Annotated in this window: 42 protein-coding genes and 1 pseudogene (1 of these 43 running past the window's edge); 19 read left to right on the forward strand and 24 right to left on the reverse strand. The window is 39.2% G+C overall.

Annotated elements, in window-relative coordinates; translation table 11 throughout:
• The 3 genes from H4J59_RS18260 to H4J59_RS18270 form a co-directional block, all read left to right on the forward strand.
• A partial coding sequence (locus H4J59_RS18260; protein WP_182241414.1) for an Ig-like domain-containing protein occupies positions 1-2,205 on the forward strand: 2,205 nt, incomplete at its 5' end.
• A 21-nt stretch (positions 2,206-2,226) separates the two neighbouring features.
• Positions 2,227-3,180: a hypothetical protein gene (locus H4J59_RS18265; protein ID WP_182241415.1), complete on the forward strand. Its 954-nt coding sequence runs from the start codon at positions 2,227-2,229 to the stop codon at positions 3,178-3,180.
• A 245-nt stretch (positions 3,181-3,425) separates the two neighbouring features.
• Positions 3,426-4,724: a tetratricopeptide repeat protein gene (locus H4J59_RS18270; RefSeq protein WP_182241416.1), complete on the forward strand. Its 1,299-nt coding sequence runs from the start codon at positions 3,426-3,428 to the stop codon at positions 4,722-4,724.
• A 312-nt stretch (positions 4,725-5,036) separates the two neighbouring features.
• On the opposite strand, the gene H4J59_RS18275 is transcribed toward H4J59_RS18270, so the two are convergent.
• From H4J59_RS18275 to prlC, 3 genes are read right to left on the reverse strand one after another with little or no spacing between them, the layout of a single operon-like run.
• Positions 5,037-5,828, reverse strand: a complete 792-nt coding sequence (locus H4J59_RS18275) for a class I SAM-dependent methyltransferase (RefSeq protein ID WP_182241417.1) — start codon at positions 5,826-5,828, stop codon at positions 5,037-5,039.
• The gene (locus tag H4J59_RS18280) at positions 5,818-6,531 is read right to left on the reverse strand and encodes a DNA-3-methyladenine glycosylase I (protein WP_182241418.1); all 714 of its coding nucleotides are present in this window, start codon (positions 6,529-6,531) and stop codon (positions 5,818-5,820) included. The genes H4J59_RS18275 and H4J59_RS18280 overlap by 11 nt, the downstream gene beginning before the upstream one ends.
• A gap of 5 nt (positions 6,532-6,536) precedes the next feature.
• On the reverse strand, positions 6,537-8,579 hold the full coding sequence (gene prlC, locus H4J59_RS18285; RefSeq protein ID WP_182241547.1) for an oligopeptidase A: 2,043 nt from the start codon (positions 8,577-8,579) through the stop codon (positions 6,537-6,539).
• 270 nt (positions 8,580-8,849) lie between these two features.
• Between prlC and gorA the strand changes: the two genes are divergently transcribed.
• The 4 genes from gorA (at position 8,850) to H4J59_RS18305 (ending at position 17,926) form a co-directional block, all read left to right on the forward strand.
• Complete coding sequence (gene gorA / locus H4J59_RS18290; RefSeq protein WP_182241419.1) at positions 8,850-10,202, forward strand: glutathione-disulfide reductase; 1,353 nt, start codon at positions 8,850-8,852, stop codon at positions 10,200-10,202.
• Between the two features lie 225 nt (positions 10,203-10,427).
• Entirely contained in the window at positions 10,428-11,351 is a 924-nt protein-coding gene (gene menA / locus H4J59_RS18295; RefSeq protein WP_182241420.1) for a 1,4-dihydroxy-2-naphthoate octaprenyltransferase, read from the forward strand.
• 531 nt (positions 11,352-11,882) lie between these two features.
• Entirely contained in the window at positions 11,883-14,627 is a 2,745-nt protein-coding gene (gene polA, locus H4J59_RS18300) for a DNA polymerase I (RefSeq protein ID WP_182241421.1), read from the forward strand.
• 449 nt (positions 14,628-15,076) lie between these two features.
• On the forward strand, positions 15,077-17,926 hold the full coding sequence (locus tag H4J59_RS18305; RefSeq protein WP_220469886.1) for a pitrilysin family protein: 2,850 nt from the start codon (positions 15,077-15,079) through the stop codon (positions 17,924-17,926).
• Positions 17,927-18,784: 858 nt separating this feature from the next.
• Here the strand turns inward: H4J59_RS18305 and H4J59_RS18310 are convergent.
• Together H4J59_RS18310 and H4J59_RS18315 are read right to left on the reverse strand one after the other, a co-directional pair.
• Positions 18,785-20,308 (reverse strand): S10 family peptidase, encoded by a 1,524-nt coding sequence (locus H4J59_RS18310; protein WP_182241422.1) that lies wholly within the window; start codon positions 20,306-20,308, stop codon positions 18,785-18,787.
• A 458-nt stretch (positions 20,309-20,766) separates the two neighbouring features.
• The gene (locus tag H4J59_RS18315; protein ID WP_182241423.1) at positions 20,767-21,345 is read right to left on the reverse strand and encodes a HutD family protein; all 579 of its coding nucleotides are present in this window, start codon (positions 21,343-21,345) and stop codon (positions 20,767-20,769) included.
• Positions 21,346-21,584: 239 nt separating this feature from the next.
• Here H4J59_RS18315 and H4J59_RS18320 point away from each other — a divergent pair, with 239 nt between their 5' ends.
• The gene (locus H4J59_RS18320; RefSeq protein WP_182241424.1) at positions 21,585-22,088 is read left to right on the forward strand and encodes an outer membrane beta-barrel protein; all 504 of its coding nucleotides are present in this window, start codon (positions 21,585-21,587) and stop codon (positions 22,086-22,088) included.
• A gap of 174 nt (positions 22,089-22,262) precedes the next feature.
• Here the strand turns inward: H4J59_RS18320 and H4J59_RS18325 are convergent, their stop codons facing one another.
• Both H4J59_RS18325 and H4J59_RS18330 read right to left on the reverse strand, forming a co-directional pair.
• On the reverse strand, positions 22,263-22,883 hold the full coding sequence (locus tag H4J59_RS18325; protein WP_182241425.1) for a cytochrome c: 621 nt from the start codon (positions 22,881-22,883) through the stop codon (positions 22,263-22,265).
• A gap of 243 nt (positions 22,884-23,126) precedes the next feature.
• A complete protein-coding gene (locus H4J59_RS18330) occupies positions 23,127-24,359 on the reverse strand; it encodes a cytochrome c (protein ID WP_182241426.1) in 1,233 nt (410 codons plus the stop codon).
• A gap of 196 nt (positions 24,360-24,555) precedes the next feature.
• Between H4J59_RS18330 and yihA the strand changes: the two genes are divergently transcribed.
• Positions 24,556-25,212, forward strand: a complete 657-nt coding sequence (yihA, locus tag H4J59_RS18335) for a ribosome biogenesis GTP-binding protein YihA/YsxC (protein WP_220460980.1) — start codon at positions 24,556-24,558, stop codon at positions 25,210-25,212.
• A 290-nt stretch (positions 25,213-25,502) separates the two neighbouring features.
• Here yihA and msrA read toward each other — a convergent pair whose 3' ends face one another.
• Together msrA and msrB are read right to left on the reverse strand one after the other, a co-directional pair.
• Positions 25,503-26,000 carry a peptide-methionine (S)-S-oxide reductase MsrA gene (gene msrA / locus H4J59_RS18340; protein ID WP_182241427.1) on the reverse strand — a complete coding sequence of 166 codons (498 nt, stop codon included), beginning with the start codon at positions 25,998-26,000 and terminating at the stop codon, positions 25,503-25,505.
• Between the two features lie 3 nt (positions 26,001-26,003).
• Positions 26,004-26,447: a peptide-methionine (R)-S-oxide reductase MsrB gene (msrB, locus tag H4J59_RS18345; RefSeq protein WP_182135851.1), complete on the reverse strand. Its 444-nt coding sequence runs from the start codon at positions 26,445-26,447 to the stop codon at positions 26,004-26,006.
• 288 nt (positions 26,448-26,735) lie between these two features.
• Between msrB and H4J59_RS18350 the strand changes: the two genes are divergently transcribed.
• The gene (locus tag H4J59_RS18350; RefSeq protein WP_182241428.1) at positions 26,736-27,197 is read left to right on the forward strand and encodes a nuclear transport factor 2 family protein; all 462 of its coding nucleotides are present in this window, start codon (positions 26,736-26,738) and stop codon (positions 27,195-27,197) included.
• A gap of 684 nt (positions 27,198-27,881) precedes the next feature.
• Here H4J59_RS18350 and H4J59_RS18355 read toward each other — a convergent pair.
• The 5 genes and pseudogenes from H4J59_RS18355 to H4J59_RS18375 all read right to left on the reverse strand — a co-directional run bounded on the left by H4J59_RS18355 (position 27,882) and on the right by H4J59_RS18375 (position 34,430).
• Positions 27,882-29,594 carry an ABC transporter substrate binding protein gene (locus H4J59_RS18355; protein WP_182241429.1) on the reverse strand — a complete coding sequence of 571 codons (1,713 nt, stop codon included), beginning with the start codon at positions 29,592-29,594 and terminating at the stop codon, positions 27,882-27,884.
• 323 nt (positions 29,595-29,917) lie between these two features.
• A complete protein-coding gene (locus H4J59_RS18360; protein WP_182241430.1) occupies positions 29,918-30,964 on the reverse strand; it encodes a metal-dependent hydrolase in 1,047 nt (348 codons plus the stop codon).
• Positions 30,965-31,173: 209 nt separating this feature from the next.
• Positions 31,174-32,637 (reverse strand): annotated as a pseudogene (locus H4J59_RS18365) (sugar porter family MFS transporter); the annotation flags it as partial.
• A 145-nt stretch (positions 32,638-32,782) separates the two neighbouring features.
• Complete coding sequence (locus tag H4J59_RS18370; RefSeq protein ID WP_182241432.1) at positions 32,783-33,868, reverse strand: FecR family protein; 1,086 nt, start codon at positions 33,866-33,868, stop codon at positions 32,783-32,785.
• Positions 33,861-34,430 (reverse strand): RNA polymerase sigma factor, encoded by a 570-nt coding sequence (locus H4J59_RS18375; protein ID WP_182241433.1) that lies wholly within the window; start codon positions 34,428-34,430, stop codon positions 33,861-33,863. Before H4J59_RS18375 ends, H4J59_RS18370 begins: the two co-directional genes overlap by 8 nt.
• Positions 34,431-35,410: 980 nt before the next feature.
• Between H4J59_RS18375 and H4J59_RS18380 the strand changes: the two genes are divergently transcribed.
• From H4J59_RS18380 to H4J59_RS18400, 5 genes are all read left to right on the forward strand, one after another.
• Positions 35,411-38,248 (forward strand): TonB-dependent receptor, encoded by a 2,838-nt coding sequence (locus H4J59_RS18380; protein WP_259369607.1) that lies wholly within the window; start codon positions 35,411-35,413, stop codon positions 38,246-38,248.
• Positions 38,249-38,364: 116 nt separating this feature from the next.
• Positions 38,365-39,918, forward strand: coding sequence for a tryptophan halogenase family protein (locus H4J59_RS18385; protein ID WP_182241434.1), 1,554 nt, complete (start codon positions 38,365-38,367; stop codon positions 39,916-39,918).
• Positions 39,919-39,965: 47 nt separating this feature from the next.
• Positions 39,966-40,679 (forward strand): SapC family protein, encoded by a 714-nt coding sequence (locus H4J59_RS18390; RefSeq protein WP_182241435.1) that lies wholly within the window; start codon positions 39,966-39,968, stop codon positions 40,677-40,679.
• Positions 40,680-40,713: 34 nt separating this feature from the next.
• Complete coding sequence (locus tag H4J59_RS18395; protein WP_182241436.1) at positions 40,714-41,424, forward strand: DUF6445 family protein; 711 nt, start codon at positions 40,714-40,716, stop codon at positions 41,422-41,424.
• A 105-nt stretch (positions 41,425-41,529) separates the two neighbouring features.
• Positions 41,530-42,510, forward strand: a complete 981-nt coding sequence (locus tag H4J59_RS18400) for a Gfo/Idh/MocA family protein (protein ID WP_182241437.1) — start codon at positions 41,530-41,532, stop codon at positions 42,508-42,510.
• 171 nt (positions 42,511-42,681) lie between these two features.
• Here the strand turns inward: H4J59_RS18400 and H4J59_RS18405 are convergent, their stop codons facing one another.
• From H4J59_RS18405 to H4J59_RS18425, 5 genes are all read right to left on the reverse strand, one after another.
• Positions 42,682-42,912: a TIGR02922 family protein gene (locus tag H4J59_RS18405; protein ID WP_182135832.1), complete on the reverse strand. Its 231-nt coding sequence runs from the start codon at positions 42,910-42,912 to the stop codon at positions 42,682-42,684.
• Positions 42,913-43,425: 513 nt separating this feature from the next.
• Positions 43,426-44,145, reverse strand: a complete 720-nt coding sequence (locus H4J59_RS18410; RefSeq protein ID WP_182241438.1) for a cytochrome b/b6 domain-containing protein — start codon at positions 44,143-44,145, stop codon at positions 43,426-43,428.
• 26 nt (positions 44,146-44,171) lie between these two features.
• Positions 44,172-44,474: a DUF3240 family protein gene (locus H4J59_RS18415; RefSeq protein WP_182241439.1), complete on the reverse strand. Its 303-nt coding sequence runs from the start codon at positions 44,472-44,474 to the stop codon at positions 44,172-44,174.
• Entirely contained in the window at positions 44,467-47,547 is a 3,081-nt protein-coding gene (locus tag H4J59_RS18420) for an efflux RND transporter permease subunit (protein ID WP_182241440.1), read from the reverse strand. Before H4J59_RS18420 ends, H4J59_RS18415 begins: the two co-directional genes overlap by 8 nt.
• Entirely contained in the window at positions 47,548-48,624 is a 1,077-nt protein-coding gene (locus H4J59_RS18425) for a hypothetical protein (protein ID WP_182241441.1), read from the reverse strand. It abuts the gene before it with no gap.
• A gap of 159 nt (positions 48,625-48,783) precedes the next feature.
• On the opposite strand from H4J59_RS18425, the gene H4J59_RS18430 reads away from it, so the two are divergent.
• The 3 genes from H4J59_RS18430 to H4J59_RS18440 all read left to right on the forward strand — a co-directional run bounded on the left by H4J59_RS18430 (position 48,784) and on the right by H4J59_RS18440 (position 51,573).
• Complete coding sequence (locus H4J59_RS18430) at positions 48,784-49,275, forward strand: LuxR C-terminal-related transcriptional regulator (protein ID WP_182241442.1); 492 nt, start codon at positions 48,784-48,786, stop codon at positions 49,273-49,275.
• Between the two features lie 530 nt (positions 49,276-49,805).
• A complete protein-coding gene (locus H4J59_RS18435; RefSeq protein ID WP_182241443.1) occupies positions 49,806-50,837 on the forward strand; it encodes a CNNM domain-containing protein in 1,032 nt (343 codons plus the stop codon).
• Positions 50,838-51,036: 199 nt separating this feature from the next.
• Positions 51,037-51,573: a hypothetical protein gene (locus H4J59_RS18440; RefSeq protein WP_182241444.1), complete on the forward strand. Its 537-nt coding sequence runs from the start codon at positions 51,037-51,039 to the stop codon at positions 51,571-51,573.
• Between the two features lie 88 nt (positions 51,574-51,661).
• Here the strand turns inward: H4J59_RS18440 and H4J59_RS18445 are convergent, their stop codons facing one another.
• A complete protein-coding gene (locus tag H4J59_RS18445) occupies positions 51,662-52,810 on the reverse strand; it encodes an iron-containing alcohol dehydrogenase (protein ID WP_182241445.1) in 1,149 nt (382 codons plus the stop codon).
• Positions 52,811-52,969: 159 nt separating this feature from the next.
• Between H4J59_RS18445 and H4J59_RS18450 the strand changes: the two genes are divergently transcribed.
• Positions 52,970-53,866, forward strand: a complete 897-nt coding sequence (locus H4J59_RS18450; RefSeq protein WP_182241446.1) for an AraC family transcriptional regulator — start codon at positions 52,970-52,972, stop codon at positions 53,864-53,866.
• 305 nt (positions 53,867-54,171) lie between these two features.
• On the opposite strand, the gene H4J59_RS18455 is transcribed toward H4J59_RS18450, so the two are convergent.
• From H4J59_RS18455 to H4J59_RS18470, 4 genes are all read right to left on the reverse strand, one after another.
• Positions 54,172-54,513: a hypothetical protein gene (locus tag H4J59_RS18455; protein ID WP_182241447.1), complete on the reverse strand. Its 342-nt coding sequence runs from the start codon at positions 54,511-54,513 to the stop codon at positions 54,172-54,174.
• Between the two features lie 322 nt (positions 54,514-54,835).
• Positions 54,836-56,470: a methyl-accepting chemotaxis protein gene (locus tag H4J59_RS18460; RefSeq protein WP_182241448.1), complete on the reverse strand. Its 1,635-nt coding sequence runs from the start codon at positions 56,468-56,470 to the stop codon at positions 54,836-54,838.
• A 178-nt stretch (positions 56,471-56,648) separates the two neighbouring features.
• Positions 56,649-57,329: an alpha/beta fold hydrolase gene (locus H4J59_RS18465; protein WP_310733223.1), complete on the reverse strand. Its 681-nt coding sequence runs from the start codon at positions 57,327-57,329 to the stop codon at positions 56,649-56,651.
• Positions 57,330-57,498: 169 nt separating this feature from the next.
• Positions 57,499-57,671, reverse strand: the final stretch of a protein-coding gene (locus tag H4J59_RS18470) for an endonuclease/exonuclease/phosphatase family protein (protein ID WP_182241449.1). Its footprint extends 727 nt past the window's final position; only the last 173 of its 900 coding nucleotides appear in the window; its start codon lies off the right edge, out of view; the stop codon is at positions 57,499-57,501.

Below are 57,671 nucleotides of genomic sequence, written 5' to 3' on the forward strand. Positions count from 1 at the left end.
TGGGTTAGCTCAAATACAGCGGTTGCGACGGTTGCGGCAGACGGCACAGTAACGGTATTAGCTAATGCGCCATTAGCTACAGACACGACGATAACCGCTACTTTAACGGTGGGTTACGGAGACCCCGTTACCGCGAGTTTTGTGGTGACGGCATTGCCCGCTCAATTACAGCTTGCACTTACCCCTGATGAACCTACCCTGGCTTTAGGTACAGTGGCAACACTTACTCCAGACTTTACCATGACTGATGGTTCACCTGCGCCTTCATTAGATGCAAGTGACTTAACTTGGTTAAGTTCGGACCCAGTACTCGCTAGTGTTGATGCTGCTGGTGTAGTCTCCACCTTAAAAGAAGGACAGGTGACAATCTCAGCTGTATTAACGGATACCGCAGACGACTATGACTATGATGTATCAGATGCTGATGCGGTGACCGTGAGTGCAAAAGCCATTGTTGATTTTAAGCTTTACGCTGAAAGTTCAACCACTTTAGCTGAACAACAGACCTTACTGATACACCCAATTGCTATTTATTCCGACAAAACTACCGCGCCATACACCGGTCTGCTAGATTGGACATCAAGCGATAACAGCAATATTAGAATAGCAGGCAGTGCTCCACCTCAAGTAAATCAAGCAACCCCAGTGACAATTACTAGTTTGATTTTAAGTGCAGACGTTACAGCAGACATTACGGTAACCGATGTTAATGCCGTTTTAACCAGTAAAACACTAGCCGTGACATTTATTAAGGGAGCGCTAGATAGTGCTCTTACTAGTGTAGAAACATCAGTAGATGCCGTTACGCTACCCATAGATGTTAACTATCAATTAAGCGCTGTGGCCATACTAAGCGATAATACGGTGAAAGCGCTGAACACTAGCAGTGGCGTCGCTTGGACTGATGATGATACTGGTACTTCCACGGATGTAACTGTGGATGGGACCGGAGGGCTAGTGACGATAACTTCAGCGGCTACCAACAATAGCGAAATTACTGCGACATTTGATGGCCAAGAGGCAACAGCAGCGCTAGCGATTAAACAGAGCGGTACACTTTATTCCATTGAAATAGTACCTGATGATATAACGCTGGCGATAGGCGTGAATCATAGCTTAAAGGCCTTAGGTACATATCAATATGACGTAGACCCGGCCACTAAATATTTAGTCGTCGATATTAGTGACAAAGTCACCTGGGCAGTAACAAACACTACGCTTGCCACCGAAACCTCGGATCAATTAACGGGTCTAACTGTTGGCTCTACGACAATAACGGCAAGCTTAAGTGCTAAAACAGCAACGGCTAATGTCACGGTTGTTAGTGAAATAGCTACAATTAGTATTAGTCCAACCACGTTAACCTTAAGTGACGATAGTAGCTTGCAAGCTCAAGCCTACCCGGTAAAAGCGTATGCCAATTATACAGAGGGTTATAAACATGAAATAACCGATCAAGTTTATTGGAGTTCAACAGCAGAGTTAACGGTAAGTAATATTACAGGCAAAAAAGGTGAAATAACGCCGCTAAGCTTCAGTGGTACACCGGAAGTCACGGCCGAATTGTTTACTGAAAAAGGCACAACAGTTAATAACGCCTTAGTCGTGGGCTTTGAAACTCGCGCTACTACCTCGTTGGATATTACCCCTGCAACGATCACTTTAGATAATGATGAGAAGCAAGAGTTCACCGCAACACTCACCTATGATGATGCAACAACCAGTGATGTTACTGAATTAGTCACGTGGAGTATTAACAATAATACGGACGCATTTGTCAGTAATGTAGCTGGGCTTAGGGGGCAAGTATCAGCAGTAGGTAACTCAACAGCAACAATAGCAGTAACCGCAATACTACCCGGCTCTGTTTGTGATACTTCAGCCTGTACGGCTACTGCCACTATTACTCGCCGAGATGAAAGTGCCACAGCCTTAACCGTTTCGTCTGATACATCAATTGTCGCCATAGACGGCACCTTGCAATTTAGTGTTACTGGTACATTCGCCGATCCAGTTCGTGAAGTAGACCTAACACAAGAGGTTGTGTGGTCAACGGACTTAACGGACTCAATGGAAAGAATAGCGACTATTAGTAATGCATTAGGCACTAAAGGCTTATTGACTCGCATTGCTAGTGGGACTATTAAAGTAACCGCAACCTATAAAGATATTACTGGTGTCTCGGGTGACATAGCGTCACCTTAGCCTCTGCCTTAAGGATTATTTATGATGAATACTAAAAAAATAAGTGTAGTGCTAGCTCTGCTAACATGTATTAGCTATGTGCACGCACAAGATAAAAAAGAAGAGAGTATCTTCTCATCGGGTGCTGAGCAAGTGAATACCTTTCAAAAACTGCTCGCCATATCGCCAGAGTTAGTTGATGAGTATGTATTACTTAAAACGGATGCGAAAATGTTAAGTGCAGCAATAAAAATTGCTGATAAGGTACACCGCACTAAGGTTACCCAATTAAGTGCTTATCAAAGTAAAGCAGATAACGAATATAGCGACAATGAACAATTTCGCTTATTTAGGCAAATAGACAACCAAAATCACCGCAAGCAAGTGCTTGACACTGAATCTGAATTGAAATGGGGCAGAATAAAATTATACCGAACTTTAATTAGGCTAGTGGAAATTGAAAATAGTGTAGAAACTAATTATGCAGCAAAAAATTCAGTTGATGATAAAGAAATAGAAAAAAAATTACTTCTAGGTGAAAGCTTAGTGTTGACTGAGTTACAGCAAAAAAAGGTTTTAGATTTACTTATAGCGAGTCAAAATGAGCCCAATAAATTTGTTCAACTCATCAGTCACCCTAATGTGGTCAATATTTTACCCAACTATTTAAAAGAGCAACTGATCATTTTTAATGAATCAGGTATTACCATAGAGGATGCTTTAACGAATAAAGGCGTAATGGCTGCGGTTATTAATAAAATTAAAGCTATGGATGTTTTGCCTCAGGTTGATGATGAAGCACTAGGACTAAGCCTTTATAGTCAAGAACAAGCACCTAAGATACTCGATGTAGTCATTGCACCTGTCTATTTAATAACAGCGCTTGATGCTGACGCTATTGACCCTTTAACCGTCGTGGGGCTTTATGAAGTGCCACTTCCGTCTCAAGATCTAGTTATTAAATTAGCTGAACTGAGAAAAGCGAGTTTGAAATAATAATTAAGCTACTAGGGTAATATGTACACTGCGCAAAATTAGTTATTGGTATATAGCGAGCCGTTAATTAGCCATAACTTGATGAATGTATTGAGCAATTAATAACGTTTGGCATAGTAAATTATAGTTAACTTAGAATTCACATAAAAATAAGAAGTAAAATTTATATGGTTAATCGTAACGTTTTAAAAATAATGATAATTAATTTCACCTATATAATGGCATTATTTACAGTAACATCGAGCTTGGCTAGTAGTAGTACAGTAAATCTAATAGAAGTTAACAATAAAATAAATTTAGCTTTAAAAGGTATTAAAAACAAGCAATATGCCCAAGCATGTGCACAGCTTCTTAATTTACCAGTAGTAAGTGATTTGTCGGCAGGTAAAAAAGATAAGGCCAGGCAGTTACAACTTAATATTTATTATTCAATGGGGCAATGCCATGCAGGACTAGGCTTATATACTCAAGCTAAAAATTACTTTGAAAAAGTTGTTAATGCCGATAAAAGCCAACCCCGACCGTTTTTAGATCTTGCATTAACATATCAATATTTAGGTGAGTTTGAACAAGCAAATAAACAGTATGATGACCTATTGGCCATGCCAACGCTTAATCAAACCGTACGTAATAAAGTTGAAACTATTGTCGATAATTCACCCTATGCATTGAAATACTTTGTCGACTTTAGCACCGGAGTGCTAGTTGACAGTAATGTCAATAATGCTCCCACTGTGGATTCGTTTATCATATATGATGAAGAATTTATTTTAAATGAAGACAACCAACCTATTTCCGCTATGGGCATAAATGCCGGAGTAAAGTTACGGTTTAGTAAGTTATGGGATCGCTATAGTAGCTGGAGCGGAATGGCTAACGTTACCACAACCGCTTTTATGGGTAACGAAGATCATAGTGTTACTGTATTCGATTTAAGTGGGTCGTATCATCGTAAAATGTGGGGCGGAGAATACTCAATATCATCTCGTTATGCCAATGTGTCTATTGGCGGTAGTCCACTGCTAAGTCTGATAGGTTTTGATGTCACATTGGCGATGATAACCCATAAAAATTTACGAATATTAGGTAAAATGGGTTATCAAATGTATGGCTATAGTGGTGAATCAACAAGAGATCTAACAGAAATTAAACCAGAGCTTATTGTGAACTATCAAATATATGATGGTTTGTTACTGTTTTCAAAATTAGGCTACAGTTTAGCCAGTGCTGAAAACAGTGCCTATAGCTTTACGGGTGCAACAATCGATTTAGGTGTTAACTATGCTTTTCAACCAGAATTACTATTATCAGCATCTTATAAACTAAACCCAAACACATATGACAGCGAACTTGCTGGGTTTGGCAAGGTACGTACTGACACCCGCACACACTATAATTTAGAAGCAAGTTATAATTTTAAAAACTTTTCATGGCAACGTGTCACCATAGATGTAGGCATTGATATGTTTGCGGCGACATCGAATATTGAAGCTTTCAGTAATGAACGTAGTCAGATGTACTTGTTATTTCGTTTTACCTTATAAAACAGCAATAGGTTGCGCTTATATAATGATTAAACACTTCAGTTAACGCTTATATGAGATATAGACTAATTTACGAAAACCGTAGCTGTTGATTATGGGTAATCAGGTAAGTTTAAGTAATGCTTGCTGGATATTATTCACACCGTAAACACCAGAATATCTATGTAGTGATTTCACATTATTTAAACTCACTCTAATGTGCTCTCACACATAATGACACCAATGATTTTTGCGCTAGCAAACTTGAATACATTCTTGTTGGGAACGGCTTTCGTCAACTTCGAATATACAGACAGTAAACCAAGTGTTTTTTTAATTATGTTTCGGAATCGCTTGATTCACATAAACATCAAAGCGATTTTTTTTCATATTAATACTGGTTGACGGTGCTTTACCGGCTAGTGGTGGTGCATAGCTTGGGCGTTTAACCACCACACGATATTTGGCTAAGGCAATGGCGGGTGCTAGTAAGTTGTCAGCATCAAGGTCTTCACCTACTAGCGATTGAAATACGCGCATTTCTTTTTTAACGGCGGCTGATTTCTCTCGGTGCGGATACATAGGATCAAGGTAAATGACATCCGGTTGTTGGGCTAACGGAATATCTGCAATCAATGACGAGCTAATTAAACTCATGCGCTCGGTAATATCATTAATTTCAGTGCTGAGTTTAGCGCGTTTTAAACCGTCTTCGAGTAAGGCGGCGACAATCGGCATACGTTCCATCATGGTTACGTAACAACCTAAGGTCGCTAAGACAAAGGCATCACGACCTAAGCCGGCGGTGGCATCAAGTACCTTGGGAGTAAAACCATGTTTTAAGCCCACCGCTTTAGCAATATCTTGACCTCGGCCACCACCAAACTTTCGCCGATGGGCGGTTGCGCCATCAACAAAATCAACGCAAATAGCGCCAATTTTTGGCTCATCAAGTTTACTCAGTTCTAAGCGCTGCATATTAACTTGTAAGGCAAACAGTAAGTGAGGATGATTTTTTATTGCGGCGATATCACCGATATAATCAAGTTGCCATTTTTTGGCGATTTTTTTTGCCTTGTCGACGTCGACAGAATCTACATAGGCAACAGCAATATTATTCAGCATCGATAACCTCTTCTAAATGAACATGATTATCACCCGTCGCGTAAGCAATTAAACGACTGAGTTGGCCGAGTGACAAGTCACACTGTTTTTGCCAGTCATTAAAGCTTGCTTGAATGGCGTTCAAGCTAGATTTTGTTTGAATACCACCAGTAATAATGTCGTGAGCGCGAAAATAAGCCTCAACATCTCGGCTCAGAATAAAGGTGTCTTTACCTAACGCCCGCAGCGCATAAGGCCCAGTGTTGCCACCCAAGCGTTGACCCTGTTTTTTCAAATAAGCCCATAAGCCAATAATGTCAGCACTGGGCCACTGGGCAATAAACGTTGCAAAACTATGGCCTTGTTGCTGCTGGTCAAAGATCATCAGGGCATTAGCTTTAATGGTTTTAACTTTATTAAAGTTACGGATTATTTTAGGATCGCTGGCTTTTCGCTCCATCATTTCTTCTGGCATCATTAAGACTTTTTCAATAGTAAAATTGAAAAAGCTTTCTTCGAAATTGGGCCATTTATTTTCCACTACGCGCCAAACAAAACCCGATTGAAAAACCTTTTTACTGAACTCAGATAAAAATCTGTCGTCAGTTATTGTGGGTAATAAATGATCTCGGTTACCTGGGCCTAATAATATATTAAGTTTAGCCGCACCGCCTTTGCGAGCAGCGGCGCGTTGATAAATATCGTCAAATTTTTCTAATGCCATGGTGATTAACCCGTAATGCCACTGTGACGCAGTAAGGCATCTATTTTAGGCTGTCGACCACGGAAGGCTTTAAAGAGTTCGCTTGGCTCTTTTGAACCGCCCATTTCAAGAATATTGGTTAAAAAGTCATGACCCACGTTTTGGTTGAAAATACCTTCATCTTCAAAGCGAGAAAAAGCATCGCTTGATAAAACTTCAGCCCATTTATAGCTGTAATAACCGGCAGCATAACCGCCAGCAAAAATATGGCCAAAGCTGTGTTGAAAACGGTTGAACTCAGGCGCTTTAATAACGGCGTAGTCTTGACGTACTTTATCTAGCACTTGTTGAATTTGATCACCTTTTTCTGGGCAATATTCTGCATGCATTTTAAAATCAAACAAACTGAATTCAAGTTGGCGGATCATTTGCATTGCCGATTGAAAGTTCTTGGCCGCTAACATTTTGTCGAGCATGTCTTGCGGTAAAGCTTCATCAGTTTGGTAGTGACCTGAAATAAAGGCCAGTGCTTCTGGCTGCCAGCACCAGTTTTCTAAAAACTGGCTGGGTAGTTCAACCGCGTCCCATGGTACACCGTCGATACCCGACACACCTGCCGCGTTAATTTGCGTTAGCATGTGATGAATACCATGGCCAAATTCATGGAATAAGGTCACGACTTCGTCATGGGTAAATAATGCCGGCTTATCGCCGACTGGGCCATTAAAATTACAGGTCAGGTAAGCAACCGGGTATTGCATATCGCCATTAGCTAATTCACGACGGCCGACACAATCGTCCATCCAGGCGCCGCCACGTTTTTTCGAACGGGCGTATAAGTCTAAATAGAAGCTGCCTCGACGTTGCTGTTTACTGTCAAAGACATCAAAAAATTTGACATCTTTATGCCAAGTATCTACCCCTTTACGCTCGCTGATATTTAAACCAAACAAGCGATGCACCACTTCAAATAAGCCGGCAACCACTTTGCTTTCTGGGAAATAAGGTCGTAGCTCTTCGTCAGAAATAGCGTAACGTTCTTGTTTTAGTTTTTCACTGTAATAGGGTAAATCCCACGCTTGCAAATCACTTTGGGCAAAATTTTGTTTCGCAAAGGCGGTCACTTCGACTAGGTCTTGTTCGCCTTGCGCTTTTGACTTAACCGCTAGGTCTTCTAAAAAGCCTAATACTTCATGGCTGTTATTGGCCATTTTTGTTGCCAATGATTTATCGGCAAAGCTGTTAAATCCTAATAAGTTGGAAATTTCATGACGCAAAGAAAGTAATTCAGCCATAATAGGGCTGTTGTCATATTCGCCGCCGTTCGGCCCTATTTCAGAGGCGCGGGTAACATAGGCGCGATACATTTTTTCGCGTAGCGCTTGATTGTCGCAATAGATCATCAGGGGTAAGTAGCTTGGAATGTCTAAGGTAAATAACCAACCGGTTTTTTCTTGTGCTTGTGCTAAAGCTTGTGCCGCTTCTTTGGCGCTTTCAGGTAAACCGACTAAGTCTGCTTCATCGGTAATATTAACGCTAAAGGCTTGCGTGGCGTCGAGAATATTATTACCAAAGGTTGAGCTAAGTTCTGATAAGCGCGTGGATATTTCACCGTAGCGCTTTTTGTCTTGCTCGTTCAGTGCAATGCCTGAGAGTTTGAAGTCTTTTAAGGTGTTACTGATGACTTTTTGTTGCGCTGTGTTAAGTGCTTTAAACGCTGCACTGTCATTTAATTGCTGGTAGGCCGCGAATAATCCAGCGTGCTGACCAACAAAAGTACCGTATGCAGATAAAAGTGGTAAGCATGACTCATAAGCATCGCGCAGCTTATCGCTATTGACCACTGAATTCATATGCGAAATGGGTGACCATAATTTACCTAATACATCATTTACTTCATCAATAGGGGCAACTAAATTGTCCCAAGTGAATTGGGTATTATTTGCTAATACATCCGCAATCACTGTTTTACACTCTTTGATGGCTTGCTCAACCGCAGGTTTAACATGTTCTGGCTTGATTTTAGAAAATTGCGGCAGTGAGGTCTTTTGTAATAATGGATTGGTCATAGGACTGGTCATAAAATTCGCATGTTTGCTAGATGATGCTGTAGATGTAATGGCAGATCAGTCGATAATCAAGGTGTAGCTTTGACTATTTAACACTAGAGAGGCAATTGAGAGAAAAATTTGAAATTTAATCGTTAAATATTATGTCATTTGCAGTCATAAAGAGGCAATAATGACCGGCATTGGCTGCGATGCTTGAATTTTGATGCTTTAAGTGCAATATAATCACTTGATGCTTTAAGCGCAATATAATCACATAGGAATAATAATATGACACAACATTTTGACTACATTTCGATTGGCGCCGGCAGTGGCGGTATCGCTTCTGCAAACCGAGCTGCACGTTTAGGCAAAAAAGCCGCTGTTATTGAAGCTAAGCATATTGGTGGTACCTGTGTGAATGTCGGTTGTGTACCGAAAAAGGCCATGTGGTATGCCGGACAAATTGCCGATGCATTACACTACGCGAATGACTACGGTTTTAAAGCGCCATTACAAAGCTTTGACTGGTCAAAGTTAGTAAAAAATAGAGAAGCTTATATTGAACGCATTCATGCAGCTTATGCGCGTGGTTTTGCCAGTAATGACGTTACCGTGATCAAGGGTTTTGCTAAGTTTGTTGATAAAAATACCTTAGACGTTGACGGGGTTTTATATACCGCTGACCATATTACCATTGCAACAGGCGGACGCCCAAGTCGTCCCGATATTGAAGGGGCTGAGCATGGTATTGACTCAGATGGCTTTTTTGCGTTAACCGAACAACCTGAAAAAGTTGCCGTGGTGGGAGCGGGTTATATTGCCGTTGAGCTTGCCGGTGTGTTGCATGCGCTAGGCAGCAAAGCTCATCTATTAGTGCGTAAAGAAAAGCCATTACGTCATTTTGATGACATGCTAAGCGATACCTTAGTAGAGCAAATGGCCAAGCATGGTCCAACACTACACACCATGAGTGTGCCAACGCGTGTTGAGAAACATCAGGATGGCAAACTAACCATTCATCTAGAAAATGGCCATAGTGTCGGCCCAGTAGACAGCTTAATTTGGGCGATTGGTCGTGAGCCAGCAACCGATAATATTAATATTGCCTCAGCAGGTATTGAGCTTGATGAACGGGGTTTTATTCCTACAGATAAATATCAAAATACTGATGTTGATGGTATTTATGCCGTTGGTGATAATACCGGCCGAGCCCAGTTAACGCCGGTTGCCGTCGCTGCTGGACGCCGCTTGTGTGAGCGTTTGTTTAACAATAAGCCAGAGTCGTATTTAGATTATTCCAATATAGCCACAGTGGTGTTTAGTCATCCGGTTATTGGTACGGTGGGTTTATCAGAAAAAGAAGCGATAGAAGAGCATGGCGAAGCGCAAGTTAAGGTTTACAGCTCTCAATTTACCGCTTTATATCAAGCGATTACTGAAGATTATCGTGATCCTACTCGGATGAAATTAGTCTGTGTAGGTAAAGAAGAGAAAATAGTGGGTATTCATAGTATAGGTTTTGGAAGCGATGAATTATTACAAGGTTTTGCGGTTGCCATGAAAATGGGCGCCACTAAGGCTGACTTTGATAATACTGTGGCTATTCACCCAACCTCAGCAGAAGAATTTGTCACTATGTAATTCATTAGGCTGTAGCTTATTAGGCTTTAGGTTATTAAACTTTAGTTTATTAGGACATTAAGCGTGTTTTTGCGTTAATTTAAACGCTGTATTCGTCATAGGGTACAGCGTTTTTTATTTTTCAAAGTTTAAGTTGATCCATCTTCTTTTATGTCTAAATATTGGCTAGTCATTGTCTAGATATAAGATAAGATCAATAACCCTAATACTTCAACAGCCAAGCTAATGTTAATAAAGTCTCCACTCAAGTCTCAGTTCAAGTCTCAGTTCAAGTCTCAGCTCAAATATTGGTGGCTGGCTATTCGGCCTAGCACCTTACTCGCTTCCATTGGTCCGATTTTATTAGGCACAGCATTGGCGACCCGTGACGTTGACATTAACATGGGCATATTTTTATTGACCTTAGTCTGTGCTATGTCACTGCAAATTGCGGTTAATTTAGCGAATGACCTTTTTGATGGTTTATCTGGGGTAGATAGCAAGCAAAGAGTGGGGCCGGTAAGAGTGGTGCAAGCGGGCTTAATCTCATTATCAGCCATAAAGCTTGGTTTAGCACTAATATGCACTGTTGCTATGCTTTCAGGGCTTTATCTTGCGGTTGAAGGTGGTTGGTGGATATTGGCGCTTGGCGTATTGTCATTGTTAGGTGTGTTTGCTTACAGCGCAGGACCCTTTCCATTGGCGTCAAATGCTTTGGGTGAAGTTACCGTGTTAATTTTCTTCGGCTGGGTGTCAGTGCTTGGCAGTTATTATTTGCAAGCGGGTACCCTGTCATTACTCGCCTTTGGCTTAGCCACTAGTGCAGGATTGTATAGTAGCGCCATTATGCTGGTGAACAATATTAGAGACATTGCTACGGATCAAGCGGTAAAAAAATATACCTTGGTGGTTATTCTAGGTGAACACAAGGCAAGAATTTTACTCGCGATACTCATTACGGGTGCGTTAATTATTCATGCAATATTTGCCATACAGGTATCGTCTATACTTTGGATAACCACTATTTTACTTGTGGCGCCGAGTTATTATGTGATTAAAAAAGGCTTTACCTTGCAAGGACCGGCACTTAATTCATTATTAGCTAATGTGGCTCAAGTAGGTTTTTTATATTGCTTTAGTGTTGCTTTGAGCTTGATTATATTTTTGTAATAACGGGGTGACAGTTAATGTAAAAATAGAGCTGCGATTTTGTCATATTTTGGCTTAGTGAAGACCAAGGTAATTTAAATTTTTACAAAAATTAAATTTATATAATTAAGCTAGCCCTTGCCAAATATAGCTTATGTTTTTTTGTTATTTATAGGTGTCATAAAACAGTAAAAATAGTTTAACAATTGTCTGGTAATGAGGTTGTTTTCTGGTAATCTCTCAGCTCGCTTATTTTTGTTGTTCGTTAATTGAACGGCTAATTTTAAGCTGAGACATTTATTTATCCACATAATAAAAAAATAATAATAAATATTTGAAAAGGATTTCAGACTTATCTTTTTTGATTTAATACAAGTAGTTAAATAACAGTTGCCGTAAAGTTCGCCAGAGCTTTAAGGTTTTTCATCGTGGTTTTCAACATACTTATCCACAATTATCGCTAATTGATGCGCCTAAATATAATGAATAGCTAGAGACAATTTGCCGATTATGGCATGCTTAGCCAATCTTTCTCCCAGTTATAAAATTATCATGCCAACTTCTGACCAATCACCGCTTATTTTAGTCGATGGTTCATCTTATTTATTTCGTGCTTATCACGTGCCATATTTGCAAGCTTTATCCACTTTAGACGGCCAACCTACCGGTGCTATTACTGGCGTTTTGAACATGTTCAGAAGTCTAAAAAAAGACTATCCCAATGGTAATATCGTGGCGATATTTGATGCCAAAGGGAAAACCTTTCGTAATGATATGTATGCTGAATATAAAGCTAATCGCCCGCCCATGCCGGATGATTTACGCACGCAAATTGCGCCAATACATGAAATTATTGTTGCCATGGGTTTACCGCTGTTAGTTATTGATGGCGTAGAGGCTGATGATGTTATTGGCACTTTATCGCATCAAGCAACCGCTTTAGGCATTGAAACCGTGATCTCAACCGGTGATAAAGATATGGCTCAGTTAGTTAACCCGCATGTGCGTTTAATTAACACCATGACCAATGTAGAAATGGATGAAGCAGGCGTTATTGAAAAATTTGGTGTGCGCCCTGATCAGATCATCGACTACCTTGCCCTAATGGGCGATAAAGTTGATAACATTCCTGGCGTTGAAAAGTGTGGCCCTAAAACAGCGGTAAAATGGTTAACCGCACACCCTAGCTTAAAAGAAGTCATGGCACATGCCGACGATGTTAAAGGCAAAGTAGGTGAAAACTTACGCACCGCTTTAACACACCTGCCGCTTTCTTATGAACTTGCCACCATTAAGCTCGATGTTGACCTTGAGCAAAGCGTTGCTGAACTGCAACCCAAAGCACCTGATACTGAAACATTAAGAACGCTTTACCAAAAATTTGAATTAAAACGGCTATTAACTGATTTAGACGCTGGCGATAGCAAAGCGGATACTGCAGTTACACCCAGTAGCGAAGCTGTTGTCGACTTGCCTGCTGATGTTGACACTGAATATGAGATTATTCTTGATAAAGCCAGCTTTAATATTTGGCTTGAAAAGTTAAACGCTGCTGAGCTGTTTGCTTTTGATACTGAAACCACCAGCGTTAACTATATGAAAGCTAAACTGGTCGGTTTATCATTTTGTATTGAAGCCGGTAAAGCGGCTTATGTGCCACTAACGCATGATTATATTGATGCGCCAGAGCAGCTAGCACTCGACTGGGTGCTTGAGCAACTTAAGCCATTATTAGAGAGTGAAACCTGCTGTAAAGTCGGGCAAAATTTAAAATACGATGCCAATGTGCTCTCGCATTATAATATTGCCATGCAAGGTATTGCTTTTGACACCATGCTTGAGTCTTATTGTTTGAACAGTGTGGCAACGCGCCATAACATGGACGCGCTAGCAGAAAAATATTTAGGCTATAAAACCGTACATTTTGAAGATATTGCTGGTAAGGGCGCAAAGCAGCTGACCTTTAATCAAATTGAAATTGAAAAGGCCGGTCATTATGCCGCTGAAGATGCTGATATTACCATGCGTTTGCATCAAGCCATTTACCCACAATTAGCCAAAGTGAGTTCGCAGCTCTCTGTTTTTACCGATATTGAGATGCCGTTACTCCCCGTACTTGCTCGCATGGAGCAACATGGGGTATTAATTGACTGCGATATGTTGGCTCAACAAAGCCAATCCATTGGTACACGTTTAGCTGAGTTAGAGATTGAAGCGCATAACCTGGCAGGTAAAAGCTTTAACTTAAGCTCGCCTAAGCAATTACAGGTAATTTTGTTTGAAGAGCTCAAAATACCGGTTATTAAGAAAACCCCTAAAGGTGCGCCTTCAACGGCAGAAGAAGTGTTACAAGAGTTAGCGTTAGATTATCCATTACCGAAAGTGATTTTAGAAAACCGTGGCTTAAGTAAGTTAAAGTCAACTTATACCGACAAGTTACCCTTACTAGTTGGGGCAACCACTAACCGTGTTCATACCTCTTATCAACAAGCGGTTACCGCAACCGGGCGTTTATCTTCGACCGATCCAAACCTGCAAAACATTCCTATTCGAAGTGAAGAAGGACGTAAAATACGTCTGGCTTTTATTGCTCCGCCTGAGCATAAAATTGTTGCGATAGATTATTCTCAAATTGAATTACGCATTATGGCGCATTTATCCGACGATCCGGGCTTAGTTAAAGCGTTTTCTGAAGGCAAAGACGTGCATAAAGCAACGGCAGCAGAGATATTTGCCGTACCACTTGATGAAGTCACTATAGATCAACGCCGCAGCGCGAAAGCGGTTAACTTTGGTTTGATTTATGGCATGTCGGCATTTGGCTTAGCAAAACAACTTAATGTGCCTCGCCATACTGCACAAGCCTATATTGATAAATACTTTGAGCGTTATCCTAATGTTTCTCAGTATATGGAAGATACCCGTCAACAAGCCACTGAAACAGGTTATGTAGAAACCTTATTTGGTCGTCGACTGTATTTGCCAGACATTAAAGCAAAAAATGCCATGCGCAAAAAAGCCGCTGAACGTGCAGCGATTAACGCACCTATGCAAGGTACTGCGGCTGATATTATCAAAAAAGCCATGTTGGCGGTTGATGCTTGGATACAAGCGCAAAACGATCCTAGAATCAAAATGACCATGCAAGTACACGATGAATTAATTTTTGAAATTCACCAAGATATTGTTGAGAAAACCACAGCAACCTTGGTTGAAATTATGAATAATGCCATCACCATGAGTGTGCCATTAATTGCCGAAGCCGGCATTGGTGATAACTGGGAACAAGCGCATTAGAGATATCAAAGGGGTATTACTCTAGTATTTTGAACTTGTGAATAAACAATATTTAATGTACTTACTATTGTTTGGTTGAAATTAATATCCTTGCTTCATGTTCTTATTAAATAACGCCGAGTGATCCCTTCATGGTGTGTTGTCATTCAGGCCTCTATCTAGAGGCCTTTTTTTACACCATTTTTCGATTATTCAATACTCACTCATTCGAGCTGTAAGGCGCGTGTTGAATGAAATAAACCGTACTTGTGATGTTATATCTGCTTTAAGCCTATGACGGCTAAATTACCTTAGACGAGCAAGTGCAGGCATAAGTACTGTTGAACTTTACATTAAGCTAAAGGTCAACAGTGGAATAATATCACTTAGCTATTGTACTTATGCACAATGGCGATAAAATTATATCCGCTCTACTAAATTTATATCATGATTGAATTGAGGAAAATATTTTGAAGAAATGGACGTTACCGCTGTTACTGACTTGTTTAGTCGCCTGTGAAAATACCGATAAGCTGCAAACTCAAACACCTGAAATTATTGTTGATGGCATCACTTTTGTTGAGCAAGTGCGAACAGCAGCGAAAAAAACGGTGATCCCATATCAAAAATATGTTTTAGACAACGGTTTAACTTTGATTTTGCATCAAGACAGCTCAGACCCTTTGGTTCATGTTGATATGACCTATCACGTTGGCTCTGGCCGCGAAGAAATTGGTAAGTCAGGTTTTGCGCATTTTTTCGAACATATGATGTTTCAAGGCTCAGAAAATGTTGCTGACGACGAGCACTTTAAAATAGTCACTGAATCTGGTGGTACCATGAATGGTACCACCAACAGCGATCGCACGAATTACTTTCAAACCGTGCCAGCAAATCAATTAGAAAAAATGTTGTGGCTTGAAGCTGACCGCATGGGATTTTTAGTTGATGCCGTGACACAAGAGAAATTTGAAATACAACGTGAAACAGTAAAAAACGAACGTGGCCAAAGTTATGAAAATCGTCCTTATGGGTTGTTGCGAGAACGTGTTGCAGAAGCTATGTATCCTGTAGGTCATCCTTATTCATGGCAAACCATAGGTTATATTGACGATTTAAATCGCGTTAATGTGAATGACTTAAAAGCCTTTTTCTTGCGTTGGTATGGCCCTAATAATGCCACATTAACCATAGGCGGTGATCTTAATATTGCTGATACTTTGGTAATGGTGAACAAATATTTTGGCACTATTCCTCGTGGCCCAGCGGTAAAAATGCCTGAAAAATCCAGCTTTACACTCGAGGCTGATCGCTATATTTCTATGGAAGACAATGTACATTTACCTCTAGTGTATATGTCGTATCCAACGGTGAGTGTTAGGCATAAAGACGAAGCCGCACTAGATTTACTCTCGAGTATTTTAGGTGGGGGTAAAACCTCATTACTTTATAAAAACTTAGTTAAAAATCAGTTGGCTGTACAAGCCTCGGTAAGTCATCCTTGTGCGGAGCTCGCCTGTACTTTTAATATGTTAGCACTTCCGCATCCAGGGTCAGGTAAGACTTTGGCAGATATGGAAAAAGTGATTCGTGCTAGTTTGCTTGAATTTGAACTCCGTGGTGTTGAAGATGACGATTTAATCAAAGCAAAAGCCGAAATGGAAGCTAGCTTTGTCTTTGGCTTGCAGAGTGTAGCCGGTAAGGTCAGCCAATTGGCAGCGAATGAAACCTTTAAAGGCAATCCAAATTATATTGAGCAAGACATTGCCCGTTATGCCAATGTCACCAAAGCTGATGTAATGCGTGTTTATGAAAAATATATCAAAAATAAACATGGCGTGATCATGAGCATAGTACCACAAGGGCAAAAGGCCCGGGTTGCTGCGCCAGATAACTTCATACCACCAGCACGGGTTATCCCCGAACGTGCGATGACTTCAGATACCGACTTACAAGTGCGTAAAGCGCAAGACGATTTTGACCGTAGCCTTATGCCAGTTGCTGGCGCAAATAAAGCCGTTGAAGTGCCCAAAATGTGGCGCGAAACTTTTGCTAATGGTATGAAAATACTGGCAACACAAAGCAGCGAGACACCAACCACTTCAATGTTGATCAAAATCCCTGCGGGTCATTATTATGAAAGTAAAGAAAAGGCTGGCACAGCAGCACTTTTAGCCGCCATGTTAAATGAGTCTACCAGCAAACGTAGCGCCGAAGACATGAGCAAAGCCCTGCAAAAACTGGGTGCTTCGGTTAGTATCTCAGCGGGTAATGACTATTTAGCGGTCAATATAAACACCTTAACTAAGCATATAGACGCCACGCTTGCCTTAGTTTATGAAAAATTAACCCTACCGGCGTTTTTGCCAAGTGAATTTGAGCGTAATAAAAGCAATGCGATTCAAGGTGCTATTAATGGTAAAAAAGATGCCGGATATTTAGCGTCAAATGCTTATCGCCAGTTACTGCATGCCGATAATATAGCGGCAACTTCTAGTGCGGGTTCAGAAGCTTCATTAGCTAATATCGAATTAGCCGATATTAAAGCGCTTTATCAAGCGCAAGTGCAGCCAAAAGGCAGTGAAATAATATTGGTGTCAGATTTAAACCAACGCGATATTTTGCAGTCTTTGGGTATCTTCAAAGCACTGACGGGCGCAGGCAAAGAGCTGTTATTAACCTTACCCGACTCAAATGCTAAGCGAGGCGTTATTTATTTAGTGAATAAAGACAATGCCACGCAGGCTGCTATTCGCATTGGTAAACGTTCACTTACTGAAGATATTACCGGTGAATACTATCGAGCTTACTTAATGAACTTTGCCTTAGGCGGGGCATTTAATAGCCGTATTAATCTAAATTTACGTGAAGATAAGGGTTACACCTACGGTGCGAGTTCGTATTTTTATGGTGATAAATTCTCTGGCACTTATACCGCAAGCGCAGAGGTGCGGGCTGATGTAACAGACAAGTCAATTGTTGAGTTTGTGAAAGAAATTACCCACTATGCGGAGCAAGGGATTAGCGATGAAGAGTTAGCTTTCATGCGCAACGCCATCAACCAAAAAGATGCGTTGAAATATGAAACACCAGGTCGTAAACTCGGATTTTTAGCACAAATTTTAGAGCATGATCTCACGGCTGATTTTGTCAAGGAACGCAATGACATTGTGGCTAATATCACTAAAGCAGAAATTAACGCGTTAGCGAAAAAGCATTTAGTTTTAAGCGAAATGCTAATGGTGGTAGTGGGCGACGCTAAGACCCTAAAACCTCAGCTTGAGGCTTTAGGTTACCAAGTGATTAATTACGAAATTTAAACGAACGTAATGCTACTCAAGGCTGCCAATGGGTGGCCTTTTTACTTTCTGTAGTCCTGCGGCTTATCTCGCTGTGAATTGTTTTTTTACAGGGAGGAAAGCATGAGAAGGGAATGAGTAGGGATTAAGAGAAGTTTAACGACAAGTTTTTAGCTGTCAGCTGTCAGTAAGTTACAGGAAGTTTTAAGGTCTATTTTGCTTTGCTTTACCTCCTGCAGTCCTCCTGCTTGTCTCCCTGTGAATTATGTTATTTTTTTACAGGGAGGAAAGAATGAGAAGTGAATGAGTAGGGATTAAGGGAAGTTTCACGACAAGTTTTTAGCTTGGTTTTGCTGTGCTTTTCCTCCTGCAGTCCTCCTGTTTCTCTCCCTGTGAGTTATGTTATTTTTTTACAGGGAGGAAAGAATGAGAAGGGAATGAGTAGGGATTAAGGGAAGTTTCACGACAAGTTTTTAGCTTGGTTTTGCTGTGCTTTTCCTCCTGCAGTCCTCCTGTTTCTCTCCCTGTGATTTTTACAGGGAGGAAAGAATGAGAAGGGAATGAGTAGGGATTAAGGGAAGTTTCACGACAAGTTTTTAGCTTGGTTTTGCTGTGCTTTTCCTCCTGTAGTCCTCCTGTTTTTCTCCCTGTGAGATATTTTTATTTTTACAGGGAGGAAACAATGAGCAGGGAATGAGTAGGGCACTTAAGGAATTCAAGGCGGTGAGCTTGGCTTTAAGCGTAATAGTACTTGGTGTTGGTAGTGTTTTGAAGGTATAAAGTTTAGAGATAGGGTGGCTTGATAGGCAGAGATAGAAATAAGGTTGTCAGTGCCTAGGCACTGACAAACTTGATTAACGCAGTAGAATAATGACTAAATTAGCGTTTGCTGGAATATTTTGCTGGTGTGGTTTTATTCGGTAAGGTGGCTTGCATAAACTCACGAAGATCTTGGTTAGACGCTTCTAAATCTTGATAACGTAAATACATCATATGACCACTTTTATAACCTTTAAATGATAATCTGTCTTGCATTTTACCACTTGGGTCAATTTGGGATAAGGTATATTTAGCATCAAAATAATTGGTGGCACCATCATAGTAACCTGACTGGATCATCACATTTAAGTACGGGTTTTGCGCCATCGCCAAACGTAAGTTTTCACCGGTTTTATTGTTGCTTCTATCCCAAGGGTGCACATTACCGAACATATTGTATTTAAGGTCGGTTTTATAATTGAGCTCTTCACGTAAATAATAATTTATTGCGGGCGTAAAGCTGTGCAACCAAGAGGTTAATTCAGCGTTGTAATCAGGGCTGCTACCGGTAACTTTTTCATCGATACCTAAATAGCGAGAATCTAAACGACCCACGGTTTGCTCGCGATTACGCAGTATTTCTTTCCAAAAATAAGACGCTTCAATATCTAAGTTATTACGCAAGACCTCTTGTACCGATAAACCAGAATATCGAGCGACTTGTTCGGCGATGCGCTGCTTTTCATCTTGAGCAATAAAGCCACCTTTGGCGAGCGCGGGCAAGTACTGCTCAAGGGTGAATTTTTCAATTTCAGGTAAAATGTCTAATAGATCTTTATTTTGTAAGTCGTCAGCGAGTGCTTTGTGGTACCAAGCGGTTGCAGCAAAGTAAGGTAAACGGTTGGCTGCCTTTACGGGACCATCACGTTTGATACCAATATCAGTGGGTGACACCAAAATAACGCCATTAAGGTACATCCACTGGCGAGATTGTAGTTCTAACGCTAAGCCTGCAACACGGGTAGTGCCATAACTTTCGCCAATAAGGTATTTGGGTGACTGCCAACGGTTATGGCGGGTAACAAAGGTGTTAATCCACTCTGCCAAGTATTTAATGTCAGCATTTACGCCAAAGAACATTTTCTTTTGCTCTTCTTTTGACGGCATTTTACCTTCTTTATTAGGTAAAACTCGTGAATAGCCGGTATTGACTGGATTAACAAAGACAATATCAGCGCTGTCTAAAATGGAGAAGTCATTAGTTTTTACGCCGTATGGCTGTAATGGAAAACCTTCGTTGTTGACATTAAGTACTTTAGGGCCGGTATAAGCGACATGCATCCAAACAGATGCTGAGCCTGGGCCACCATTAAATGAGATAAGTAACGGTCGAGTGGCTTTGTCTTTTACATTTGCGCGTTGATAATAGGTATAAAAAAGACTGGCAGTAGGCTTGCCCTCTTCGTCCCAAACCGGTTGAGTACCGGTCGTGGCGGTGTAATCAAATTTCTTGCCATTAACTTTTGTACTATGAGTACTGGTGTTACTTTCATCAATGGCAATTTTGCGTTCAAATTCTGCATTGGCCAAGGGTGATAACAGTAACAGTAGGCTAGCTAACCTTATAAAATACTTAATGGTCATAATATTGTCCTTAGGGTTAAGGCGTAATTTTAATTTTGTCTCTTGAGCCTACGTCAGCATGAAGAAAAAGTCATAATTAAAAGTTAGAACGAGTATTTCTAGCGATTAGTAACCTTAACGACTGATTAAAACGCGGCGTACTAAAATAGGGTTTGTTTATGTATTTGAATGAGTAAATCAGTTTCTAAGCTTAATGATCACCTGTAGGTCGGTATTTGTTTTAAAGATGGTTAAATTTCATTTAACTTAATGGACTAAAGTCCACTTTACATTGGACCCACATTGAACCTAGATTGGGCTTGCATTCAGTCTGTATTGAGCTTACAAAGTGACTATGTATGGTGCTGCGGTTTTAGGTTGTTTTTTGTAGGTCGGACTTTAGTCCGTCAACTGTTAGTGCGACCACTTAAAGTTTTACTTAAGTGAGTAAGCTGTGTCAATTGCACCGGCCTAAAAAGTCAGGTGCAATGGGTTAGATAAACAACAATGAGGTGCTCACCGGTTAGGCTGGCGAAGTTGTTGGGTAAGTCGGTTATTTTTACTAAGTGTTGAGCAGGCAAGGAGATGACTTCTTGGCTCTGGTTTAAGGTCAGTGTGGCGTCTTTGAATAAGCTATAAATAAAGCACAGGGCGCTTGTTTCAAGTAAATAATTATTCGCACTTTTTTGGCAGCTTACCTTGGTATTAAAGGCCGACGTTTGGGTGATAACATTAAAGTCGGTTATTTCATTAGTATGTAAGTTGCCAACAGTTTTATTGCCACCATCAAAAGTAGCCAGGTCTAATAGCTGGGTTAAACGGTCAATTTTATTATCATTGTGTTGTAAGTTGATGCCGTCTCCGTCAATTAAAATTAGGTTGCGGGTATAGCCAGTAAAATTAGAGAAAACGCCATCTTCAACCACACTTGCCATACTTAATCGCCAGTCGAAATTGTCTAAGCTGCCGCCTGGATTTATCGCCATTTCAATAGTTTCTCCCTGACCATTTTTCCATGGGACGGTTTTAAATTGTCTGGGTTGAATAATTTCTATCATCTTGTGTATCCTGATTAAACCGGCATATTCTGCTCATTGTTTAGATCATAGCGTGAAACTGAACCCAATGTCTTTGGCAAATGAGGTTTATTTAGCGATCAGGCTAAAGACATCACCTATTACTTATTTTTTCTGATTTAACACGGACAAAATAATTGCGTAACGCAAGGCGCATTGTTAGCATGCGCGCTTTATTATCTCCCTTAACTCACTATTTAAATTAATAAAAGGATATTATTTTGTTTAAAAAATCTTTAATTGCACTTTCTTTATTGGTATTACCTTTAACGGCTTCGGCTAACTGGTCAGCTGGCGCAGGCTATGCAGACTTATCACTTGAAAAGCTTTCTTTAGGCGCTATTTATGGCGCTGTTGCTTATGAATTTATCGAAGAGGGTAGTAAATTCTCACTAATACCTGAATTGCGCCTTGGTGCTGGTATATCTGATGATAAAAGTCATAGTATTAAAGTAGAAGTCGAGCGCTTCACGGCACTTTCTGTTCGTGGCCAATACAATTATGATAATGGTTTTTATGTTTATGTGATGCCGTCATATGCCAACTTAGATCTGAAAGCCAGTTTCCGTGGCGCGTCTGTCAGCGATGATGAATGGGAATTTGGTTTTGGTGCGGGTGTGGGTAAAAAACTGAACGAAAAAGTTAGCGTTGAAGCGTCTTTTGAACGCTATGACACTGACACGGACACTGATGTGATAACTGTTGGTTTTAAATACGCTTTTTAAGCAGTTAAATAAACTTTATTATTTAAAAGGGCAGCTATAGTGCTGCCCTTTTATGTTTAGGAAGAACGAGATGCTATGATCACATGCGAAAGCGTGACTGAATATAAAAAGCAGCGATTAACGCTGCTTTTTGTAAATATTAACTTTTAAAAAGCTAATTAAATGGCTTAGGGCTTATTTTAATGACGATGCGTACTGCGATAGTGCAGTAATGTCTTCATCAGTTAAATTCGCAGCAACACCTCGCATCATGCCATTCATGTCATTATAACGTGAGCCATTACGAAATGCCTCTAACTGAATTTTTAAGTATTCCGCATTTTGGCCAGCAAGAGCAGGAAAACCAGCATTTCCCATGCCTTTACCATCAGCTCCATGACAGCCAGCACAGGCGGTAATTTCCATTTCGGCATTGCCACCTAAATAAAGTTTTTTGCCTTTGACATTAGCGGTACCGTTACCCTCAGTGACTTTTTGGTTGGCATAAAATGCTGAGATATCAGCCATGTCTTGCTCACTAAGTGCCATTGCCATACCACCCATGATGGCGTTTACACGACCTGATTTACCACCAGAGGTCATGCCTAATTTAAATTCAGTAAGCTGCTTAACTAAGTAGTTAGCACTCTGCCCCGCTAACTTAGGGTACATAGGCACAAGACTATTACCGTCAGCACCGTGACAAGCAGCACACATGGCTGCTTTGCCTTTACCTGCTTCGGCATCGCCTTGCGCTGCATTGGCAGTAGTGACTGCACTTAATCCTAATAAAACAGTAATGATAAATTTTTTCATTGATTTAGTCTCTGCTTGTCGTAAACACGATAAAGGGTTTACTGATAAAATTTGCTAAAATGTTGTTTTGGCATTCTACACGAATTTAATGGCTGTGAAATAATGTCATTAAAAAAATTAGCTAATACAAGTACAGTAAATTTTTTGATGTAGAGGCAGTATAAAATCAGGGCAATAAAAAGCAGCGATAAACGCTGCTTATATTGAGATTAAATAGCTGACGTTAGCCTATTTTGAATAATGTTACTTCATTGACGCCATGTATTTCGCTAACTCATCCATGTCGCTAGCTGAAAGCTTAGAAGCAACACTGCGCATCATGGTGTTGTAATCGTTATAACGCTCACCGTTTTTGAATTGCATTAATTGTGCTTTTAGGTACGCTTCGTTTTGGCCGGCGATAACTGGGAAGCCTGCCTTACTGGCACCTTTACCGTTAACACCGTGACAAGCAACACAAGCGGTGATTTTACGTTTTGCATCTCCACCTAGATAAAGTTTTTTACCAATATCAGAACTTTCCAAATCAGCAACAATAATTTTTTGAGCGGCAAAATAGCTGGCAATCTCTACCATGTCTTGCTCACTTAATGCTGACGCCATAGGCCCCATCACCGCATTTTCACGTGCACCCGATTTAAACTCTTGTAACTGTTTTACAATGTAGTCCGCATGTTGTCCTGCAAGTTTCGGGTAGATAGCAACAAGGCTATTACCATCGGCGCCGTGACATGCAGTACAAGTTGCCGCTTTGGCTTTACCGGCAATAACTTCAGCAGTTACTGGAGCTGATGGCGTTACTCTACGTGAAACCACGTTAGCAACGGCAGCAGTGTCAGTAAAGTAAGCAGCCATGTCAGCAATATCATTGTTAGTCATGCTACCGGCAAATTGGTTCATGGCGTAGTTAATGCGATCTTTGTTTTTAAAATTCATTAACTGTGTTGCAATGTATTCAGGATGTTGATTGGCCAGGTTCGGATAAATTAATACCTTGCTGTTACCTTCGCTACCATGACAACCAATACATGAGGCAATATTGCGAGAAGGATCGCCTAATTCAAATAGGCTCTTACCCGCTGCAGGGTCAGGTACGTAAGCAGTAGGTGCTTTAATTGCAGCTGCGCTTGTACTTGCTTCAGTAGCGCTAGTATCTTGACTTGCGCCATTACGTGGTAACGCTGAAAAATAAGCCGCAAGATCAGCCATATCTTGCTCAGATAAACCTGCTGCCATTGAATACATTAATGAGTTTTCACGCTCACCTGATTTGAATGCTTTCAGTTGTACTACAATATAATCAGCATGTTGGCCTGCTAAATTAGGAAAGGTATCACTAATGCCAATACCATTGGCACCATGACAGCCAGCACAAGTAGCGGATTTAGTTTTACCTGCCTCTGCATCACCAGTGGCGGCTACAGCAATATTAATGCTTAATAAGGTTATAATTAATAAAGTTAAAATATGTCTCATAGGAAAATTCTCAACATGCTTTGGTGTTTTTTATTGAATACATTCAATAAGCCAGAAAAATCGAGGATATCATACACCATTAAGGCTATTGAGCGGCTTGTTTAATGAAAAGAATTGCCTAAATTCTAATACAATTGCATATTTAGTATAAAAAAACGATATAATGCGGTTTTAATTTATATCGTTGGATCTAATCTTGTCATCTACAGCCATTCATCTAAGCAAAGCGACTTTTACCCTTAGCGCACCTGATATCCGTCGTTTACCAGCCGATAGTGGTATTGAAGTCGCATTTGCAGGTCGCTCTAACGCAGGTAAATCAAGCGCGTTAAATACCCTAACAAATCAAAGAGGCCTTGCACGTACCAGTAAAACACCGGGCAGAACTCAGTTGATTAACATCTTTGAAATTGCCGAAAACAAGCGCCTAGTTGATTTACCTGGCTATGGTTTCGCTAAAGTGCCTATGGAAATGAAGAAAAAGTGGCAAAAAGCTTTAGGCGAATACCTAGAAAAACGCGAATGTTTGAAAGGTTTAGTGATACTGATGGATATCAGACATCCATTAAAAGACCTTGATATGGACCTAATTCAATGGGCTGTAGACGGAGAGTTACCGGTTTTAGCCTTATTAACTAAAAGCGACAAACTTTCTCAAGGCAAAGTCAGCGGGCAAGTACTTGCGGTTAGAAAAGAGCTAGCTGCATTAAATGCTGATATTAAAGTGCAGGCATTTTCGTCATTAAAACGTACTGGCTCAGAGCAAGCAGACAAAGTCATTTGCGATTGGTTTCAAGATGAAAATCTGCAAGCCTTAAGTGAATTAGGTGAAGCGCCTTTAATAGAAGAATAAAAGTCAGAAGAATAAAAATAGCCAGTTGAGCAATACAGTACTCAACTGATTATATTGACATAACAACCTAATAAGTCACGTTGTACAGTGAGTAGGGTCAGTTTTTTTGTTTCAGAAAAACTAAATACCGACCTCCTTGTCAGCAATGTCACGATCACATAAATGTGAAAGAATGACCATGTACAGGCCGCTCTTAGCCATTTATGGCTCCCACACCACGACATCATTGCTCGCATATCAGTTGAAATAAACCACTCTTATGCAAAGCCTTTTAGGTCAGTTACTTAGCCTTATTGTTCAGGTAGCACCCAATCAGGTCTTGGGAAATGGCAAGTGTAGCCATTGGGCATCCGTTGTAAATAGTCTTGATGTTCTACCTCGGCTTGCCAAAAATCACTCACAGGCTCAACTTCAGTAACCACTTTACCCGGCCATAATCCAGAGGCATCAACATCAGCAATGGTTTTTTCCGCCATGGCTTTTTGCGCTGCGCAAGTGTAATAAATTGCCGAGCGATACGCAGTGCCTAGATCATTCCCTTGTCTATTTTCTGTAGTAGGATCATGTATTTGAAAAAATAATTCTAAAATTTTTCGATACCCGATCACAGTATTGTCAAAGTAGATCTCAAGGCCCTCTGCATGAGTACCGTGGTTTCGGTAAGTCGCATTTTTAACATCGCCACCAGTATAACCGGCAGAGGTTTTTGTAATGCCGGGTAATTTGCGAATTAAATCTTGCATACCCCAAAAGCAACCGCCGGCTAATACGGCTCGTTCAATGGTCATATTCTATCCTTCTACTTGGGTTAAATAGGCTTCATAACCTTCAGCGGTCATATCGTCACGGTGAATAAATTTCAGTGAAGCTGAGTTAATACAATATCGTAAGCCACCTTGTGCTGTCGGACCGTCAGTAAATACATGGCCCAAATGACTATCACCATGTGCTGAGCGGACTTCTGTGCGCACCATGCCATGATTTTCATCGCTAAGTTCACTGACATTTTTGCTTTCAATGGGTTTAGTAAAACTAGGCCAGCCACAACCTGCGTCAAACTTATCAGCTGAGGCAAACAAAGGCTCACCTGAAACTACATCAACATAAATACCTGGTGAGGTATTTTCCAATAACTCGCCAGTCCAAGGGCGTTCAGTACCGCTTTCTTGTGTAACACGATATTGCTCAGCGGATAACGCAGCAATAGCATCGCTTGATTTGGTATATTGTGACATAAGATCTCCTTAGTGGTTTGATGGTGATTAATGATTTATTGCAGCAATAAATTAATGAAATATAACTCTGCTCGTTACTGCTTAACAATAGACCGGAAATGTCATGATTAATTCACCATAGTATTCAAACTATATTGAGCAAAAATTCGATATAACAAGGCTTACCTGGGGTAAACCAGCTGACTAATGTAAACCTGCTATATTTAAGGGGCGATAATCGCAAGCTCGAGTTTACTGAGAAGTGCGTTGTTTAGTAGGCCTTGTCGAAATATTAACAAGGAAGATAAAATGAACTTTAAATTAACCATAGCACTAATCGTCACGGTTACCGCCTTTAGCAGCTATGCTGAACGTTGGAATGAACAGCAAACACAAGTATGGAATATAGTGTTAGCTTCATATGCAGATATCGAAAAACGCGATAATAATTGGACAGATAAATGGGTAACCGAAGACGCCATGGTTTGGGGAAATAGTACCCCCATGCCTCGTGACCGAAGTGCAGTAAAACGATGGGAAAAATTCAGTTTTGAAGATGGCTCAACTAACAATGTTGCTGAATATAGCCCAACAGCCATTGTTGTTCATGGTGATACCGCGGTTGCACATTATTACTATTCTAATGGCACTACGGCTAAAAAAGGAGAGCAAAGGGTTACTCATGGCCGTTGTAGTGATGTGTTAGTCAAAGATGACACAGCCTGGAAATTTGTCGCTTGGCATTGTGCTGATGAAGCGAAAAAATATTAATTAACTCCTAGCTGATGTTGTGTTGGTTTTTTTGTTAATTTTTCATGGTGAGAAAAAAAGCTAAATTTTAGACATAAAAAAACCGATGGCTAAAGGGGCCATCGGTATATAAGCTTGGGGAAGCTAGAATTTAAAATTAATACAACAGGTTCAAACGAGAACAACACTATTATAGAGCAACAACTCTACAAAAGTAAAGTCTTTACTCTAAAATAGTTTATTTAGATCAAAAAAAAGACAGTTTTAGCTGTGTGGAACGTCACAAATAATGAAAAACGTGACACGCGATAAGAACATTCATTATCATTAATTGTCCGCTGTGCAGCATTGCGGTCATTCGTCATCAAATAATTAATGCTAACTTTGATGAGCATTGCAGAAGTTAGCTATTGGCTTTTCTTTAGGTCAAATTGATCGCTAAAAGAAGATATTAGGTTAAATGGGTTTTGGTTGGTGCTGGCCAGCCTTTACAACATAGATAAGCCGTGAATTTTTTCAAGCAGCGTTACCACCGTCTAGATGAGATGAAAAAAAGACTCGTGGGACTGCGGTCTGTGCGAGAAAAAACACAAATATAAGAGCAAAGCTTTTTATTCTCCAACAGCTAAGATTTACCACAAACGAAGAGTTAGAAAATCTTTGTAGCGTTGAAGTACCCGCTTTAGCTCTTTTTGGTAGATACTTTTATCCTATCGTTACTTGGTTTCTACCACTGTTTTTAGCTTGGTAAAGAGCATCATCTGCTCTTTGCACAATGTCATCATAGTCGTCATGCTTAATAAATTCTGTGACCCCGATACTTACGGTGATATTATCAATCCCCACCACTGAAATTTTGCTTATATTCGTCGATAAGCGCTGGCAGATAGTGGTTGCCTCAATCAATGATGCTTCTGGTAATGCAATAATAAATTCTTCTCCTCCCCAGCGGTAAACCCGATCACCGGGTCGCAAACTAGTTTTTAGCAGTTCGGCAAGTGCTTTTAATACGCTATCGCCTGCTTGATGGCCAAAATTATCGTTAATCTTTTTAAAGTGATCAATATCTAAAATAGCCAAAAAAAATGGTTTAAAGGTTATATTGCAATGTTTGAGATAAGCTGGAATATCTTTGCTGGCTGCCCGCCGGTTCTTTAAATTCGTTAAAGTATCAGTATGAGCGAGTTTTTTCATTGATTTTGAAATTGAGCGCAATTCCGAATTGCGCTGTTCAAGCTCTAATGTGCGTGATTGAACTGTGTCTTCAAGTTGCTGAGCAAATTGCTTGAGCTCATTTTCAACAGTGATTCGCCGACGAATATTCCTTACCATTACTATAATCAACAATAGCAAAAACAAAAGCACGAGGATCACTGCGTTAATTAATATTTTATTTTGTTGGTAGAACGAAATAGGCTGGTTAAATATCACGCTATTTTGCGGTAATAGTCCCTTTTCAAGGCCAAAACGTTGTAATTGTACATGATCAAACTGTGGCCGATAATGAGCTGAATTTTTCACTGGCAGTTGGCTGATCGGTGTACCAGATAAAATAGACGAGGCCATTTTTGCGGCATTAAAACCATGCTCATAAGGATCATTCATCATTCCTCCCACCACACCATGACCAATCATTAACGCACCCCACATGCCATAAATCGGCACTTTACTGTATTTAGAAAGTTCAGGTAATTGCTTTTCAAATGAAAAATATTGTCCAAGTCGATCTTTGTGAATAGCTAACATTAAAATGGCAGTGTCTGACGGTAGTTCGTTAACTTGCTGGTATAATTCATCCAATGAGAAGTTATCCCAAATCTCAAGTTCAACACCTGGATTACGGGGATTTTTTTGCCAAAACGGCCTGATTTTTTTTGCCGTATTAACCATACGTAAACCAAGCCCTGTAGTGTCGCCAAGCATTATAATTTTTTTGAGATCAGGTTGCAGTTGGATGATTAACTCAAGGTTTCCCATGATCTCCATGCCTTCGGCAATCCCCGTTATATTTTTTCGGTTGGTAATGGATTGTGGGTTAAATACATTGACGCCACAAAAAACTATCGGTATACCTGGGAATAATTGCTCACCATATTCCAGCATAAAATAATAGGCAGCATCGTCACCAGTGATTACAATATCAGGTTTATATTGCTGGTATTTATAGTGTAGGAGTTCAATCAATTTTTGATAATAAATGGGATCATCGACAAAACGTCGTTCATCCATAAACTCGACATAAAGATTGTTCGGTGCAATGTCGGTGGCAAGGGCTTGTTGGACCCCTCGAGTTAGCTCGGCTGTCCAGCTATATTGTGGATGGTATGAGTTTAATAATAATACATTGGAAAAAGCGTATGCCGGATAATGGCATAACCAATATCCCAAAATGAAAATAGCGGTATATCGGTTTAGCATAGCTAAAATATCTCTTATAGTTGTTATTTTATATTTTGATACCCAAGCTACTTAACATTAACATCACGAGTTCCGACTTTTTAATCGTATTATTCAGTGGATCAGCAATATTAAAGGAGGTTGTAGTAAAAAACAGATAGATCCTTTCTCGAAATCATTGTGTTGTTGCAATTGTGTTGTTGCAAATATTGACTATTTTTATAACTTGCCAGATTTAATTGCTCACTACAATACACTATCACATCAGAACGCTCAATTTTTTAATAAGTTGACCTATTTAACAAGATTATAATATCTGGTATTTCGTAAACGTCGCTATACAATCAGCTCCCCCTATTGACACACACGCCGCTTTTTTTAAGCGGAGCCAATGAAACTGAAGCATCCCAAATTCTATCCCAAACACTGCCAAGCATAGTTAAATCAGGTCTATCACTCACCTTTTCAACATCGCTCTTAACAATCCCAGTGCTAGTTTGTTCGCCGAGAATAAAATTGAACACATAACGGCACTCCGCACCCATACGTAAGTCAGATAAAACAATATTATGTTCTTCTGCTTTGACTGAATAAAAGCCTTTAGTGAACCATTGAAGCCTCTGTACATCCCATTCATCTTTGATATTAGTCAGTAGAGCATCTGACGACTGATAGGCCTCTAAACTCACATCCGACGCTGAGTCAAATACAGAGACATAACCCTCGTAATATTGGCCGTTTGACATGACCAATACCCGCCAAAGTAAGGTGGAAAAAGGCGCAGGTGAACTCAAATAATGGTCGACTTTTATCTGCCTATCGTTCAGCGCAATGGTTACTTTTTTGTCGATATAAAATTTTGCGCTTAAAGACCAACAAATATAAAGGCAGCTTATGGCTAATGCAAAATGATTAATTTTTGCGACCCTTGCCGGCTTAAGTCTGGGCAGAAAAATAACAATAAACGCAAACAATAGCGGCAAGGTATACAGGGGATCAATAATAAATAAATTAGAGACGGCAAAGGGATATTCAGTAACAGGCCACAACAATTGTGTACCATAAACCGTGAAGCTATCTAAAATCGCATGGGTAGATAAACAAAGAAAAATCAGCCAAAACCAGTGCTTCTTATAAATTGCTGTAGCTTGATGACATTTGATTAGTAGCCAGGCAATAAAAGGACTGATTAACAAGTGTATTAATAGCGAGTGGCTAAATCCTCGATGGTAAGTAAAAGCTTCTACGTCACCACTGTATGGTAGGAATACATCTAAGTCAGGCAAAGTCCCTAAAATAGCACCATAAATAGCCGCTTTGTGGCCAACTTTGTTACCTAATACCGCATAACCCACCGCGCCGCCCAAGACAACTTGTGTTAATGAATCCATAATGACCTTGTGAATTTAACCATGATTAACCTTATACTACGCCTTAACCTTCAATGCTAGATCAGTTAATACAGCCACTTTTTATGTCACGAACAGGTAAATTATATTCACACTACTTGGCTTACTTACTTTGTTAATTTGATCAAACAAGGCATTATAAAACAAGGTTCGATAGCATTTAAGCTTACGAACCTTATCAACCTGAAAGGTTACTCCATTTCTTCTAAACGAACGCCACGGGTTTCTTTGATATATTTCACAACAAAGAAAATACTGACAAAGGCAGATATGGTGTACAAACCGTAAGCGCCTGCTAAACCAATTGAGCCTAATATAATAGGGAAGGTCATGGTAATGGCAAAGTTTGCTATCCATTGGGCACTAGCGGCAATTGCTAAAGCGGCACCGCGGATACGATTATTAAACATTTCGCCTAATAATACCCAAACTACTGGGCCCCAACTTAAGCCAAAAAACACGACAAATAAGTTAGCGGTAACCAAAGCGAAAGTGCCCATCGCATCAGACAATGCTACTTTACCTAATTCATCAAAGCCTGCACTACCAAAAATAAAGCTTAAGATGCCTAAACTGATAAACATGCCGATACTACCGACTAATAACAAAGGCTTGCGGCCAATTTTGTCTATTAAAGCAATGGCAATAAAGGTTGATATTATATTGGTTGTTCCCGTCATTACATTGATTAAGAGCGATTGCGACTCGTCAAAACCTGCCGCTTGCCATAGCTCAGCGCCATAATAAAAAACAACATTAATACCGACAAATTGCTGAAAAACAGAAAGTGCAATACCGACCCAAATAATGGGATGTATATTCTTTTTACCTTCAATAAATAAATCGGCAATATGAGTTTTCTTATTGCCGTGTAATGATATTTTTACTTCATCAATAAGCTTATCTTCGGTGCCGGCTGATATCTTTTTAAACACATTATGTGCTTGTTTTATATTACCTTTCGCCACTAAATAACGTGGTGATTCTGGAATAAATAACACGCCAATTAAAAATAATGTCGCTGGTATTAATTCGACCCAAAACATCCATCGCCAAGCTGAAAGGTCGAGTAAAAATGAATTTCCTGCGCTGCCTGCTGATGAGGCAATAATATAATTACTTAAAAATGCGGCAAATAAACCTAGTACTATGGCGAGTTGTTGAAGAGTCGCTAGGCGACCACGCAATGCAACAGGTGCAACTTCTGCGATATAAGCCGGTGCTAAAACAGATGCAGCACCAATGCCCAAGCCGCCAATGAGTCGATAAAAAATAAACTCAATAGAAGAATCTGATATCCCTGAGCCAAAGGCACTGATAGCAAATATTATGGCGGTAACAATCATAATGGGTTTACGGCCGAAACGGTCAGAAATCGGTCCAGCCATTAAGGCGCCGACGGCACAACCTAATAAAACAGAGGCGACATTAAATCCGGTAGCCACATCATTGGATTGAAAAGCATTGCCTAACGCTGTCACTGTGCCATTGATAACGCCGGAGTCGAAACCAAAAAGAAAACCACCTAACGCAGCGACAGAAGAAATAAAGAGTACATATAAAAACGAGGCATTAACCTCTTCTGGCGTTTGTTGTGTGCCATTTAAACCCGCTAAATGTGTTTGTTCAGTCATGCTTTTTCCTTTATTGTTATTGTTATTGTGTTGATTTTTTAATTAAGCGCTTGAAATAAAAAGACCATTATTTTGCATAATGGTCAATCTAGAACGGTGGTTTAAAGGCTTTTTTTGAAGGCTTAATATGAAAAGCTAAGCCTTTGGTTTTCATCTGATGCAAGTGTTAGCCAGCATATTTTAAGACAATTTTATGTGGGCCAACTTTTTGATAGCTAATATTAAAATTACGTGTCAGCACATCAAGTAAGCCAGTGACATCACCTGTTTTAAACATACCAGCGACTTGTATTTTTTGAAGTTCTTTATCATCAGCTAATTCAAATTCTATATCAGTATAGCGGCTAATCTCTGTCATTGTGTCTGCAAGCGACTCACCACGAAATATTAAATTGCCCTGACGCCAGCTTAAGTTAGCCGCCATTTCTATGGGGTCTACTTTTCTGACTTTCTCTTGTGTTTTACCTGATGTGTCTAAGTCGACTTTTTCGCCTTTTGATATCGCCATCGAATTTTTTGGTAGTCTTTTTGCTATCTGCTCAATGCCATCGTCAAGGGTATTATCTTTTTGTGCGACTAACACTTTACCGTCAGTGACAATCAATTCGACTAAGTCATTGCGCACTTCGACGTTAAAAGCAGTGCCCACGGCTTGAATAACTTTACCACCAACAATAACGCTTAAAGGCCGTGCGGTGTCGTGTGCCACATCAATATGAATTTCACCACGTAGTAGCTCAATTATTCGAGAGTTTTGGCTATATTTAACTTGTACAAAACTATTAGTATTAAGCACTATTTTACTGTTGTCAGGTAAATTAATGGTATTACTTTCACCAATATTTGTTTGATAACTTGCCTGCATTGCAACGATAGCAGATGTGCTTTGGGCAAAAGGTAAAAGGTTGGAGTCACTTTGATAAAGCATAAGCGTTAATGCGACAATAAATGAAGCGGCCACAGCGGCAATAGCATTTCTTGTTTGTTTTTTCTTAACATTAGCTTGCGGAAAAATATCAGATAAACGACTTAAGTGGTCCATCTTGTCCCACATTTGAGCTACTTCAAATAAAACTTCAATATTTAAAACATCAGTCGATAACCATTCAGTTAGCTGCTTTTTTTCTAATGTAGTTAAGCCACGATCTAATTTAGCGATCCAATCGCTAGCATCATTTAAACGGGTTTCTTCTAGCCGCTCAGCCGATTGCTGTTGAGTTGATTTTTTATTAATTTGATGAACATTATTCATGAGTGCCTCCAGCAATACTTTGAGAAGTGCTAGCAGAAGATTTACTCTCTAGTTTATTAATGTTTCGCATAAAGAGCGTGCAACGCTTCATGCCGGTTGCTATATGTTTTTCCACGGTACTTTCACTAAGGCCTAATTGAGCAGCGATCTCACGCTGCGAATATCCATACACTTTTTTTAAGACAAAAATTTTGCGACATTGTGTGGGTAATTGTCTGACGGCTTCGCAAAAGTGCGAAAATTCATTGTTAATTAAAGTGTTTTCATACATTTCATCAACGTCATTTGATAATAAATACTCCAAAGCTTGCAGATCGTCAACACGGTCAACAAGTTTAACACCGGCTTTTTTTTGATAATCTAGCGCTAAGTTCCGTGCCGTTTTATACATAAAGGATTTTGGTGAAGTAATATTTTCTTTATTTTCTATTTGGCAAATACGTACATAGGTTTCTTGAACAATATCTTCAATTTCATCCGGAGGAACAATGCGAGATACCACGCGAGAAATACTTTTTCTCGATGCTAAATATATTTTATAAAATATGGTGTCGCTCGCCATTAGGTTACTTCTACTTATTATTGTAATTTTTGGTAATTTTTATAGTTAACGTTTGATGTGCAAACCATTAAATTACCCTAGTAACCATTAAGACGATTCATGTTAAAAAATCCGCTATCGATAAATGACATATTATAACCTATCAACAAATATTTACCTTTCAAAGCAGAGCCTAAAAAAGTTACTGTGCCATTTTAATTAGATAGCTGAAAATTCACTCAAAGATATTAGCTGCACATCGTAAATGTGTTTACAACAAACGCTGCTATCGAATTTATTGAACCTATTCAGTGCTGGTAATTCAGCGCTTGTAATTCTGCCTAGAGTTGAATATGGTCGATCAGTTGTAATTTAGTTGTCATAAATAAAATAGATACCATAATTTTGAGCAAGTAGTTGTAATAAATAAAATATACACGGTAACGTTAAGCAAGCCTAAAAGACAGTGGGTGGCCGCTTGGTTTATATTTTTGTTTTATTCGTCTTTCGTTTTTTGCCAATAAAAAGCACCATAAAAATTAAATAAGGCTTAAAAAAAAGTAATGATGGGTTTTCTCTCAAAAAATAATTTAACCATAATTTCGAAATCCTTATGGAGGAAAAAAAAAGACCAGTCGTCTTTGTTTTATGTATGGCGAAAATCTATACATGTGGGATATTGGAAAATTAAAGTACATTTTTTCTGTATTGTTATGCTTTTTAGCCTACCTAGTTGGGTGCATGCCAAGGAAAAAATATCTTTCAATATCCCCAGACAAAGAGCCGACATATCGTTAATAAGTTTTGCTGAACAGGCCGATATAACGTTACTTTTTCCGTTAAATAAAATTGCGGATAAGCAAACAAATCGAGTTTCAGGTAGTTTTTCTGTAATGGATGCGCTGCATAAGTTACTAAAAAATACCGGGCTTAAAACAGATATTAGTGAGAGTGGGCAGTTATCTATCTTAATAGATTCAAGATTTGAGAGAACAAACGACATGGCACATTATAAAAAAAATAAAGTAGCAAGTGCAGTATTAGCGGTTTTAACTACAGTCGCAGCGGCACCTTCAATTGCAGAAACAGCAAGTACAGCTAAAGAAGTAGAAATCATTGAAGTTCGGGGGATTCGGGGGGCACTGAGCCGTGCTATGGACACCAAACGTGAAGCAAGTGGTGTTGTAGATTCAGTTTCAGCAGAAGACATAGGTAAGTTTCCAGACACTAACCTTGCAGAGTCACTGCAACGTATCTCAGGTGTTTCAATTGATCGTTCCGGCGGCGAAGGTCAAAAAATTACTGTTCGTGGTTTTGGTCCACAATTTAACACGGTATTAGTTAATGGTCGTCAACAAGCAACTGAAAGCGCAGGTCGCGACTTTAGTTTTGACACTATTGCGGCTGAAATGGTGAAAACGCTAGATGTGCATAAAACATCGACAGCCACCATGCAGTCTGGTGGTATCGGTTCTACTATTAATATTGAAACAGCTAAACCTTTCGCTATTGGTGGCTTTAAGTTAGCGGGTAGCCTTAAAGGTATTTACGATGGCAATAGTGAAGAGACCACACCACAAGCCTCTTTATTAATCAGTGATACCTTTAACGATGACACTTTTGGTGCTTTATTTGCTGTTTCTTACTTAGAGCGTGAAACGCGTTTAAATAGAGCACAATCTGCTGGTTGGCGAGAAAACTCATCATTCACTCGTGGGACACCAAAAACAGCATCAGGAGATGATTACGTAGGTAACGTCTTTATTCCTCAAAACTTTGATTCTTTAGTTACTACTGAAAAACGTGAACGTACTAATGCTAATTTAGTTTTACAGTACGCGCCTGCCGATAACTTAATTGTTACTGCAGATGTTTTATATTCTGATTTTGATGTTAATTCTGATACCACATCATACGGTCACTGGTTTACTTCTGATAACGCAGAAAACATTGTTGTTGATGAAAATGGCACGGTTACTGAGATGTATCAACAAGTGGGTTTAGCGACGGATTTTCATGCGAAAAAGGGCGACCGTTTAACAGAGTCTACTTCATTTGGTCTTAATTTTGACTGGGATGTTAATGATAACTTAAACATGCAGTTTGATATTAGTAACTCGAATGCGACACGCGCGGCTAACAATGGTCGAGGCGGTAACTTAGCGTTATTAGGCTATGCTAACCGTGTGCAATGGAATCTTGATGATAATATTTTGCCTTATTACTCAGACTTCGCAACCGCCAATGATTCAATATACAGTGGTCAGCAAGAAGGCGATGGTGTTAACCAAGACCCGACAAGTCCTGATTATGTTGCCCCTGCAGGTGTATCTGATTATTTAGATACGGCTAACAGCGGCGCACACGTGATGATCCGTGGTGGTGATGAAGTTGAAGACGATATTACGCAACTTCGCTGGGACAGTGTTTGGGCGGCTGATGGCGACACAGGTTTTGCTAAAGCAAGATTTGGCGCTATGTTCTCGTCTGAAACTAAAACGGTAAATACCTGGAATAATGATGAAAGCGGTATTCACTGTACTTACTGCAACTATAAAGATTTTCCAGATGTTAGCGCTTTCCCTCAGGAAGTATTTGATGCCGGTGATGACTTTTTAAGTAGCGTCAGTGGCAGTGGCCGTTCACCAACACAATGGTTAAGTTTTGATGGTGAAGCCTTATTTGATTTCTTAGGTAATATTGAAGGTGTCGATTTTGACGCCGTTAAAACCAACAACTCTTTTGAAGTTGAAGAAGAAACAGCATCTCTATACTTAGAACTTGATTTTTATGGCGAAATAGCCAATATGTTTATTTATAGTACGGCAGGTTTCCGCTATGAAACTACAGATGTTGCGGTGAGTGCTTCGCAAGCAAACCCTCAAAGTTTACGTATTCTGGATGCAACTGAAATGCTGGCGGCATACGGTGATACAACTAACTTTACGGAAAATAATAGTTACAGTGAAATTTTACCTAATTTCAGTGTTAAATTAGAAATAAATGAAGATTTAATTGCTCGTGTAGCGGTTTCAAAAACCTTAACACGTCCTACCTTAAGTAGTTTAAGACCTATCACTTCTTTGCAAACGACTCGTCAAGGTAACTTACAGTCATCAAGTGGTAATTCAGCTTTAGTCCCCTTTAGTTCTGATAACTTAGATTTGTCACTTGAGTGGTATTATGACGAAGCAAGCTATGTTTCTGCCGGTTATTTTAGAAAGCATGTTGCTAACTTTATTACCAACACCAAGCTAGCAAAAACTTTTGTAACAGCTAATGGTAGTTTATTAACAGATCCGTCTACAGGTACTGATGTTAGTGCGCCTGATAGTGAAGATAGTGTGGCGACTTTTACTAATACGGCTCCTAGTAATGGTGAATCAGCCATAGTAGACGGTTGGGAAATTGCAGCCCAGCATACTTTTGGTGACACAGGTTTTGGTCTTTTAGCGAACGCAACACTTGTTGATAGTGATGCTGAACTTGATAATACTGACATTACACAAGTATTTGCGGTTACCGGTTTAAGTGACTCGGCTAACTTGGTGGCTTTTTATGAAAATGGTCCATTACAAGCACGTATCGCTTACAACTGGCGTGACACTTTCTTGCAAAGCCTTAGCCAAGGTGGTGGTGATGGTGTGACTTACGTTGAAGATTACGCACAGTGGGATGCTAGTGCTAGTTTTGATGTCACTGAAAAAATCACCGTGTTTGTTGAGGGTATTAACTTAACTGAAGAATACACTCATAGCCGTGGTCGTTTCTCTAATCAAATACTCGACGTTGTTGATAGTGGCCGTCGTATTTCATTGGGCGTACGCGGTAGCTTCTAAGCTTTGTAATTTATAATCTTAGTTATGCATAAAGACTTTTACTTCCTCTAGAAGTAAAAGTCTACTTCAATACTCTCTTACTAAACGAGAGCTAAAATAACATTAGTAGATTAACGATGAATAAATTGACCAAAAAAGTTGTTGTTGTTGGTGGCGGAATAGCGGGCTGGCTGACTGCCGGGCGTTTAGCAGCAAAACATAAAAGTAATACGGAACAAGGTTTAACTGTGGTTTTAGTTGAGTCTCCTAATATCCCGGCTATTGGCGTTGGAGAGGGAACTTGGCCCACTATGCGCAGTACCTTGAGTGCGTTAGGTATTAGTGAAACAGATTTTATTCGCGAATGTGATGCCAGTTTTAAGCAAGGCGCAAAATTTGCTAAATGGGTTGATGGTAGTGAAGATGATTTTTATTATCATCCCTTAGTGCTGCCACAAGGATTTTCACAAGGCGACTTAGCGGCGCATTGGTTGGCAAAGCAAGGCCAAGCAGGGACTAAATCATTTTCTGAAGACGTTTGTTTTCAAGAGTCGGTTTGTGAAAATGGCTTAGCGCCTAAAACGATTAGAACGCCTGAGTTTGCGGCGGTTGCAAATTATGCCTATCACCTAGACTCTGTGAAGTTTTCTGTGTTTTTACAAAAGCATTGCACAGAAAAGCTTGGGGTTACTCATATTATTGATAACGTTACGGGTGTTAACTCAGCCCCAAACGGTGATATTTCATCCGTGAGTACTGAAAATAATGCGGATATTACCGGTGATCTATTTGTTGATTGCACTGGTTTCTCTTCGCTGCTTTTAGGTCAGCATTATCAAGTGCCATTTAAGAGCTGCAGTGACGTATTATTTATTGATACGGCGTTAGCAGTACAAGTGCCCTATGATGATGCTGATTCGCCAATTGCCTCTCATACCGTGTCAACTGGCCAAGAAGCAGGTTGGATATGGGATATTGGCTTACAACATCGCCGCGGTGTTGGTTATGTATATTCGAGTAAATATTCATCTGAAGAACAGGCCAGAGAAGTATTAGCTAAGTATGTTGGTGATAAATTTTCATCACTAACGGTACGGAAAATTCCAATTGTTAGTGGTCATAGAGAAAAAATGTGGCAAAACAATTGTGTGGCGGTAGGCTTGTCGGCAGGATTTTTAGAGCCATTAGAAGCCTCTGCTTTGGTGATGGTAGAATTGTCAGCACAAATGTTCAGTGAACAATTGCCGCAGTCTCGTGACATTATGGACATAGCCGCCAAGCGCTTTAATGAAACGTTTCTTTATCGATGGGAAAAAATCATCGACTTTCTTAAGTTACATTACATCTTAAGTAAAAGAACTGATAACGCTTTTTGGACTGATAACCGCAATCCTGAATCTATTCCTGAAAGTTTAAAAGAAGCGATGGCGCTTTGGCAATATCGAGCACCTGCTGATCATGACTTTACCAGTAATAATGAAGTTTTTCCTGCGGCAAGTTATCAGTATGTTTTATATGGTATGGGTTTTAAAAGCGATTATAGCCAAAACACTTATGCACTCGATAATATTGATTTTGCACAACATCAATTTGCGCAAAATAAAAAACTCACCGACAAAGCGGTATCGACACTGCCGAAAAACCGTGAATTAATTAATAAAATCATTGAATTTGGCTTTAACCGAATTTAATTGAATTTAGCCGAATTTAAGTCATCAGCGAACAAGAGAAATTATACATGGCTAGTTTAGTCGCAGTAGATAATAAAAAGCATTTAAACACTAAAATAGATCTCAATAAAGTTGAACACCATGGTGCTAATTTACCCCTGATTCCGGTTGTTTTAGCCGAGTTTATTCATTTAGCGGTGCAATATCCGATTGTACTGACTAAAAATGGCGAGACAGGACAGTTTGTATTTTCTGCGATGTTAGGCTTTGAGGAAAATGAAAACTTATTTTGGCAGCAAGCACAATGGCAAGGACTCTATGTGCCATTGCAAATAAGGCGACAACCATTTTTTGTTGAAACGAGCGATGAAAAGCATCATAACGAACTTGCTGTTTGCTTGAATACCGATAGTCCCGCAGTATCAGAAGAAATTGGACAGGCACTTTTTGATGAAAAAGGTGATGAATCTAGCTATTTTAAAACCGTTAAAGCAAATCTTACGCAATTACTGCTGGGTGAAAAAGAAAATAAAGTATTAATAGCAACACTAACGTCAATGGCATTAATTAAACCCATGTCGTTAGACATTACTTTTATGAATCAAGGCGCTACTAAATTAGCCGGTTTATATACCATTGACGAAGTGAAACTCGCGGCATTAAGCAATGAACAAATATTGTCTTTGCATCAAAGTGGTTTATTGTCTGCCATACATACAATGATGATATCGTTAGGGCAAATTCATACACTAATTGATTTAAAAAATAAGTCTCTAAGTTAATCACTAGAGATTTAGCAAGGGTAAACGTTATTCGATGTTAGATTTTACACTAAATGATAATCCTAGCTTAACCAAGCTGACGATAGGTAAAGAAAATATACCCTTGTTGATTATCGATGGCTTTGCCAACAAACCGGATGATTTAATTTCCTGGGCGGGTGATGGCTCATTATTTAGAGCCGATCAACAAAACTTCTATCCGGGCAAACGTTTTTTAGCACCAGAAATATATAGTGAACAAATTTGTAAAAAATACTTACCGCTATTTAAATCATATTTTGGTTTTGATACCGCCACTAGTGCTACAGCATTAATGTCTGCGTTTGCTGTTTCAGATAGAGCTCCTGAGCATTTAAAGCCGATACAAATGTTGCCGCATTTTGATACCGCCAATATTAATCAATTGGCGGTAGTGCATTACTTATGTGAGCCAGAACATGGCGGAACTTCTTTTTATCGACACCGGGCCAGTGCATTTGAGCGCATCACCTCAGCGCGTTTAGTCAGTTATGGTCAGCAGCTGAAAAAGGAGGCTATGGCGCATCAGTTACATAAAAACCCCTGCTACGTAAACTCAGATAATAGCCTTTTTGAGCAATTTCATTCAGTGGCTGCCGGTATGAATAGAGCCGTGATCTATCCCAGTATGGCCTTACACTCAGGTGACATTAATCCTATATTAGGTTTGTCTTCAGATCCTAAAATAGGCAGGCTAACTATTGGTAGTTTCATTTATGTTGAATAATTTAAAGAAAGTATTTTCTAGCTGTAGGTCGTTGTGCCATCTCTAGGGCGATTAGACGCATGAGAAAATCCTTTTCCTGTCACTTTTTATATTGAGAAATAGTCAATGAAGTCACTGAAAAATAGAAATATACGTTGGGGAATTATTGGTTTAGGTAATATAGCCAATAAGTTTGCGACAGATTTGTTAACCGTGGAAGGTGCTGAACTTTATGCGGTTGCATCAAGAACACAGCAAAAATCTGATGACTTTGCCGAAAAATATCAAGCAATTAAAGCCTACGGTAGCTATGAAGCGTTAGTAAACGATGAAAACATTGATGCTGTTTACATAGCAACGCCACACTCTTTACATCAAGAAAATACCCTGTTGTGTTTAGAGCAGGGCAAGGCGGTATTATGTGAAAAACCTTTTGCTATGAATATCGATGAAGTGAATAGCATGATTGCTGCTGCCACTAAACATAATACTCTGCTGATGGAAGGACTTTGGACCTATTTTCTGCCCCATTATAATTTTGTCTTAGCAGAGCTGAGTCGCAAAACTTATGGCAATCTTCTGAAAATTGAAGCTGATTTTGGTTTTGTTAAGGTCTTTAATGAAGAGTCTCGGCTTTTTAACAAATCGCTAGGAGGAGGTAGTCTTTTAGATATTGGCATTTATCCTATTTTTGCTGCACTTTCAACACTTGGCGTGCCAGATACCATAACAGCCAAGGCAAGCTTTTTTGAGAATGGCGCTGACTCTTCCTGCGCTATGGTATTTAATTACCATAATGCCGTAGCAACACTAACGTCAACACTATTAGAGCCTACCCCCAGTGAAGCTATTTTTTATTGCGAGCAAGGCATTATTAACATTAATAGTGGCTTTCATGGCCCGTCAACGGTGACTTTAATTAAAGATAATAATGAAGAATCGGTATTTTTTGACTGTAAAACCCATGGCTATAATTATCAAATTAGTCATTTTAATGAACTATTACGCCAAGGCAAAAAAGAAAGTCATATCATGACGTTTAATTTTAGTCGCCAGCTGATTACAACCTTAGATAAGGTTAGAGCCATTATTGATTTGAAATATTGATTTGAAATATTAATTTAACATCTTGAGTTAAATTATTGACACCTAAAACGGTTGCCCAGCTTTTAGTTACTTTGTTAGTTACTTTTTTAATTGTTTTTTTAATAATGAAAGCAGGCATAAACTGACTATTGAAAAATTCAATATGGCTTAGCTGTCAATAAAGCTTAAAGACTAAAAGTTCTCATCTTCGATGCCAAGTGACATAATTCTATCACCGATTTTGTTTATGATAGTTATCTCACCAAGACAGACAGCTAATATAGACTTATCTTGTTTGAACTCCTGTGGGATAATAACCCTGCCAGATTTATTTTTAGGATAGCTTTTAATTTCATGCTTTAATTCTAAGCTGTCTTCTTGGTAATAAATAATAGTGACGGTAGTTAAATTTTCAGTCTCCAATTTGAGCTCCTTTAAAGTAATTATTAGTGGCTAACATATTTGAACTATCGTCTATTAAACGTAGGTTGTCCAACTATATTAAGATAGTAGCGCTTTGATGTGCTGTTAAAATCGAATCAATAAACCTAGTTAGGGGCACAAAGTGAACCTAGTAGTATTTATCTGCGCAGGCTATTAGCCTGATGTCGGCTTTACCTAGTAGTATTCTGGTCTAAAGGCGCTATTTTTTATTAACATCCCTTATCTAACATTCATATGGTTAGGTCAATATGAGCTTTATTTAGTCTGTTTGTTGAGGAGTTCATCGGCTTGTTAATGTTGATGGTGCCATTTTTATAAGGTGTATTTCCATCCTCTATTTTTCACACTCTACTGTCACTTTCTATATTGGTGATGTGGATTGAAATTTTTAATTCAAACCGCTGATAAACACCACCTGCTAGGGTGGTGTTTAAGATTGTTATCAGTATTTTTTCGTATTTAATTATATTTAATTGAGATAAGCATTAAGCTTTAATGCTTATCAGTCTTATTATTTGGTAGGTATTTATAACCATTGATCATGGCAGAAACAAGAGCGCTTTTTTCTCGTCTTTCAGCGATAATTACCCCAATAATATGCAGTGGAATAAGCAATAGCAGACAGTAAAAAGCATAAACATGAGCGGTAATAAAAGGCTTTCTAAAATCTCTCATCACTTGATAAGCCGCTGCATCAACGTTTTCTTTTGAATAAGGTGCTATCGCCGCTATATTGTCTTTATTGATGGCAATACTTTCAGCAAAATATTGACCGAAGGGGGGGTAGTAAATGTCGGTGCCGGCGATAACCAGACCTGAAATCATTTGTACTGTCATAACGGATAACAGTGCTAGTACCATCAATTTACCTGCAGGGCTATGGCCTTTGTAAGCTGCCTTTTTACCTTGTGTGAATGCAACTAATTCAGCTTTGAAGCCTTTTTTAAAAGGTAATATTTTATGCCACCGCTCATAACCCTTACCGACAAAAGCTATGATTAATCGAAAAATCAAGTTACTAGCAAAAACATATCCCACCAACACATGTATGGTTTTTAATAATACTTTACCTTCGGTACTCAGGCCAAATGCTTTACCATTTAATATCACTGTGCCAATCGCAATGAGTAATAAAATTGCGATGACATTGATCCAATGAAAAAGTCTTACTTTACGACTCCAGACGAAAACTTGTTGCCTATTAATATTCATATTATTTCTCTTTTATTGCTGTGGTGTTAAAAATGGCCAGATTGTAAAACAGGGGTGATCCAGTATTTTAACTTAGCTGGTTGGCAAATAGGCTTAAGTATGGCCTTAAGTTTTTCTAGGTCTTTAAAAAATAGCAGGACTTCAAATTGATAAAACGATCGATAGCCTTCAACCTGTTCAGCAATATCGAATTGGCTATGTTCTTTACTATAGCCGTTTATTTTTTTTAAATTAAACCCAGATATGGCCGAAAAAGTGATCAACGTATCTACAATGTCATCTTTTAACCCTGAGGGTGCATTTAAGGTAAACAGTATATGTTCAGGCATTTTTTTTCTCCAACCAGCAGTAAAAAATGGGTAATAGATACAAGGTGGTCACAGTTGATGTTATCAAGCCGCCAATAACTACGATAGCTAAAGGCTTTTGAATTTCAGCCCCGGGGCCAGTGGCAAAAACCAGAGGTAACAAACCAAACATTGCCGTTGTTGCGGTCATTAATACCGGTCTTAATCTGCGTTTTGCACCATCAATAATACGCTGAACTAAATTATCTGAAAATTGTTTGGTTTGTTCAAAATAACTAATCATCACAATACCGTTTAATACGGCAATGCCGAGCAAGGCAATAAAACCCACTGAAGCGGGCACTGATAAATACTGTTTACTGACGTAGAGTGCAATTACCCCGCCCATTAAAGCAAAGGGAATATTGGCAATAATAAGGCTTGATTTAGCCAATGAATTAAAGGTGGTAAACAATATGATAAAAATCAAAATAAGTGCTATCGGGATAAGAAATAATAAATTTTTTGTCGCACGTTGCTGGCTTTCAAATTCACCACCAAAGGTTAAAGTATAACCGGTAGGAAGCGCTATTGAAGTTGTTATTTTTTTATTTAATTCCTCGACAAAACTAACAACATCTCTGTTAACAACATTGGCACTGACTGATGCAAACCGATTGCCTTGTTCCCTCTCTATTAATAAGGGACCATTTTTCATCGTAATATTGGCAATTTGCTCAAGTGGTAGCAAGGTATTATTAGGCATTAAAATTAACTTTTGCTTTAGGGCGTTAATTGACGATATTTCGCCACTAGCATGATCAGCAGAGCTATTTCTTGCTTTATTAAATACAATGGGAATAGGGTGGTTGCCATCCAGTAGAGATGAAATTTGTAATCCCTCAAGTTGATACTGTAAATTATAACTTAATACTTGAGTCGATAAACCTAACTGACTGGCCACCTCTGGGATAAGTTTAATATTGACGTATTTTCCGCCCTCAATAAGCGCCATCTGCACATCAGAGGCACCATCAACTGTATTTGCCAACAATGCTATTTTTTCTGCAAGCGCGGTGAGGGTGGCAATGTTATTGCCAAAAACCTTAATAGCAATATCTCCTGTGCCGCCGGTTAACATTTCAGAGACACGCATTTGAATGGGTTGTGTAAAGCCTATATTCATCCCAGGATAGTGAGCGAGTGTTTGTCGAATATCATTAATGAGCTCAGTTTTAGTATCGAAGCGCCATGTTGACTTAGGTGCTAACTCCATAAATACATCTGTCTCATTTAATCCCATGGGGTCTAAACCCAGTTCATCTGAGCCGGTACGCGCTACAATCTGAACTATTTCAGGGGTTTTTTTTAATAGCGCCTGCTCAATTTGTTCATCAATATCAACAGATGCAGCCAAAGAAATACTAGGCGACTTTTCCAGTTGAACAATAATATCACCTTCATCAAGTACGGGCATAAAGCTTTTGCCTAAGCCTTGAAAAAGTATCAGGCTAATAATGAAAGTACCTAGCGAGAGCGCAACAATTATCGCGGGCTTGTTGATCGCTTTACTGAGTGTTTTTACATAAAAACTTTGTAAAAAAGTTACTAGTTTGGGTTGTTTAACGGGCTCATTTTTTAATAATAATGAGGCTAATATGGGGATAATAGTCAGTGATAAAAGTAATGCGCTTAGCATGGCAAAAACAATGGTCAGGGCGACTGGAGTAAACAGCTTTCCTTCTAAGCCGGACAGCATGAGTAAAGGTGAGAACACAATAATAATAATAATGGTGCCTGAAAAAACAGGGGTAGCCACTTCTTTGCAAGCGCGATATATCACATGCAATCGAGGTAAGTGTTGATTACTTGCTAGACGGTTAACAATGTTTTCAACAATAACTACCGAGGAGTCTACTAACATGCCAATCGCTATCACTAGCCCGCCTAAGCTCATTAAATTAGCCGATAAATTAAATTCCTTCATCAGTATAAAGGTCATTAACGCCGCCATGGGTAAAGAAAGTGACACAACCAGTGATGAACGTATATCTCCTAGAAAAATAGCCAGTAACACTATTACCAAGATAACCGCTTGGCTTAATGCGAGGGTTATCGTATTTATTGCTGTATTTATAAGGGTAGATCTATCGTAGAACACGTTAATTGTTGTGCCTTTAGGTAGAGAGGCTTCGATGGTTTTTAACTTGTTTTTTACGTCTTTAATCACCTTGGCTGTATTACTATTTTTTAAGGCAATGATTAAACCTTGGGTCGCTTCTTCACCATTTTTAGACACTGCACCATAGCGAGTTAAACTGCCTATTGATACTGTCGCTATATGGTGTAGGCGAGTCACCTTATTATTGGTAGTTTTTATGATGGCATTTTTTAACGAGTCAATATGCTCATATTTGCCTTCAGTTCTAAGTATTAAGGTGTCATTGCCTTTAACCAGTCGACCAATTCCGCCATTTTGGTTGGTGGTTGTTATGGCGGTTTCAATATCGCTAAAAGAAATATTGTGTTGCTGCATAAGTAATATATCAGGTGCTATTTCATAGCTTTTAACAAAGCCACCTAAACTATTAACATCTGCAACACCTGAAACCGTTCTTAGTAGGGGGCGAATATGCCAGTCTAATAGTGCTCTTTTTTCAGTCAGTGATAGCGCAGGGTTTTCAACAGTAAACATAAACACTTCGCTTAAGGGGGTGCTCATGGGTGCCATCCCGCCGCTTACGTTTGCAGGCAAAGTAGGTCGTATATTGACTAAACGTTCATTAACTTGTTGTCTTGCCCAATAAATATCTGTGCCATCTTTAAAATCGATAGTGATATCGGTAATGGCATATTTTGTTGTTGAGCGCAGCATTTCCTGTGAGGGTATGCCGAGTAATTCTGTCTCAATAATTCGTGTTACTTGCGACTCAATCTCTAACGCATTCATGCCAGGTAGTTTAAGAACAATTTTAACTTGTGTTGGTGAGATTTCTGGAAACGCATCAACAGGTATACTTAACCAGGCTCTAGCACCAATAAATAGCGTAATGGCAACAAATATACAGACAAATAAGCGTTGAGTAAGAGAAAATTTAATTAAAAAATTTAACATTTACTCAGCTCCTAGCTTAAGTAACTTACCTTGAAGAATACTGACTGAACTGATCAGCACTTGCTTATTAACTATATTTTCTTTTGATGTCGCGTAGTAGGCATTATTATTGGCTGCGATAATATTGATAGCGACTAATGACACGTTATTTTCCAACTTTATCGCAATATAGTTCTGCTCGTTAAATTCAAAAATGGCGGCTTTCGGTATTTCATAGCCATCAAAACTGAGTATGGGGGTAACTTTTACTGATTGGCCTAGGGTTAAATTACAATGCTCAGATGTTGGCGAAGCCCACAATATTTGATGATATTTATCTGCAATATTTTCAATACTGGTCAGTTTTAGCTGGCAAGTAGGAGAAACAACAAAATGAGATATACCGCCATTATATAAGAGCGGTGTTGTTATTTTTACCTTAATGGACTTTAGGTTTATCACATCAAAAACCAGATCCCCCTTTGATTTTATATGTTGAAAATTAGGGGTTTTTAAGATGCCTTTTTTGGGACTAATTAAGCTGATTTTGTTATCTTTACTTATACGTACAAAAGACATTTGGTGTTCGAAATGTTCAAGATTTAATTTAGCATCGTAGTAGTTTTTGGTGATTTCAAGCCACTGAGCCGTTTTTAAGGTTTTATTGTCAAAATATTGTTTATTAGTTTCAAAGTGACTTGCTGATATTTCTAGTATTTTTTTTGCCGACTCAAAGGCATCAATATAGTGATGAACGTCAAAGCCCTCTACACTAGCAATAGTTTCACCTTGGTTGACATAACGACCATTTTCTGCATGATAAATAACTTTTTGCACATCAAAGGGTAAAACCACTGCATAATTTTCACCAGGTTTGTAGCTTACCTCGCCAATTAAATTTTGGCCTACCATAAGGTTTGCTTTTTTAACGGTGGAAAATTTTAGCTCAAAGGCGCCAAGCGAAGACAGTTCAACGACTTGGCTTTTTTCAAAGGCAAATGCTGACGACATTTGAAATAGAACAATAAAGCATAAATAAAATAGCGCATATTTGCAGCTAAGTATCTTAGGTATTTCTTTCACCAGTAATAACGACATACAATAAATTCACAGGTAATTAAACGTTGTAAGTTAATTATTGCTGTTATTATATTAAGGGTCATTAGACATAGGTCGAACCTTACTTAATGTAGGCTTATTCTTCGTGATGGTACATTTGTCTATTGTATATTTAACTGTTTGATATAAAGAGGTTTTATGAAAGATAAAGTGATAGTGTTAATTTTAGTTATAATAATGCTATTAAATTTTTTTGACGTGATCACTGATATTTCTTTAGGTGTACCTATGTGGCATGTTTTCTCAGAAAGTCTTATTGTCATAGTTTCTGGTTTTGGTGCGCTGTTTTTAGTTAAAGACATACGTTCTCGAACATTAAATACCGTTAGGTTAAAACAAGAGTTAGTCTTTTCAGACGATAAATTGAGAAATATTTCTCAAGAAATGAAAAATGCTCGCCATGCCTATAGTCATGTTATCCATAGCCAGTTTGAACAATGGCACTTAACACTTAGTGAGCAAGAAATTGCCATGTTGCTACTTAAAGGGCTAAGCTTCAAAGAAATAAGTAGTGTTAGAAATACCAAAGACAAAACAGTTCGCCAGCAAGCCTCTGTGATATATAGCAAAGCCAATGTAGAAGGGCGGCATGAGTTTGCAGCTTGGTTTTTAGAAGATTTTATGGCGTAAATAAATGGTTTTTACTTTTAATACTCAAAACTCTTAATTACACAGCGCAATGTATTGTTGTAATACCATGCAGTACAAGTGATAAAACTTCATCACTTGTACTTTACATCATCATGACTAGCTTGATAAACCTTGATGAAGCAAGCAGTAAGCCTTAACCGTTTTAGATTAAATCCGTTGAGGGTTTCTGGCGGTTTTTTTCAATGGCAACACTTTTCAATGGCAACACCAGGTGGTTATTGATAGCCACTTTGTTGGCGAATAATTTTACATAAAGTTTAGCTGTTTGCTGTAAATTTTAATCTGATTTCAAAAAAATGTACTATTTATATTTGTATAAAATTAATACAGCGAGTTACCGTCAAAAAATTAAAATCTATCAGGGTAATAAATTTGTCACAGCTTTGTTTAATTAATCAGCTGAATCGCTACTAATACTATTCAGATAAGTACTCAAACCAAGTGCTTTGCCTACATTGTGATATGCTATTTAGCAGTGAAATTTAATATTATAGATTTGGAATGACTACGTGACTTTACTGTTTATTTATTTGGCAATTGCGATTGGAGTGTCATTTTTATGTTCAATACTTGAGGCGGTATTATTATCGATAACGCCAAGTTTTGTTGAACAAATGCAAACAAAAAAACCTAAGCATGGGCTAGTGCTAGCAAAAGTTAAAACGGGTTTAGAAGAGTCACTTGCCAGTATATTAATTCTTAATACCTTTGCACATACCATGGGGGCGGCAGGTGTTGGCGCACAGGCTATCGGTATATTTGGTGAAAAGTGGGAAACCATGATTGCGGTGCTGTTAACACTGGTGATTTTGTATTTTTCAGAAATTATTCCTAAAACCTTAGGGGCAACATTTTGGCGCAGTTTGGCCATACCTTCTGCTTTTGTTATCACTTGGTTGGTGAAAATTGTTTATCCATTGGTTTGGCTATCAACTCGGTTAACGCGCTCATTCAAGCGAGGTAAAGCCAATGAAATCACCCGTGAAGAAATTATAGCCTTAGCGTCATTAGGCTACAAAGATGGCAGTCTGTTCTCGCAAGAAAATGAATATTTATCAAATATACTAAATTTTCGAGAATTACGCACCGGCGATGTATTTACGCCACGCACGGTAGTGCACATGTTACATCAAGACATCACCGTCACTGCGGCGCTAAATCATGAACAAACTCGGCAATTTTCCCGCATACCCGTTTACGGTAAAACCATCGATGATATTACCGGCAAAGTGATTAAGGGGGATTTGTATGAAGCTGAACGTAACGGGCATGGTGATGAGCCGATTAGTAACTTTGTGGTTAAGTTAGCCGCGGTATCTGAAAAGTTACCGGTTCAGCAGTTGTTAGATATGTTTATTAAAAATCATATACATATCTACTCAGTTGCAGATGAGTTCGGTCAAACCTCAGGGATTGTTACTTTAGAGGACGCTATTGAAAGCTTGCTCGGTCGTGAAATTGTTGATGAAAGCGATACGGTAACTGATATGCAAGCACTGGCGCGTGATAAATATCGTGAGCGATTAAGAGGGCTTAAGTAGCATAATGCTTTGCAATGGTACTAAGCTTTGTTGTGTTCCTCGGTTAATCGGACAATAAAGTCTATGATTATTTCCACCTGTTTATTGGCACTTTTCGACTATTTTTGCTATTAAATATCATCTGCTTATTGGTTTATGGTGTGAACCAAAATAAAAGCGATGACGTATTGTTTTTCAACAGATTAACTAGGAGCATAACATGCGAATAATAAGCTATTTTTTGGCGCTATTGTTGCTAACAGGTTGTAGTACACAATATCCAAATAAAAATATTACCGGACAAATATTTCCAACCGTAGTGGGTCAAACCTTAGAAAAAAAATCATTAACTATTCCAAATGATTTTACTGACGACTTAACCTTACTTTTGATTGGTTATGTGCAAAATTCACAGTTTGATATTGATCGTTGGTTAATTGCTTTAGATGTAACCGATACCCGCGTAAAATTTTACGAAGTACCGACTATTCAAGGGTTATTTCCACAAATGTTTAGTACCTTTATTGATAATGGTATGCGATCGGGCATTCCAAAACCTTTATGGCAAGGGGTGGTGACGATTTATGACGATGGTGAACAAGTTCAGGCTTTTACTGGTAATGAAAATATTTCTAATGCCCGTGTGGTGTTGCTAAATAATAAAGGCGAAATATTGTACTTTTATGATCAAGGTTTTGCGGTAGAGGCGCTAAACGAGATCAGAGCTGTGTTATCAAACCAGCCGTTAAGTAAATAGCGGTAATGCTAAGCGAGTATTGAAAATAATACTCGCTTAGTTTTTTATTCAGCGTTACTCATTTTACAGGCTATTAGCTTACAGATGGTTATTTAACCGCTAACTGCAATATTTCGCGACTTTGCGTTAAGGTAATGGCTTGGTGTTCACCTAGCGCTGTCATCTTGTGTGCTTCAAGCTGTGCAATGATCTTATCAATAGCGCTAGCTTTATCATCGCCGTGTTCAGTTAATTGCGTAGCAACATTTAAGCTATGGTAGAAGGCTTCAATCGCAACAATTGTGCGTTCAGCTAAATCATCACCTGCCGCTAAGGCAAAAACATTATGACCTAGTTGTTCTAACTTAGCTTTTTTAACCGTTAGTTGGTTGCGCAATAATGAAGGTTGTACAATCGCCAATGAGCGTGCGTGATCAACGCCGTAAAGTGCGGTCATTTCATGGCCAATCATATGTGTTGCCCAATCTTGTGGTACACCGGCACCAATCAAACCATTAAGCGCTTGATTGGCTGTCCACATAAGATTTTCACGCCATTGTAGCGTTTCATGTTGGTCGTATCGCTTAGCCAAAGTTAGCAAGTTTTTAAGTAAGGCTTCTGCGTAACCGTCTTGTACCATAGCACCCGTTGGCATAGTTAAATATTGCTCACAGGTATGTACCCAAGCATCAACCAAACCATTTATTAATTGACGTTCTGGTAATGTTTTCATTGCATCAGCATCAAGCACGGCAAACTTTGGTTGCACGGCTGGTGAAGAGAATGGCAGTTTATCTTGAGTTGCTGCGCGGGTAATAACGGATCCCGAATTAGACTCTGAGCCGGTAGCAGGTAAGGTCAGTACAGCGCCAATGGCAATAGCTTTAGTCACGGTATGCTTACCTAATAGAATGTCCCAGCCTGCACCGTCATAGCATGCAGCGGCAGCAACATATTTCGCACCATCGATCACTGAACCGCCACCAACCGCTAGTATAAAATCAACTTTTTCAGTTTTAGCTAAGGCAACAGCTTTATCTAAATTTTCCATCGTTGGATTAGGCTCAACACCGGAAAACTCTATCCAAGTATGTTGGCTTAAGGCATTTTGTACTTGTTGATAAACACCATTTTTTTTGATTGAGCCACCGCCGTAAATAACCAGCACTTTGCTAGTGCTTGGAATAGCGTCAGTTACACTGGCAATTTTACCTTGGCCAAAATGGATCTGAGTTGGGTTAACGTATGAAAATTCCATGGGATACCTCATTTAATATTTATCGAATAAAAAGCATAGCAGCTTTTGTTTTATTGCATATTACTGTAATAAGTGTGGTATAAATAGACGTTTTTATCGATAATCATTGCCTATTTGTATAAGTGTGATGGCAAGCATGTTTGTTTTTTTGAGTGAATTATGAAAAAATTAGCGCAACTAATGCAGTCTTTTGCACATTTAAAATCATTGAATACATTGAATGGCAGCTATCAAACGCTGATTCCAGGTGTAAAATTTTATCGTGCTAGTGCCGGCAGTGATCGAGAACCCTTACTTTATCAATCAGGCATTATTGTCATCGGGCAAGGGCGTAAAAATATTTATGTTGCAGATAATTGTGTGCAATATGGCTCAGGTGACTATTTAGTGTTAGGTGTGCCAATGCCATTAGAATGTGAGGCGTTTTCTGACCATGGCTTGCCTATTTTAGGGTTAATTATTGATGTTGACTCGCATATATTACATAAACTAGTTAACCAAATTAATGAACAAAATACCTTAGGTAATCTAGCAACACCGAGTCATAAAACGCTATTAGATTTTGGTGTTAAATCAAATAGTTTAGATGATAATTTCAATAGTGTGATTACTCGGTTAATCAAAGCGCTACACGAAGATGTTGAAGCAAAAATTCTTGGGCCGGCGATTGTTGAAGAAATAGTCTACCGAGCATTGGTGGGTGATAATGGCCACATATTATTTGATCTAGCGCGTCATGATGGTCATTATGCGAGGATTGCTCGCGTGCTTGATACGCTGCACACAGAATATGCCGAGGTAATATCGGTTGAGCATTTAGCTAATCAAGCACATATGAGCGTTTCAGGTTTTCATCGCGCTTTTCGTCAAGTTACCAGCGAAACACCCTTGCAATATTTAAAAAAAATACGTTTAAACAAAGCCAAAGATCTGATTGTCACAGAAGGTAAACAGGCAACAGAGGCGGCAATCTTGGTGGGTTACACTAGCCCGTCACAATTTAGCCGCGAATTTAAGCGCCATTTTAATGCTACACCCAGAACCATAGAGAGTTGATTGTTGCTTAGCGATTTCAAAGGATAATTATTGCCGTTTCAGGTGAAGTTAACTTGGCTGCTGATATTTGGCCCATCACAGTAATCGCCCGCTTAACACCTGACGGACTACAGTCTGACCTACATAAAAATTACCTAGATAAACAATGACCCAAGGCTAGATTAATACCCGTAAGCACAGTGTAGCTTGTACTTAAGTCCATCAAGTTAACTGGAATTTAACTGTTATCGGCACAAATGCGAGCAATAAAAACTATGCCTATGAATATCGCATCAACAATAAGGCTAAAGCGCTATTTTTTGTGGTTATTTATAGGTAAAGGTAACTTGATCCATTTCAGCCACTAAGCCTTGTTGTGAGGGTATGAAAGTGACTCTTTGAGTTTTGGCAATGGCGTTACTGAGCATAATCTCTACATCACCTTCCATCACAGTTTTACCTTTTTGAAAAGAAGCACGACTTGACTTAGTCGACAAGTTGCCATGGGCAAAAGCAATTCTGACATTGCCGCTGTAGGTATGCCGTTTGCTGTTTTCTGAAATCACTTGTTTTATAGCCGTGATTTCCATTTCGTTTGCCGACGTAAAACTCGATATCGCACTTAATACCACAACAGTTGCTCGCGTTAATTTTTTAAATAATATCATCTTGATTCCCTCACCTAGATTTATTAAATACTGTTTTAGTAAGGGGTTGTTAATTTTTATGTTTATTTTTGTGGTATTCAATGCAGCTTTTTTGCGGTGCAAGGTATCTAGCAACCTATGCTATGTAAATTCCCCACAGCAAATAAAAAGTGACCGCGAAGTATATGCACTGGCCTATGATCAAAAGCGAATAATCACAGGTAAAAACCATCAAAAAGTTTAACAAACCCTCATGTTTACCATACTAAACTTTTATCTGATTGGCATCGTTAATTGGAAAATTTCATAATTATTTCACAATAGCACTGAGGTGCTGCTTAACTTATTGTGCTTTAAAGCCGATACGAAAGCCGCCCCAGTGTTGGCCGTTGACGATAATTGGCGCAGAAACGTCATGCATAACTTCACCCGTATCACGCTTATACGTTTGCAGAAGAAATTTATGCGTGTGCTGGCCACATCGAATGCCTGTGCTATCGTCAAATATTCGTTTAGTGCGATTATTAATGCTGTCAGTTGCGATGTTACCGGTTAGCGGTTGCGAATAACGTTGGTTATGAGTAGGAAAGTAGCCGTTGATATCGACGGCGCCAGCAAAGACAACTTCAAGGTTTTCTTTTAAAATTGGTTCTTGAATAGCCGGTAAAAATTTATCGGTAAAGTCATCGAAAGTGCTGTGATATTTTTGCGGATTAGTATTGGCAATCTTACTATAACTAAAGTTAAAAAGAGCTTGTTGGCTAATTTCATTACGTGAAATTTTATCACTGAACATAGTGGCTACTTGTTGTGCTGCAAGCTGTGCTTGCCAACAGATTTTTTCCACTAAAGAGCCAGTTTTAAATTCAGCCAGATCGATGAAGATTGACTCGGTACTTTCGCATAGCGCTTTTGCTTTATCTGAAACTATATGGGTTTCTTTACTTTTTTCGAGCAAAAAGTCATGTAAATTTGTGATCGCCATGGAAATTTCATCACTGGTGGCATTGTGTTCTTCTAGTGCGTTACTGATGAGGTTGCTGGCATCAGACGACTCAGTCATTTTTTGATTGATATCACTTAAAGAAATAGCGAGTGAACCCATACTACTGACAATATTATGGCTTTGCTGAACAACTTGCGCCATTACCTCAGTGGTTTGTAACGTTTCTTCATTGATTTGGGTGAGCATGCTACCAATTTGATCTGTTGCCTCAGCTGTCTTCGATGCTAATGCTCTAACTTCATCAGCCACAACCGCAAAGCCTCGACCTTGTTCGCCAGCACGGGCCGCTTCTATTGCGGCATTTAATGCCAAGAGGTTTGTTTGGCGTGAAATTCCATCAATAACATTAGTGATATTTTGAATTTTAGTGGCTTTTTGCGAGAGCGATTTTATTTTTTCAGCGGCATTGATCACATCACTATTGAGTTGCTCGATCACCTCGACATTTTCATTTAGCTGTTTTGAACCAGCGGACGTTGCTGTCATGGCTTGGCTCGATTGTTGCGACGCTATTGCCGCATTGTCATTCATCACCTTAATACTAATAGACATTTGCTCCGCAGCGCTGGCTAGGCGATCAACATCTTCACTAGATAATTCAATAGCACTACTGAGCTTTTCAAGGAAAAAACTGACTTCTGCAGAGTTAATGGCTAACTCACTGGCTTTATCGTCAATATTTTTTCCTGCTATGCTGGTTTTACTCGCCTGATTACAGAGAATATCTTGCAAAGATTGGTTGGTTGAAATATCAAGCTTTAAAGCGTGTAGCAATAACTGACGCTGATTTTGTTGATTTTTCTTAATTACAAAGTTGATACTGACGAAAAAAATAACAAGGCTTGCTATAAATATAGAGGATACATACCAAGTTATATTGGTTGTTATCTGTGCTAAGGCAATTAATAGCAATGCTATTAAAGTGGCCGCAAGTAAAGCTAGTGAAACTGCAATCTGACGATTTGTAGACATGACTTATTACCGCGTGGTTATTTAACCCATTTTTTTTTGTGATTCACCGTAGTCAACGTTGATGGAATTGTCAATCAGACTTTAGTCCTTATTGAGATGGTTTGTGGTCGCAGGCTGTAGGATATTATTTTTTAGTCATCAGGGCTTACACCATATCGTCAGTACTATTATTGCCATATTAGTGGTTAAATTTACCTTGTTTGAGGTAACTAATGACTTGCGCGATAACCGCGTCATTTCGCATCATAAAGACATGAGAGGTTGGTATTTCAATATGATCATTCATGCCATCAATTTTAGTACTTTCGACCGAGACTTTACCGTCGTCAGCATCAGGAATGAGGGTTGATAACAGCAAGTTTAAGCTTTGGGTGCCCGCAATAATGCCGACATCAAAATTGGCTTTGCCTAATTGGTTAGGCACACTTAATGCGCCAGTGCCTAATTGCATGCCTGCATCACCATTAACTAAATGAAAACCGGGTAAATCACCCAGTTTGTCAACAATTTCAGTGCCTTTGTTTGGTGGCCCAAGCATGACCACTTTATTGAGGTTTTTAATACTATGGTGACTGAGAAATTGCCGTACTAAAATGCCACCCATCGAATGGGTTACAAAGCTGACCGGCATGTTGTGGCATTGTGCTAACGCATCTGAAATGGTTTGTTCTGCTAACTGTTCAATAGAGTAAGCACGTGAAGGATAGTCAATATTTAACACGTGGTAACCTTGCTCGGTTAAGCGTTGTGCCATTTTGTCCATTGAATGTGCTGAACGCGCTAAACCGTGCAATAAAATGACGTATTCTTTCGATGTACTCTGAATATTATTCTGGATATTATGCATGGTTAATTTCACTGTTTAGCCTAAACGTTGCTGCTTACTCTGTCACTAGCTCAGGTATGGGTTGTTGCGACTACTTTTGAAACAGTGTCTGCTTAGCACAATGACTAACAAGATTAATAGCCATAGCATAATACGTTATAAAAAAACCACCTAGCATTAATGCTAGGTGGTTAACAAACGCTTACAGTGCCAACTTTATTGAAATAGGGCAGTGATCACTCAGTTTTTGACTAAGCTCTCGGGTGTATTTTGGCTCAAAGACTAATTGCTCAAATGAGTTTTCGACATAATGCGCTTTTGCTTTTGGATCAAAAATTATATGGTCGATATAGTCTTTGTAATACCCGCCCCAGC

Origin of the sequence: Colwellia sp. MB02u-10 (assembly GCF_014077185.1) — a bacterium.
Taxonomy (GTDB): domain Bacteria; phylum Pseudomonadota; class Gammaproteobacteria; order Enterobacterales; family Alteromonadaceae; genus Cognaticolwellia.

Bases quoted from the DNA above. Each gene is read 5' to 3' on its own strand.
- H4J59_RS18265 (WP_182241415.1), top strand. From the start codon at position 2,227: ATGATGAATACTAAAAAAATAAGTGTAGTGCTAGCTCTGCTAACATGT.
- H4J59_RS18275 (WP_182241417.1), bottom strand. From the start codon at position 5,828: ATGCTGAATAATATTGCTGTTGCCTATGTAGATTCTGTCGACGTCGAC.
- H4J59_RS18280 (WP_182241418.1), bottom strand. From the start codon at position 6,531: ATGGCATTAGAAAAATTTGACGATATTTATCAACGCGCCGCTGCTCGC.
- prlC (WP_182241547.1), bottom strand. From the start codon at position 8,579: ATGACCAATCCATTATTACAAAAGACCTCACTGCCGCAATTTTCTAAA.
- gorA (WP_182241419.1), top strand. From the start codon at position 8,850: ATGACACAACATTTTGACTACATTTCGATTGGCGCCGGCAGTGGCGGT.
- menA (WP_182241420.1), top strand. From the start codon at position 10,428: ATGTTAATAAAGTCTCCACTCAAGTCTCAGTTCAAGTCTCAGTTCAAG.
- polA (WP_182241421.1), top strand. From the start codon at position 11,883: ATGCCAACTTCTGACCAATCACCGCTTATTTTAGTCGATGGTTCATCT.
- H4J59_RS18310 (WP_182241422.1), bottom strand. From the start codon at position 20,308: ATGACCATTAAGTATTTTATAAGGTTAGCTAGCCTACTGTTACTGTTA.
- H4J59_RS18315 (WP_182241423.1), bottom strand. From the start codon at position 21,345: ATGATAGAAATTATTCAACCCAGACAATTTAAAACCGTCCCATGGAAA.
- H4J59_RS18325 (WP_182241425.1), bottom strand. From the start codon at position 22,883: ATGAAAAAATTTATCATTACTGTTTTATTAGGATTAAGTGCAGTCACT.
- H4J59_RS18330 (WP_182241426.1), bottom strand. From the start codon at position 24,359: ATGAGACATATTTTAACTTTATTAATTATAACCTTATTAAGCATTAAT.
- msrA (WP_182241427.1), bottom strand. From the start codon at position 26,000: ATGACCATTGAACGAGCCGTATTAGCCGGCGGTTGCTTTTGGGGTATG.
- msrB (WP_182135851.1), bottom strand. From the start codon at position 26,447: ATGTCACAATATACCAAATCAAGCGATGCTATTGCTGCGTTATCCGCT.
- H4J59_RS18350 (WP_182241428.1), top strand. From the start codon at position 26,736: ATGAACTTTAAATTAACCATAGCACTAATCGTCACGGTTACCGCCTTT.
- H4J59_RS18355 (WP_182241429.1), bottom strand. From the start codon at position 29,594: ATGCTAAACCGATATACCGCTATTTTCATTTTGGGATATTGGTTATGC.
- H4J59_RS18360 (WP_182241430.1), bottom strand. From the start codon at position 30,964: ATGGATTCATTAACACAAGTTGTCTTGGGCGGCGCGGTGGGTTATGCG.
- H4J59_RS18370 (WP_182241432.1), bottom strand. From the start codon at position 33,868: ATGAATAATGTTCATCAAATTAATAAAAAATCAACTCAACAGCAATCG.
- H4J59_RS18375 (WP_182241433.1), bottom strand. From the start codon at position 34,430: ATGGCGAGCGACACCATATTTTATAAAATATATTTAGCATCGAGAAAA.
- H4J59_RS18380 (WP_259369607.1), top strand. From the start codon at position 35,411: ATGGCACATTATAAAAAAAATAAAGTAGCAAGTGCAGTATTAGCGGTT.
- H4J59_RS18385 (WP_182241434.1), top strand. From the start codon at position 38,365: ATGAATAAATTGACCAAAAAAGTTGTTGTTGTTGGTGGCGGAATAGCG.
- H4J59_RS18390 (WP_182241435.1), top strand. From the start codon at position 39,966: ATGGCTAGTTTAGTCGCAGTAGATAATAAAAAGCATTTAAACACTAAA.
- H4J59_RS18395 (WP_182241436.1), top strand. From the start codon at position 40,714: ATGTTAGATTTTACACTAAATGATAATCCTAGCTTAACCAAGCTGACG.
- H4J59_RS18400 (WP_182241437.1), top strand. From the start codon at position 41,530: ATGAAGTCACTGAAAAATAGAAATATACGTTGGGGAATTATTGGTTTA.
- H4J59_RS18410 (WP_182241438.1), bottom strand. From the start codon at position 44,145: ATGAATATTAATAGGCAACAAGTTTTCGTCTGGAGTCGTAAAGTAAGA.
- H4J59_RS18415 (WP_182241439.1), bottom strand. From the start codon at position 44,474: ATGCCTGAACATATACTGTTTACCTTAAATGCACCCTCAGGGTTAAAA.
- H4J59_RS18420 (WP_182241440.1), bottom strand. From the start codon at position 47,547: ATGTTAAATTTTTTAATTAAATTTTCTCTTACTCAACGCTTATTTGTC.
- H4J59_RS18425 (WP_182241441.1), bottom strand. From the start codon at position 48,624: ATGTCGTTATTACTGGTGAAAGAAATACCTAAGATACTTAGCTGCAAA.
- H4J59_RS18430 (WP_182241442.1), top strand. From the start codon at position 48,784: ATGAAAGATAAAGTGATAGTGTTAATTTTAGTTATAATAATGCTATTA.
- H4J59_RS18440 (WP_182241444.1), top strand. From the start codon at position 51,037: ATGCGAATAATAAGCTATTTTTTGGCGCTATTGTTGCTAACAGGTTGT.
- H4J59_RS18445 (WP_182241445.1), bottom strand. From the start codon at position 52,810: ATGGAATTTTCATACGTTAACCCAACTCAGATCCATTTTGGCCAAGGT.
- H4J59_RS18450 (WP_182241446.1), top strand. From the start codon at position 52,970: ATGAAAAAATTAGCGCAACTAATGCAGTCTTTTGCACATTTAAAATCA.
- H4J59_RS18455 (WP_182241447.1), bottom strand. From the start codon at position 54,513: ATGATATTATTTAAAAAATTAACGCGAGCAACTGTTGTGGTATTAAGT.
- H4J59_RS18460 (WP_182241448.1), bottom strand. From the start codon at position 56,470: ATGTCTACAAATCGTCAGATTGCAGTTTCACTAGCTTTACTTGCGGCC.